A 55,684-nucleotide genomic window follows, 5' to 3' on the forward strand; every position below is an offset into this window, starting at 1 on the left:
CGGGACGACAGCGCCAGTGACCGGGTGGTGGTGTCGTGGGAGTCGATGCTGCCCAGCAGCCAGCCGCCACCGTGGTAGTAGAGGGTCAGCGGGAGATCGCCGGACTCGACGGGCAGGTACACCCGACCGCGGATCTTGTCGCCGTCGCGGGTGGGGATCAGCACGTCGACGGCGCGCGCGACGTCGGGCTTGGCCAGGGCTCCGAATGTCGCCTCGAAGTTGGCGCGGGCGGTCTCGACCGGCAGCAGGTGGGCGTTGGGCCGGCCCGAGGCGCGGGCGTCGTCGAGCATTTTCTGGGCTGTCGGATCGATGGGCATCGAATCTCCTTCTGTCGGGCCGCAGTACGGTCAGGTGGTGGCGAAGCCGCCGTCGACGCGCAGGTCGGAGCCGGTGACGAAGCTCGCCTGGTCGCTGAGCAGGAACGCGACGGCCTCGGCGATCTCGGCCGGGTGCGCCCACCGGTTCACGACGGTGCGGGCCGCCAGTTGCGGCGGCAGGGTGGTGGTGTCGCCGTGCTCGGCGGCCATGGGTGTCGCGACGAAACCGGGGGCGATGCTGTTGACCCGGATGTTCTCGCCCAGGGCTCTGGCGGCGGTTTTCGTCAGCATCGCCAGCGCGGCTTTGGAGGCGGCGTACTGCGGGTTCGGGTCGGGGTTGGTCAGCGCGATCACCCGGGTGGCCTCCATCGAGGTGATGTTCACGATCGCGGCGGGAGCGGCCAGCAGGTCGGCGCAGCTGTCGATCACGGTGTAGGCGCCGATCAGGTTGACGTCGAGGACCCTGTGCCAGTTCCCCGCGCCGACACCCCGGAACCCGGTGTGCGCGGGCACCCCGGCGCAGTTCACCACATAGTTCAGGTTGCCCTCCGGAAACACCTGGTGCAGTGCGCTTTTCAGTGCAGCGGCGTCGCGGACATCGACGGCGCGGCCGACCAGCAGATCGTCTGCGCGGCGGTGATGCGGCGCGGTGAGGTCCAGTGCCAGCGTGCGGATACCGGCGTCGGCGAGCAGGGTCGCGGTGGCCGCGCCGATGCCGGACGCCGCGCCTGTGACCACCGCGGAGGTACCGGCGAACGTCAGCGCGTGTGTTCTCATGACGGCCCGTAGGTGGCCGTGTGGGTGTCGAGGGCGGCCTCGAAGCATTCGCGGGGGGCCCGGATGATCCCGGCGCCGATCTGGCCGCCGTCGCGCCCGGCCAGGCCCACGTCCATCACCGGTGAGATGCCGGTGGCCAGCACCTTGCGGGCGTCGATGCCGGTGGGGGTGCCTTCGAAGGCGAACAGTGGAATGCGGTAGGAAGTGTTGGTGCCGTGGGTGATCCGGTACATCTCGCGGTTGCGTTCGATCATCACCTCGGGTGAGCCACCCTGGTAGTCCTGCAGGGACAGCGCGCAGGCCTGCGCGAAACCGCCCAGTCCGACGGTTTCGGTGATCGGCGATTCGCCGCCCATCCAGGTGATCTCGTCTTCGGTGTGCCCGTCGAAGAGCTTGCCCTCGTGCACCGGCGGGGGTCCCTCGAACCAGGTGTCGCCGAGGCCTGCGAGCTTGATGGCGAAGCCCCGGCAGCTGAAGGCCATGGCGGAGACCAGCGTGGAACCCGGGACAGCCATGGCGTCGGCCGAGGCCTTTGCGGCGGCCATCGACAGCCGCAGGAAGAAGTAGTCGTTCTCGGCCAGGTGCAGCATGGTCTCGCGCACGCCGGGAATGCCGTCGGTCACCATGTCGAGGATGGCGGGCAGGATCTCCCGGTTGAACAGCACCGAGGCGGCGGCGTTGCGGCTGTGCACCTCGTCGCCCATGCGCAGGGCGCGCGCGATCAGCGGTTTGAGTGCAATTCCGCCGCGGCGGCGGATGGCCTCGCCCACCACCGGCGCCAGCACCGTGTTGACGTACAGGAGCCGCTCGTGCACCCCGGCGTCGTAGCAGCCGTAGTTGAGGCGGCGCGGTTCTTTGCCCTCGTAGAAGTTGCAGAACCCGACGTTGCCGTGGGTCCGGTTCTCCACCACGAAGACCGGCATCGAGGCGGTGTAGATGCCGGCCAGCGAACCGACCGCGGCGTAGTCGTGACAGCTGCCGATCTCGATGCTGCCGTCGGCGAACCCGGCGATGGCCTCCTGGCGGGTCGAGGCCAGGCCCTCGAACAGGGCCCCGCCGATCAGCGCTTCGCGTTGGCCTCCGGTGTAGTTCTGCCACGGCATCGGCGCACCGGAGGTCAACACCAGGTTGGGCCGGTACCCGGGCAGCACATCGCCGGCGGTGGCGACGTCCACCACCCAGGGGTCGGCGGCGTCGAGACGCCGGAAGGCTTCGTCATTGGCCTGCTCGACGCTCATCTGACCGGCGGCCGGCTGTGTTGCGGTCACCATGCGACGGTCCCCCCGTCCACCAGCAGGGTCTGCGCGGTGATGTACGACGCGCGCGGCGACAGCAGGAATTCCACCGCGTCGGCGACCTCTTCGGGTTCGCCGATGCGCTTGAGCATGGCGTGTGCCGCGCTGGCTTCCTCGCCGCCGGAGACCCGGGCCATCGAGGCACTCATGGGCGCGCGGATGACTCCGGGTGCGACGTTGTTGACACGAATACCGCGGGGGGCCAGCTCTTCGGCGAGATAGCGAGTGTAGGCGGCGATCCCGGCTTTGGTGGCGCCGTAGACGGACGCGCCCCGGAACCGGCCGAAGTGACCGGTGAGTGAGCCGACGTTGACGATCGCGCTGCCCTCGCCCAGCAGCGGGGCAACGGCGTTGGTGACGCGCGCCGTGCCCGCGATGTTGACCTGGAACATGAGTTCGAGCTTGGACTCGTCCAGTTCACCGAGGAAGGAATCGCGCAGTACACCAGCACAATTGACGAGACCGGACACCGTCTCGCCTTCGGCGACGACTTCGCTGACTGCGCGCTGCACGCTGCCGGGGTCGGTGATGTCCATCGCCACTTCGGGGATGTCGGCGCGTTCGGAGTCGCCGCTGCGCAGGGCTGCGGGCAGGTCGGCGGCCACCGGGCGGTACCCGCTGCGAGCCAGCCGCCGGCATATTGCCCGCCCGATGACACCGGCTCCGCCGGTGACGATGACCAAGGTGTTCAACCTCTTCATCCCTTCTGGAGATGTCGATCGCTTGTCGGTCCAGCATGCGACTTAAACACTTAAAGGTCAAGTCTTTAGTTCTTTAAAATGTAAGCGGGGGTTCAGAGATGCAGTGGACTATTGACTGGTTCAAATGCACTTAGAAGCTGCTTGATCGGCTAATCTGAGACCACACCGAAAGGAAGTCGGCCGATGACACTGGAGCAGCTCGAGCTCAGCCGGGTACGGCAGATCCCTGCACATGAGCTGGTGGTCGATCAGATCCGGCGCGCCCTCGAGTTGGGCAGATTCAAGCCCGGTGACAAGCTGCCCACCGAACGCGACCTCTCGGAGATGCTGGACGTCTCGCGCACCGTGGTCCGTGCCGCCATGACCATCCTCGACCGTGAAGGCCTGGTGTCGGTGAAGCGCGGCCGCAACGGCGGGGTCACCGTGCTGGCCCCCCCGCACGACGAGGCCGCGGCGCGGCGGGCGATGCGCGACAACCGGGTGACCCTTCGCAACGCCTTCGACTACCGGGTGATCGTGGAGTCGGGTGCGGCCCGGCTGGCGGCCGAGCGCCGACGCGCCACCGATGTCACCCAGCTACGCAAACTGTTGGCCGCCATGGACGCTCACATCGCCCGGGCACTGTCCGACACCAACACCCCCCACCTCATCACCGAGTGGCAGTCGCTGGATTCAGCGTTCCACCTCAAGATCGCAGAATCCTGCCGCAACGAGTACCTGTTCGATGCCGTGGCCAACGCCCGCCGCGCCATGTGGCTGCCCGTCGGGGCGATCTTCCACCACGTCGAGCCCAACGCCAACGACTTCCACGACGCCATCGTCGACGCGATCGAGGCCAAGGACCCGGAACTGGCGTCGTCGAAGATGACCGAACACATCAACACCACCCGCCAGACGGTGGAGTCCTGGCTGCGCCAGCGCTGACGGTGGGAGGTGGCGGTACCGCCGCCACCTCCCACCGCCCTCACTCCCGGATCAGATCGCCGTCGGCAGCCGAGGCGCTCTCCACGGGAAGCTCCGCGTCGTCGAAGACGGTGCGGCCGATCCGGCTGTAGAGGTCGGGCCGCACCCGCCGCAGGTAGGTCGCCGTCGCCAGTGAGCCGACGAGAAGGCCGATGACGATCCACGGAATGGACTTGAAGAACAGCGATCCCGAAGCAGCACCAGCCGCCACGGCCATGTTCGACGCCATCAGATAGATCACGAACCCCATCCCCACACCGCCGATGAGGGGACACACCAGGGTGCGCCACACGCCGGCCGTCTCGGGGTGCTGTTTCTGGACGTGGAAGTAGGTGATCACCGAGATCGAGCACATCACCTGCACGACGAGTAGGCACAGGGTGGCCAGAATGGCCACCAGGGTGAACAGGATGAGATAGGGATCCGACTTCGTGAGCACCGCGACCAGGATGAGCAGCACGGTGAACAGCGACTGTGTCCACGACGCGATCCACGGGGAGCCGTGCCGCGGATGGGCCTGACCGAGACGATTCCACAGCAGACCATCCCGGCCGAAGGCGAACAGGTACCGGGCGGCAGAGTTGTGGATCGCCAGCGCGCACGCGAACGTGCCCGCCAGTACCAGCAGCTCGAACGCGGTCACCGCCCACGGCCCCGCGTACTCACGAGCCGGGGTGTAGAGCAACTCGAACGGACTGGCGCTCGAAGCCAGCGTCACGGCTTGCTGTGGACCGTTGGCGCTGATCACCGCCCACGCGACAAAGGTGTAGAAGACCCCGATCCCGATGACCGCGATCATCGTGGCGCGCGGAACAATCCGTTTCGGATCCCTGGATTCCTCGCCGTAGATCGCGGTGGCCTCGAACCCGACCCAGCACCAGAACGCCATCAGCAGGCCGAGGCCGACCGCCCCGCCGGCCACGCCGTTGGTGTGCACCGCGGCCACCGGGTTCAGCGAACTCCAGGCGATGCCCGGTCCCTGGATCAGGCCGGCGACCGAGGTGAGGGTGAGGATCCCGATCTCGGCGACCAGCGCGACGCCCAGCACCTTCGCCGCCACCGAGATGTCGCGGTGTGACAGGGCGCCGATGGCTGCCACCGCCACCAGGGCATACACCCACCAGGGCGCGTCCACCGCGAGGTAGGTCGACGCGGCCTGCTGGGCGAAGGTGGCGAAGAGCCCGATCACGCCGGCTTCCATGATCATGTAGACGAACATCGACATCACCCCCGCCGCCAGGCCCGGCGTCCTGGACCAGCCCCGCGCGACGAAGGTGTAGAACGCACCGGCAGCGGTGATGTGCCGGGCCAGTGCCACGAACCCGACGCTGAAGATGGTCAGCACCACGGTGGCGATGATGAAGCCGGCCGGGGCTCCGGCACCGTTGCCGAATCCGACCGCGACGGGCAGGTTGGCGGTCATCGCCGAGATGGGCGCCGAGAAGGCGACCACCATGAACACGACGCCGGCGAGACCGACGGCGCCTCGTTTGAGATGTGCGGGGCTTTCGGCCGCCTGGGGCACCAGCCCGCTCGGCCCTGTCTGGTCAGCGTTCACGTCGAATCCCTTCCTGCTGTTTGATGTTCGAGACAATGCCCAAATGGACTAAAGAAGTAATTAGTAGACCATAAATGTGACCTGGCGCATACCGTGTCGGCAAAAGAGCCATTGACTAGACCTTAAAGCGGTGGATATGCTCGCTGGGCCCGCGGTACAGCGCGGGTCCACCTTTCGAAGAAGGGGTGTCATGACCCAACCGCGACAGCCCGTAGTGGCCGTCACCATGGATTTCGACGTGTTGCGCCGTTACCACCACTGGCGGGCGATGCTGGCGGGTATCGTCGCCGCCGGAGCAGCCCCGCTGACCATCGACTGCCGTTACCCGCGAACAGATCTCGACCAACTGATCGGCATGGCCGACGGACTCGTCCTGCTCGGCGGATCCGACGTCAACCCCGAGTTGTACGGCGGCGACAGCGCCGACCCACTCATCGAGGCCGGCCCCCGCGCCCTGGACGACAACGAGATCACCGCACTGAACATCGCGCTCCAGGCCGGCACCCCGGTCCTGGCGATCTGCCGCGGGGCACAACTGACCAATGTGGCACTCGGCGGAACACTGATCGCCGACTTGGCCCGCGACTGCCGGACGACGCTGGCCCACCGGGTCTCCGAGGAGGCACTCGACCTGCCCGCCCATTCGGTTCACGTCGAACCGGGCACCCGGCTGGCAGAGTGGTTGGGTGCAGACGGGCGCGTCGAGGTCAACAGCCAACATCATCAGGGGTTCCTGACGTTGGCACCCGATGCACGTGCCACCGCGACCGCCGACGACGGACTGGTGGAGGCGTTCGAGATCGCCTCCGCCAACCTGGTGGCGGTCCAATGGCACCCGGAGATCCTGTGGCTCAACGACTCTCGATCCGAAAACCTGCTGCGAAACTTCGTCAACTGCTGCGCCGAGCGCTCCTCGGCCGTCAGCGCGTGCTGCTAACCAGGAGGACAACCCATGACCGGCCTCGACGTCGCACTGAGCCCGCTGAGATTTCTCGACCGATCGGCATCGGTGTTCCCCGACAAGATCGCCGTCATCGACGGCGACCGCCGCCTCACCTACGCACAGCTGGCGGCGCACGTCACCCGGCTGGCCCACGCCATCCGGGCCTCGGGGGTGGCGCCCGGCGGACGCGTGGCGTATCTGGCCTCCAACACCGCGGAGATGTTGGCAGCCCATTTTGCGGTCCCGCTGGCCGGCACCGTGCTGGTGGCCATCAACACCCGTCTCGCGGCGCCGGAAGTCCAGTACATCTGCGACCACTCCGGAGCCGAGCTGCTGTTCGCCGACGGGGCCCACCTGCAGCGCACCGGACTGCATGAGACCGACCTGGCCACGGTGCGGGAGATCGTCGAACTCCCCGACGAGCACGGCGACGATGCCGGCCTGTGGCCGGCCACCACCTACGCCGACCTGCTGAACCGCGGTGCCGACGATCCCCTGCGGTGGGAGGTCGACGACGAAGACAGCACCATCTCGATCAACTACACCTCGGGCACCACCGGCCGACCCAAAGGTGTGATGTACACCCACCGCGGCGCCTACCTCAACGCGCTCAACCAAGTGGTGCACAACGGTTTCACCGCCGAGTCGCGCTACATGTGGACGCTGCCGATGTTCCACTGCAACGGGTGGTGTCATCCCTGGGCAGTCACCGCGGTAGCCGCCACCCATGTGTGCCTGCGCGCGGTGCGCGGTGACGCGATGTGGCGCTTGATCGACGAACTGGCGGTGACCCACTTCAGCGGAGCCCCCACCGTGCTGACCACGCTCACCAATGCGCCCGAAGCGCACGAGCTGGCCCACCCCGTCACCATCACCACCGCGGGTGCCCCACCGAGCCCGGCCACCATCGGGGCCGTCCGCGGGCTGGGCGCCACGGTGACACACGTCTACGGCCTCACCGAAACCTATGGACCGTACGCGATCTGCGAGGTGCAGCCCGGCTGGGAGCAACTGCCCCGCGACGAGTTCGCAACACGACTGGCCCGCCAGGGCGTCGGCATGCTCTGCTCCGACGACATGCGCGTCGTCCGGCCGGCGGCCGAAAACGGCACCGGGCCGCTTGTCGACGTGCGCGCGGACGGATCCGAGATGGGTGAGATCGTCATGCGCGGCAACATCGTGATGAAGGGCTACTACCTGGAGCCGGAGCAGACCCGGAAGGCGTTTGCCGGCGGCTGGTTTCACTCCGGCGACCTCGGCGTGCGGCATGCCGACGGCTACGTCCAGCTGTTCGACCGGGCCAAGGACGTCATCATCTCCGGTGGTGAGAACATCTCCTCCGTCGAAGTGGAACAGGCGGTGATGTCCCATGCCGCGGTGGTCGAGGTCGCCGTCGTCGGGGTTCCCGACGACACATGGGGTGAGCGCCCGAAGGCCTTCGTCGTGACCGCCCCACAGGCCCAGGTCAGCGCCGAGGACATCGTCGCGCACGTGAAAACACGACTGGCGGCGTACAAAGCCCCGCGGGACATCGCATTCGTGGCCGAACTCCCGAAGACGTCCACCGGCAAGACTCTCAAGACCGAACTGCGCGCTGCCGAATGGGCGCAGACCTCCAGTCTGATCCGCGGCTGAGCCCCGCCCCTTCCGTAATTCCCCGAGCAAAGGAAATCTCCATGGCCGAGTACACCAACCGCCGGATGCTGCTGACCCAGCGTCCCGTGTGGACCCTCAGCAAATCCGATTTCACCGTCGACGAACAGCGCACTCCCGCACCGACTTCCGGGCAAGTGCTGGTCAAGGTCCTCTGGCTGGCGTTCGACCCGGCGATGCGGGGCTGGATGAACGACGGCCCCTCCTATGCCCCACCGGTCCGGCTGGGGGCTGTCATGCGCGGCCACGCCATCGGGGAGGTGGTCGCCAGCGCCCATCCCGGTGTACCGGAGGGCACGCTGGTGCACGGCAACTTCGGCTGGCAGGAATACGCGCTGTGCCACGTCGCCGAGGGCACCGTCGGTGAGCTCGAACACATCCGAGGCGACGCGGGAGACCTGCCGGCGGCCCGCCGGATTCCCGACGGCCTGGCCCCCACCGCGGTCCTCGGCGTGCTGGGCACCACCGGGCTGACCGCATACTTCGGCATGCTGGAGCTGGGCCGGCCCAAACCCGGTGACGTGGTGCTCATCTCGGGCGCCGCCGGGGCGACGGGTTCGGTGGCCGGGCAGCTCGCCAAGCTTGCCGGTGCCACCACCATCGGCATCGCCGGAGGCCCCGAGAAGACCCGGTGGCTCACCGAGGTCGCCGGCTTCGACGCGACCATCGACTACAAGTCCCAAGACATCAAGCAGAGTATCGCCGAGCTGGCCCCGAACGGGGTGAACCTGTTCTACGACAACGTCGCCGGGCAGGTCCTCGAGGCCGGCATCAGCAACATCGCCCAGCGCGGCACCGTCGTCCTGTGCGGAGGGATCTCCAGCGGATACTCCGACGAAGCCACCGCCTACGGGCCGACCAACCTGTCGACCATCACCGTGCGCAGCGCCAAGATGCTCGGCTTCATCGTCACCGATTTCCTGGACCAGTTCGACGACGCGGCCGCCCGCCTCGCCACGTGGATCCGCGACGGCGCCCTGGTGTGGGCCGACGACGTCCAGAAGGGCGATCTCGAAGATACCGTGGACGTCCTGAACCGGCTGTTCGACGGCAAGAACTTCGGCAAGCAGCTGCTGCAGATCGCCGAGCCGTCGCACTGCACTGCATAGACCTCACCGGTCGACGGGCCGTGCTCGGCGGGTGATCACGCTGTGCTACCGGCCTCCTCCCGGGGGCACTCGGACTACTACCCACGGTCCTCGAAGAGATCTACTTCAGGCGAGGTGTTCTCCACCGGGACCAAGGCGTGGACCGGCTCGCTGCTGCGCCCGGCAGCCATGCTGTCGGCGCCGACACTCGAACGGCCCCAGTCACCTGTTATTTGAAATAGGTTCCCGGACAAGCTGTCTGACGGCCCGACCTCCTGCGCTACCGACTCAGGGCCAGTGCGACGAACCGCTCCGCGATGAGCCGGTGGGTGGCGGCATCGGGATGCAGGTTGTCGGGCAGCGGATGCGTCGCTGCGTCACCGGGTCCGTAGAGATCGAGACCGTCGACGTAGGACAGGTGTGGATCCTCGGCCCGACGCCGTGTCACGATCTGGGTGAGCTGTTCGCGGATGCTGCGCAGCGTGAGGCGACGGAGTCCCGGGTTCGGTACCACGGCGTCGGCGGGGTCGCCCAGCGCGACGAAGCGCACCACGCCCGCCGCCAGTGCCTCGACGTCGAAACTGCCCGGCCCCGGAGTGGATTCGTGGATCGGGCAGTGCAGTGGCCCGATGACGACCAGCGGTGTGGTCGGGTGCCCGTCGCGGATGCTGTCGAGGAACCCGTGCACGGCGGGGCCGAACGCCCGCTGGCGCATCAGGTCCGAGTTCACCAGGTTGATGCCGATCTTCACGCTGATCAGGTCGGCAGGGTGATCGCGAATCGCCCTGGCCACAAATGGGTCCAGCATGGAACTGCCCGAGAAACCGAGGTTCACCAGGTCAAGGCCGGCCCCGGCGGCCGACAATGCGGGCCAGGTGGTACTGGGGGTTTCCGCGTTGGAGCCTTGGCTGATCGAACTGCCGTGGTGGACCCAGACGGGCCGGGCCGCCGGAGCGGGCGTGATCGGTGCGTCGGTGCGCAACGCCACCAGTTCCGTTCGTTCGTAATGCGGCAGCCAGATCTCGACTGTCTTGTCCCCCGGCGCCAGCCCGTCGAAGCGCAGGGTCGCCACCTCGCCCGGCTCCACCTCGGTCGCGCCCGTCGACGGGTCGATACGCACCAGGTCGCCGCCGAACACCGTCGCGTGCTGAACCTGTTGACCGTCGATCAGCAGATCCACGGCGCCGTCGGCACGCGGCGGTACGCCCACCAGCACCACGCGTGTCCGCAATATGTCGAGTTCGATCACGGTCGCGGCGGTGCGCATCACCAGGCGTACACCAGAGGGCTGCGTTTCGGCACTCAACAGTTGTGGGTCGTCGCATCGCGCCCGAGCGGCACGCGGCAGGCGGTGCGGAAGCAGGCCACGGCCGGTGTCCTCGAGGTCCGCGAGTCCGCGGAGCAGCTCGATGGTGATGGAATGCGAAATCATGCCGAGACTCCTCGAGGTCGTAGTGACACGCTACGGGTCCCCCGACGCGGGCTAAACAGGGTCCCTGAGCTGCCCTTATCGTGGGATTCGCACTTGACACCCACTGACATTTCCTCACCGTCGTGTCCGAGTTCGGAGCGCTCGGCCGCGCCCTTCAAGGGCTTGTCACGAACGAGCCAGCCACCGCCTTGCCGCTGAGTCGAGACTGCGTAGGCGGTTTCGTCACGTGACTGAGGCCCACCCCCGCGCTACTCCAAGATACGTGCCGGCTACGAACCGCTGTGACGGCCCTGCGGCCGCCGCTGCCTGTGCCGTCGACCGAAAACAACTCTGCCACAGGGGAACTGATACTTTCTGACCGGTCGCTCCTACCAAAAACGGTCATCGTCATGCACCGCACGGTAACGCCGGTTCGGCGGATTTGTCGGTGCTCGCACCACTGTAGAGGAAGGTGAAGCAGGGGGAATGCGCCGAGACAGCGTTGCGTTACACCCCGTGATCTCGATCCTGATCTTAGGATAGGTCTGTCCACGGGGTTTGCGGGCCATCGCAGTGACCGGAGATACCACGTAGCAACGAGTAGAGGACTGAACATGGCATTGAATCGTCTGGGTCGTCGCATTGCGGCAGCGGCGGGCGGTGTCGCCGTCATAACAATGATCGGCCTGACCGCGTCGTGCAGCAGCGAGAGCGACGCCCCCGAAGAGTCGACCACCACGACCACCACCACAACCACGACGACCACGGAGGCACCGCTGAGCCCCACCGAGAAGGCGCCCAACCCCAACGCCCCCAATGACCCCTTCACTCCCCCGGTGGTGGCGCCTCAGCCGACGTTGGACACCGGCCGCGACGATTACGGCAGCTAGGCGTCACTGTCGATGAACGGGGCGGGTCCGAACACCATGCGGACCCGCCCTCAGTTCTTACCGGGACCATGAGAAGAACAGCGACCGTTCGCTCACTGACTGCCTTCCTTCTTGTCGGCGCGGTGCTGGTCGGCCTCGGCCTCTCCGTCACCGAGCCCCCCGCCGATGACAAGCTCATCGAAGGCCCTTACGCATCGCTGTTGGGTGCGTCGACTGATCTCGGGCCGGCGCGTGAGCAGAGCATCGAGTTCACCGCAAGCCTCACCGACCGGTCGCGCCCCACGGCGTTGATCGACTGGGCCCGGGACCAGTCGCTGTCGGTCGAGTGGCGACCCGGCGACGACTGGGTGGTCGTCGAAGGATCACCCGATTCCGTCGAGCGGGCATTCGACGTCTCCGTGCGTGACTACCGGGGAAGGATGGGCCAACTCTTCTACGCCTCACCGCACCAGCCTGCGGTGCCCGAGCACCTGCGCGCCGAAGTTTCTGAAATGGGTCGGATCCTCAGTTACACGCCCCATCACATGTCGCTACCCGACCACCTCCCGCTCAATATCCCCGACCGGGGCCTCACCCCCGACGCGCTGCTGACCACCTACAACGCCGACGATCTGGCCAGGGCCGGCTTCACTGGCAAGGGAATCACCATCGTGATCTTCGCCTTCGACGGTTTCAGGCAATCCGATCTGGACACCTTCACCACCACGTTCGACCTACCGCAGTTCACCCCGGAGGTCGTCGGCGGATCGCCCGGTGAACCGCGCGGCGAGCTGTCGATGGACCTTCAAGTGGCACACGCCATTGCACCCGATGCCCGCAAAGTCGTGGTCAATGCCCGCCCGACCGTCGAAGGTGGCGGCGGCTATCGCAAGATCGGCCAGATGCTCGAGGACACCGACCGCCAGTTCCCCGGCGCGGTGTGGAGTTTCTCGATCGGCTGGGGCTGCGACAAACTCATCACCGCCGCCGACCTGGCCCCGGTCAGGTCGGCGCTGCGCACCGCCCAGTCACACGGCACCACCGCCTACAACGCCAGTGGTGACCTCGCCGGCATGGAATGCCGTGGCGGACAGGACTGGTCGTCACCGCCCAGCGAACAGGACGTCGGCCTCGACTCGATCGCGTCGTTGCCCGAGATGACCAGCGTGGGAGGCACCACCTTGTCCACCGACGCGGACGGAAACTGGGTGTCTGAACAGACCTGGTTCGACGTCCCGCTGTCCCAGGGCACCGGTGGCGGTGTTTCGACGCTCTTCGAACTACCGCCTTGGCAACGCACCGCCGCAGGCGCGGTACCACCCGAGCGCAACACCGGTAAGCGCATGACACCGGACGTCGCCGCGGTGGCCGACCCGTTCACCGGCGTGAAGTTCGTGCTCGACGGGCGGGTTGTCATCGGCGGCGGTACCTCACAGTCGGCGCCCATCTGGGCGGGTCTGACCGCGCTGATGAACCAGTATCTGCTGGAGAACAACGGAACCCTGATCGGCGATATCAATCCGCTGCTGTATCGCATCGCCGAGGGAGCGCCACGACCCGCCTACCGCGATGTGACGTTGGGAGGCAACGCCGTCGACAATGCCGGCCCGGGTTATGACCTGGTCACCGGGCTCGGTACCCCGGATGTCGACAATCTCGTTCGCAACCTGCAGGTCGCCCAGAAAGTGCAGGCCTGATGAGCGCCCCCGGCATGGTGGAATGCCCGGTGTGCGAGGTCGACGTTCCCGCAGGCCAATACTGCGGGCTCTGCGGAATGCCGCTGGCTGAACACCGCAGCGGCGACGGCCCACACTGGCTGCGGGCGCGTGCCTTCAGTGCCGCACCCGGACAGCGACTGCTTGCGCCCGCACTGACCAGTTCGCTCTTCCCGCACCTGACGCCGCGCTCACGGACGGTGTTCCTGATGGGCATCGGACTGCTCGCGGCCGCCTTGGCCGTCGCCACGTTCCTGCGGATGCCCGCCGCACTGATCGCGGTCGCCTCACTCGGCCTGCCCTTGCTGTTCGGCTTGTACTTGCGCGAATCCGGTGTCTCTCACGATATCCCCCGCCGCACGCTGCCGTTGACGGCGGCGCTGGGAGTCATCTTGGGCGTCGGGTGGGCGCTACTGACCGGGGCCGCCATGGCCCGCGCCTATGGCGTCCCGCTGGGCGCAGGTATCGCCGGAGCACGGATCCTACGGGACGGGATCGGGGTGCCGTTGGGGAGCATGCTGCTCATGCTGGTTCCGGCTGTGGTAACCCGCTTGTCGTGGCAAGGCAAGCGGGAAGCGTTGGACGGCTACGCAATTGGTGCACTGGGCGCCGTGACGTTCACCGCGGCGGCCACCCTGACTCGGCTGGCACCCCAGTTCACCACCGGGATGATCAACCGGGCCCGTCCGCTGGACGGGCTGCTCGTCGAAGCCGGCGTCCGTGGAATCGCCATGCCACTGACCGCCGCGGCCGTCGGTGGTCTGATCGGCACGGCGTTGTGGTTCACCCGACCGCCGGCCAAGGCCAACCAGCACCGCAGCTTCGTCCGGGCCACCCTCGTCCTGATCGCGGTCGTGGTGACCGCCATCTACGCCGCGCTGGGCATGGTCGACGTCGTCCGGCTTCCCCAGTCGTTGCAGTTGGTACTGCATCTGACGTTGACCGGGATTGCGTTGTTCGCGCTCCGGGTCGGCCTGCACCTGGCACTGCTGCACGAGGCGAAGGACGACGTCCACACCGACGAGCCCATCCTGTGCATCGAGTGCAATCACGTTGTACCCGATGCACCGTTCTGCGCCAGGTGCGGCGCCGCCATGCGCGCGTGCTCACGGCAGTCCCGCCGGACCCGGCGCGATGATCGCCCAACCCGGCTCACCGAGGAACCGGCGAGCGGGGGGCTCGCCGGAGAGATCACCGTCGGGTTGCTGCCCGGCTACTCGACACAGTCCGGAACGTTCGAGGGAACCAAGCCGCCGACGACGTCGTTTCGCACGGTGGCGCTCGCGCTCGGGATCACCATCGTCGTGCTGGCCGGCGGGCTGGTCGGCCTGTCCGGACTGATCTCGCGTCCCGCGGCCAGATACATCTGTCCGCCAGATTGCGGAAGCCCGCCGATGAACCGTGCAGTGGAGATAAACCCTCGGTTCACCTCGGCCGACGGGGCGTTCTCGGTGTCCTACCCGGTCCAGGGGTCGGCCTACGAGGTCTCCCAACACGCCGACGGGGTCACTGCAGTGCTGCAAGCCGGTGACGGCGGCACCATGCAGTTGTTCAGCCGCCCCGCGGGCGGGCGCAGCGCGAAGGACATTGCCTTCGACCTGCTGAACGAAACCTACCCCGACACCAAGACCGCGTACGAGATCCCGAACACCATGGTCGGCTACCAGCACGGATACGGGTTGGCTGCCGATCTCTGGCCGCAGGGCGCCATGAGCAGTTCCACCCGGATGCGCATCATCGTGATGGTCGCCGTCAAGAACGACCTGGCCCTGATTGCGGGTGCGGTGGGTCCGTACCGCGCCTTCGGACCGGACTTCGGTTCCGGCAAGCCGTCAGCTGCCAACCTTCAGCTCGCACTGGATATGGGTAAGTACGTCAACAGCTTCAACTGGCGCGGCGACCCGCCCCGCTGAGCGGTACCGCGCGTTCCCGGCGGCGCGCAAAGTGCCCGTGCACCGCCCTGATCTGCGACAACATGTCAGCCGCCGGATTTCAGCCGGGTGGCAAGTCGGCCGTCATGTCGTCGTACAGCAGTGCCATCCGGTCGATGAACCACACTTTGCCCGCCATCTGGACCGCCACACCGAACGCGGTCAGCCACGGGTCGAAGACGACCAGCCCCCACACGATGAACGGCACGCCGACCACGCTGAGCCCACTCAGAACCAGCGGCGCCACCCGATGACGGACCGGGATTGGCATCGCGCCTCGGGCCGACCAGTACGTCTCGCCGAGCACCCCCCGTGATGCCCAGTGATTCAGCGACTTCGGCGGCGGGAAGGCCAGCGGATTCAGGAACGTCCAGAGCAGCACGGTGCCCACCGGGACCAAGCACCACCACCCGAGCCACTGCCGCGACCAGATCGCCGTGACCAGCACGATCGGGATCGGGATACGCGTGTACACGCTCCAGGGATTGGCGTGCCGCTGCCACGCGTTGCGTTGCAGGCGGAATACTCGCGCCAGCCTGGACTCGATGGTCACGACCATCTGTCTACTCCTCCCCGGGTCGGCTCTTGCGGCTAACCGGCCACCCTTTCTGATCTTCCGTTGCATTTGTGGCGTCTCAACGACTTCTGGGGTCCTGGCACAGTTTTTGACACAGCCCGAAGGCGAAAGTCCGGCGTTGCGCGGCAGGGTTCATGCTGATCTCGAAGCACCTGCCGGCCGGACGGTGTTGTGGCTCAGACCGACTCGGATTCACCAGTCCCTGCCAGCGCTGGTCGCCAGAGTTGCGAACAGCAGCTGCTGACAAGTCGACGATGTTCTTCGACTGTCCTGCAACACCATTCAGCAGATCGGAGCCTGCCGATGCTCGAGTGCAATTTGATCCATACTGCCGGCCGAGCCAGCCACGGTGGTCTGGACGCTCTGTCGCTTCTCGAACCCCGCGACGCCTGATACTCGTCCTGGTCCGGAATCAAAGTCGACGGTCGGTCCGACAACTGCGCCGCCGACCAAGTAGGTCAGCCCTCCCCCGTCAGCGACCACCGTTTCGACGCCGCGGACCTGCACCAGGCCCGCGTCAGGATTCCCTGATGCTTTTGACTTTTCATCGGGGCAGTTCGATCTCTGATGGGATTCGCCGCGTTGGACCCATCTGCAGGCAGCGCCGCCCACCGCTCCTGGTTGGTGCAGGCCACGACCGGATAAGGGAACGGGCGAATGTTATGTGGACTCCGACATGAGCCGCATCTGATTTGCCGCTCGCGGTTGCGGGGACTGCCATCCAACGACGAGGACGCCCATGCTGCCCAGTGTCAGTATGGACGTGCTCACCTTGGTGATCGGCGACTGCATCGCCCTCGAGCACTTCCCTTGGCGGCATGCTTGCCGCCCACACTTGTTGCAGGCCATGGCTTCTGCTCAGAGCCGACACAGCATGGCGGGCGAAGGGGCGCACCGGAACGAGGTTGGCGGCCAGGACAGTGCTTTCCATGAGCGCGAAACCTCCGTCAACCGACCCAAATTGGTCAGAACCACCAACAGGTGGCGCAAGGAAGCGACAGGTGAAGACGACGTTCGCTGCGCCGCCGTGGTGGCAGAAGTGCCAGCAAAAATTAACGGCGGGAATCGATTTCCCGCGCCCGCATTCTCCGCTGACACGCCGGATTGAGAATTCATTGAGGTTTTGCTGTGCGGTTTGAACCTCACATCACCGCGTGCTTAGCTCTGACTTTGACGCAACACAAAAAGGCAGGGACCAGCGGTCCTCGAGGGGTTTGGCGATGCGCAAGCTACTAGGTCTGTCGCTGACAGCGAACACGGTGGTGTGGACCCTTGTCGACCTCGTGGACGGCACAATCGCCGCCGATGACATCGTCGAGGTCGATTCGTCCGAGGACCTGGCGAACGCAGCAGCCACCAGTGTCGAGGCACTCGCTTCCCGAACGGAACAGGACATTCACGCTATTCGAATAGCGTGGAGCAAGGGCACGGCCGGGTCAGCCGTGAAATTGACGTCGGAGCTACGGTCGCTGGGTTTCAGCGATATCGATCTGGTCTCCGCCGATGAGGCGCGGTACAGCCGGAACCGGACGGCCCGCTACATCGATCCTGCTCTGGAACTCGCGTACGGTGCTGCGCGGACCGTTACCGCCGAGGACCACAACAGGCCGTTGCGCCGGATCGCTTCGCGGCTGCCTGCCCGCCGGGTCTCCTTGGCTGTGGCGTTGAGCGTCGTGGCCATGGCCGTGGGTACAGCGGCTGCGGGGCACTTGCTGGTGGACACGGCACCGCCCCAGGCAGCCGACCACGCCGCCACGCCGGTGGCATCAGCTCCACCGCCGGACGATGCCCCGGTCATTGCCGCGCCCACTGCGGCACTGCCGCCGCCTCCCGCTCCGGAGGTCGCCGCGGCCCCGCCCATTGTCCTCGCACTCCCCCCGGTCGTGGCGGCGCCACCGACAGTTGCTGCCGAACCGAGTGTCGCGACGGCGGCACCGATAGTTGTTGAGGAACCCGAAGTCGTGGCGGCGGCCCCGACAGTCACTGACCAACCAGAGGTCGCGACAACGCCAGACACCACCGCGCTGACCGACCCCGCGCCTGCGTCGGTGGAAGCCGCCCCGGTAGCCCGCCAACCCCACCTCACCCATGAGGCGCCGTCGGCCGGGCCCACGACGGTACCCGTAACGGCCCCTTTGCCCGCCACCGCTTTGACGCCCGGTCCTGCCCCGGCCACCACGATGGCCGGCCAACCCCACCTCACCCCGGAGGCGCTGTCGGCCCGACTGCTCCCTGGTCCGGTGCCGCCCGTCTCCGTCATGGGTGTGCCCGCACCGCCACCGCCACCGCCTCCACCGAATCCGTTCAACATTCTCGCTGCGCTGCCCTGAGCGCCGCAGTCACAGCGAGCTGTTCCGGTGGCGGCTGTCGGCCAGTGTCGAACGACTGCAATCGTGCTGCGGCACCGGTTTTGGATGGATCAGTTCCGGCGCCCATTGTCGCCTGACGTCCAGTGAGGTGATCGATCAACCCAGCGGCTCGAACCCCTCGCGGTACAGCCTGAGGAAATTGCCGCCCATCACGGCGGCTGTTTCCTGCTCGGTGAGCCGGCCGGTACTGATGAGCACATGCGCGACTTCGTTGATCTTGGCGAAGTCGTCCATCCACTCTTCGGGCGGGGGTGGCGCGTCGGGCAACGATGCCCCCTGCTGTTCGCTGCGGGTCCAGCGACCTTTTCGCATCCATTCGACATCGTCGGCAGGTGAGCCTGGGGCCATATCCGATCCGAAGCCCACATGGTCTATTCCCAGGCGATCGACGTGTCGGGCGATCAGATCTGCGGCGCCTTGCGCACTGCCGGCGAACTCGCCGGCGATGTTGTTGTACGTGCACACGCCGAGTACACCGCCGTGCGCGACCAGAGCGTCGAGCACCCGGTCGCCCTTGTTGCGCGGATGATCATAGAGCGCACGGTGATTCGCGTGGTTGATCAGTACCGGACGCTGGGAATGTTCGATCGCATCTTCAGAGGTTTTGTCGCCGACATGCGACAGGTCGACCATCATGCCGACCCGGTTCATCTCGGTGACGATCTCTCGCCCAAACCGGGACAGACCGGAATCGACCGGTTCATAACAGGATCCACCGATCGCGTTTTGGTTGTTGTAGGTGAGCTGGACGATCCGCACACCCATGTGCCAGAAGTGCTCGACGAATCCGAGACGGTCATTGAACAACGACGAGTTCTGCGTTCCCAGCACGATGCCGACGCGGCCAGAGGCTGCGGCCCCTTCCAGATCGGCTGCAGTGCGCACCAAGAGCGCCACCTCGTTGTTGTCGCGAATGAGGTCGTTCCACGTCGCGATGACGTCCATGGTTTCCAGGGCGTCTTCCCAGAACGACGCGGTGATGGTCACACCTGTGACGCCCTTGGCCTGGAGATCCCGCAGGACTTTCTCGTCGTAACGGCCGCACTGCAACCCATCGATGATCATCCCCATCAGCCGGCCACCTCGTCTACGTAGGAACGGATATACCCGTAGTCCTCCTCATCGAATTCGCCGATGACATTGCCGTGCTCGTCATAGATCTGCGAGCCGGCGTGGTTTCGGGACACCTCCGAGTCCGGTGTCAGGGCTTGATCTGATGCGTAGAACATTCGCCAGAACTGGTCGGTGTCGGCATCGAAGCCACTTCGCAGCGCATCTCGTATCGCAGGTCCCTCGGCGTCGAGCGGTGTTTCGGTCGCGACCCACGCCCGCGGCCGATAAGCCAGCGTGACCGAGTGGTCTTCGACGTCGACCACGCTGATCCCCAACCCCCGGACGTGGGCGTACTCACGGAGAGCGTGAAAGATGTTTCCGCCGTTGACATCCTCGATCCGCTGTGTGGCACCGTTGACGTCCGCCTGCAGGATGAGCAGGTCCACGATCGTCGGGGCGACATAGTAGGCGGCCTGACCGCCGGCTGACCACGTCTGCGCGCGCTGCACCCGGCCGTCGAAACGGGCGATCTCATCCTTGGTGCGCTCGAGCTCGGTCAGCGTGTCGAAACCCTGCGCCTGAGCGAAGGTCAAGACATCGCGCACCGGGTTCACCATGTGCCGCTGAGCTCCTCGCGCGTGGAGGAACCGGTTGGCAATGTGCCGGAACTCGCGCACCGAGTAGTTCATTCGCTCTGACATCACTTGCCCTTTCCGCGCGAAACGACCGGAATTGCCGGATAGGCGTCCAAGGTGGCTTCCCCGGCCGAGATCTCTTCGGCAGTGGGGGCTCCGATGAAGATCAGCCCCAAAACATTTCGTTGATCTTCGCTGTCCACAGTGCGATGCAGGCCGTGGATGGCGGCGTTGACGAAACGCACGATGGACACCGGTACGAAGCTGCGGTCCAGCATGTTCATATGCGGTGAGTGAAACAGCTGTCCCGCCAGCGACTGGATCCGTTCGATGACGGCACGCAGGTCAGGTCGCTCCGCGAGAACCTCACCCACCGGCTGATCGGCCGGCCGACCGGCCAACTCCGCCGCCAGCGTCTGCGTGTCCCCCGGCAGGTCCAGTGCCCAGTTACGTCCGCCGGACACTTCATGAGCCGGTCCGCGCCGTGGCTCCTCCGCATCCGCCGACTTGTACCAGACGAAATCGCGGGCCCCGTCGGCGTCCATGTCCATCTCGAGTGCCCACTGATACTCCGAGTTCAGCAGATCGGTCAACTGCCCCACCGTCATCCGTGGATCGGAGTGGGTGAGCTCTGAGCGGATACCGTTGGCGAGCGCCTCTTCGATCGCTTCGGCGGGCAGCAGCTCCAACAGGTTGGCGGCAATCACCTCCCACGCCTCGGCTCCGATCACGGTCTTGAGCACGTCCAAGAGCCGCGCACCGGTGGCGGGTCCGCCGTCGAGCAGTCCGCGTAGCACTCCGGCCGCGCGCCGCAGATCCACGCCCACATCGTGGGGATCCTCGAACACCCGATATACATAGGGATCCGCCGCGTAGTAGTCCGCGGAGTGCTCGATCAACGCCACCATGCGCTCAGCTTCTTCGGATCCCGGCTGCAGCTCGATGGCCGCCGCCTCGGAGATGAGCCGCTGACGCTCGCCGAGCCACGCACCGATGAGATGGGGATGGGTGTTGACGAAAAACAGCAGCCCCAACGCCGATCCGTTGCCGATCCCGACCATGCGGCGCAATTCGGGTGCCAATGCCACTGCATCCGGACTACGGTGCGCTGCCAACGCGTTCACCAGATCAGCCGCATACTCACGCATCAGGTATGCCGAGAACAGCTGCGCGTGAAGCGGATCACGCAACGGATGATCCTGTCCCAGCGCCAGGAACGAGCGGGTGTTGAAGGTGCCGTTGCCGTCCAGCCCGGTATTCCTCATCAGATATCCGATCTCCCAGAGGAACCGGGTATCGGGCTGACGGCCGTCGGCGAGCGCGTCGACCACGTGGTCGAAGGCGCGGAAACTGCGGTTGGATCGCGCCCAGGTGAGCGTGCCCGGAATCGCCCGACCCACGTAGAGCTTCGGTAACTCCTCCCGGGTTCGGGCGCGGTCCTCGGCAGTGGTCTCACCGTCGACCAATGCGGCCATCATGTCCCAGTTCTTCTGGGTGATCCGGCCGGTTCGGCCTTCCCGATCGGGTTCGAACCCGAAGACCACAAAGTCGAAGACGTGGGCACCGGCGCGGACGCGGTAGAGCGCCTCACCTTGTGACTTGTCGTCGATGTCGAAGTACACCCGCTCGAAGCTCCACTGCTCGCGCACCATCCGCTCGAGTACAGCTCGCGCGACGGACATGCGACTCGGCGCCATTGCCTGAAGCCGCTGCGGTCGCATCACCCGATTCGGGTCGAGCAGTTCTTCGCTGGCAGAGCGATCCTCCGGTGGGCGACCGGACAAGACCGTTGTCATCGCTTGAGCTCCTTCTGGTTCATGCTGACGTGAATCCTGTTGTTGTGGAGATGATTTCCTCGATGTCCCGGGCCGCGGGCTCGAGTACCGCCAACGCCGCACGGGTTCGCGTGCGCGCCTGCGGCCAATGAGCGCACAGCGAGTAGCGCACGGCCCCGGCGACTCGTCCGATCGGTACGGCGACCACCTCGATGGGGTCGTACTCGGCGTCGACGACGGTGGCGTAGCCGTCAGCACGGACCTGGGCCAACTGCTCCGGGTCTGCGAGTTCAACGCCGGCCTCCACCAGGTGCTGGTACTGCCGGGGCGCCGCGTATGCGGTCAGGACCAGGCCCAGCGCGCTGTCCATGATCGGGAACCGGTGTCCGTGCGCCACGCTCACCCGCACACCGCGCGAAGGCAGCCCACGCTCGATCACCGTGACGGCATCGTTGTCGATGGCCCCGAGCGAGATCACTTCCCCGAGCTCCTCGGCTGCTGCCGAAATACGTTCGGCGATACGGGCATTGAGGCCGGAATGCCGCAGCGCAGCCTGTCCCAGACGAACCGGCCGAAGCGAGAGCCGGTAGGTGCCGTTGGCCAGATTCTCCAACCAGCCGGCCTCCACCAGGGTGACCAACTGCCGGTGCACGATAGATCGCGACGCCCCGAGTTTGCGGGCGAGTTGCGACACCCCGACCGGGCCGTCGGTGTCAGCCATCTCATCGAGTAACTGCAGCATTTTCAGGTTCGACGACAGAGGTGCGGTACGCCCCTCGGCTTGTTCCACTGATGCCATTGTTTTCTCGTCACCTATTAGAGGACACTGTTCCCCTGCTGGGGACAGCTGGACAGTAACGCGCAGTGTCAAACTATGTCAATGACCAACTAACACGCCGTTTAACTGGACTTTTGAGAATTCTTGCCCACTCTTCCATTACGGGGGCTTGTGTGTAAGATCACTAGCACCGTAAGTGAATTTAGTGGCAGTTGTCACCTATGCGGCGACAGACAGGCAATTGAACGCCTTCCGCGCAGCTGTGTACAACGACGGCAACCGCATCGCGAAGGGAAACGATGAAAACCATCCGTTGGAGGCATGCGAGCGCCGCGGGCGCCATCCTCCTAACCGGCACGCTCGTCCTCACCTCTTGTTCTGGGTCGCAGAACGGGGGCGGTTCGGGCTCCGGGGGCGCTGTCCTGGTGATCGACCACTCGTTCACCGCTCAGTCGATCGACCCCGCGACCATTTTCCAGGTGACGGATGCCATGGTTGCGACCGGCATCTATCAGACCCTGGTGAGTTACGAAGGCAGCAACACCGAACCGTCACCGGAGCTGGCGAAGTCCTGGACCGTCAGTCCTGACGGCCGTGCCACCACATTCATCCTCGACGAACGGGCCAAGTTCGCCGATGGCGATTCCGTGACCGCCGAGGACGTCGTGTTCTCGTTGGAGCGGTTGCGAAACCTCAAGGCCAGTCCCTCTTATCTGATGGACGGCCTCACCGTCGCTGCGCCGGACGAGAAGACGGTGGTGATCAGCTCGGAGAACCCGGCGCCGTACATCCCCAGCCTGGTGAGCTCGACGGCGGCTGCCATCGTCGACGCCGACAAGGTGCGCGCCGCAGGCGGCAGTGACGCGGCTGACGCCTCCACCGCCGACAAGGCCGGCCAGCTGTTCACCTCGGCACAGAACGGTATCGGCAGCGGGCCCTATCAACTCCAGCAGTACGACACCAACTCGCAGATCACACTGGTCAAGAACGAGAACTGGTGGCTCGGCGATGCACCGTTCGAGCGGATCGTCATCCGCAACGTCAAGAGTGCACAACAACAGAAGTCCAGCATCGAATCCGGTGAAAGCCGGATCGCCATGGACATTCCGGGCCGGATCGCCGAAGACATCGACGAGTCCAGACTGACCGTCACCCCGTCGGCGTCACCAGAGGTCCTGTATCTGGCGATGTCCATGGATCCGGCGTCGCCGACATCCAAACCTGCTGTGCGTGAGGCGATCCAGCGTGGTTTGGATTATCAGGCACTGATGGGTCTGGCCGGTCCCGGAGCCAAACGCGCGGCAGGCATCGTGCCCGGACACCTGACCGGGGCCATCCCGGCCGACCAGGCCATCAGCACCGACGTCGCGGCAGCCAAGGCGTTGATCGAACAGGCCGGTGCCTCGGGTGCCACCATCACCTTCGACTACGCCAACGACTACACCCGGCTCGCAGGGGTCGACTACAACGTGATCGCCCAGGCCATCCAGGCTCAACTCAAGGCCATCGGACTGAATGTCGAGCTCAATCCGACTCCCACGTCCACGTCCCTGCAGCGCTACAGCGACGGCCAGACCCAACTCGCGCTCTGGTCCTGGCCGCCGGACTACCCGGACCCGGACAACCTGTTGGTGTTCTCCCCGGGTGCGCTGATCGGCGAGCGGGTGCACTGGGCGCCGGCGGCGGCGCCGGATGTGGTGGCGCTCAACGACGCCGCGCGCGCTGCCGTCGGCGATCAGCGCGAGTCGGCGTATCTGGCCTGGAACAAGGCGGTCGCCGCGCAGGCACCGTACGCGTACCTGTTCGAGCCGGCGTTCACGTTGGTCACCGCCAAGAGCGTCACCGCAGAACGGGACATCATGGCAGGCTTGAACCTCGCCGACATCACCACCAGCACAGAGACCGCGCAATGACCACCACCTCGGTGGAGTCTCTCGAAGCGTCGGTGGACGGCGCCGGCAACGGATCACCCGCCGGCGGCGGTTCCGGACTGACCCGGTTCGTGCTTCGCCGCGTGGCCACATCACTGGTTACTCTGCTCGGAATCACGGTGGTGTCCTTCGGGATCAGTGTGATGGTCCCGGTACGCGCCGAGACCATCAACCTCAGCCAGCAGGCGCAGGCCAATCCCGAAGTGGTCGAGGCCTTCCGGGAGAAGTTCGGCTTGCAGCTACCCATCTGGGAGCAGTACCTGCGCTATCTCGGCGGACTGCTGCGCGGGGATCTGGGAATCTCGCAGCAGACCGGGAATCCGGTGGGCCGCGATCTCGCCAGCTATGCACCGGCCACATTGGAACTCGTCATCACCGCCACGGCCATGTCGTTGATCGCCGGTGTGGTCTTCGGTGTCATCGCGGCGGCCTGCCGCAACCGTTGGCCCGATCACGTGGCCCGGATCGTCTCGCTGATCGGTGTCAGTCTGCCGACCTATTGGCTGGCGCTGGTCGGCTCAACGGTATTGTTCCGTCAACTCGGCTGGTTGCCCGGCAGCGGACGGCTGGACGCGATCATGTTGCCGCCACCGGAGGTGACCGGTTTCTACACGGTCGACTCGCTGCTGGCCGGTGACTGGCCTGCGTTCAGCTCGGCCGTCAGCCACCTGATTCTGCCCGCGTCGGTTCTTGCGGTGTCGACGCTGGGGATGATCCTCCGCTTCACCCGCAGTTCGGTCATCGACGGGCTCAACACCGACGCGGTCAAAGCTGCGCGCGCCAAGGGCTTACCCGCACACCGGGTGCTCATCCGCTACGCGGTACGAATGGCCTCGAGCCCCATCATCACAGTGACAGCCCTGTCGTTCGGGTTCCTGCTGGCCGCCACGGTCTACGTCGAGCAGATCTTCTCGTGGGGCGGGATGGGCCAGTACGCCTACCGGGCCTCCACGAATCTCGATCTCAGCGCCATCACCGGCATCGCCGTCGTCGTCGCCGTGATCTTCCTGGTGGTCAACTTCACCGCCGATATGCTCGCTGCCGTTTTCGATCCGAGGATCCGCCTCCAGTGACCACCACCGAATCCCTCGACGCCCGGCCAACGGTCCCGCGCAACACAGGAACACGGCGCGGCCGCACCCGGGCCCGCCGCGTTCCGCCGTGGCTGCGCAGACCCAGCGTCGTCTTCGCCATGATCGTCCTGCTGGCCTGGCTGGCAATCATGGTCATTCCGGCTCTGCGACCGTACGACCCCACCACCGCCGTCGGCCCGGCGCTGTCACCGCCAACATCGCAGTTCTTGCTCGGCACCGACGCACTGGGACGCGATACCTTGAGCCGCACCCTGGCCGGCGCCTCGGTCTCGGTGCTCAACGGAGTGATGATCGTCGTGGCCGCCGCGTTGATCGGCACGATCATCGGCCTCATCGCCGGCTTCTTCGGCGGCTGGGTTGACGAGATCCTGATGCGCATAGCGGATCTGGTGTTCGCCTTCCCCGGCATCATCTTGGCCATGGCGATCGCCGCCGCGCTGGGACCCAGTGTGCAGAACGCCGTGATCGCCGCAGCGATCAGCTGGTGGCCGGCTTACGCCCGCGCGGTCCGGTCCATCGTTCTGTCCCTGCGCGAATCGGAGTTCGTGCTGTCCAATCGGCTGGCCGGTGTCGGCACCATCCGCTCCATCGTGACCGATCTGCTGCCCGCCGTCGCGGGATCGGTTCTGGTGCTGGGGATGCTCGATATCGGTGGCGCGATCCTGTTCCTGGCCGGCCTTTCCTTCCTCGGGCTCGGTGCGGTACCGCCGACCCCCGAGTGGGGCGCGATGATCTCCGGCGCCGTGCAGTATTTCGATCAATGGTGGCTGGCGGTTGCGCCAGGCGCGGCGATCATCTCGGTGGTCCTGGCGTTCAATCTGATCGGTGACGCGCTGCGGGACCAGCTCGAGCCTCGGCTGCAGGAGATCTCAGGAGACAACTCATGACACTGCTCGAGGTTCAGGAGCTGACAATCGCGCGCCCCGACGGAGTCCCCGTCGTCAGTGACGTCTCGTTCACCGTGGACTCTCGCGAGGTCGTCGGCGTGGTCGGCGAATCCGGCTCAGGAAAGACGATGACCGGGATGAGCCTGATCGGGCTGGTCCCCCATCCGCTGCGAGTCACCGGTTCGGCGCGGCTGAACGGACGCGAGCTGCTGGCTCAGACACCTCGCCAGTGGCAGCGCACCCGCGGCCGCGAGGTGGCGATGGTGCTGCAGGACCCATCATCGAGTCTGCATCCGATGCTCAAGATCGGCGAACAGCTCACCGATCATCTGCGGGTACATCTCGGGCTGCGCCGCTCGGCAGCGCGGACCAAAGCGATCGACCTCCTGCAACAGGTGCATCTGCCAGAACCCGAGGGGCTGCTGAAGCGCTACCCGCACCAGCTCTCCGGCGGTATGAAGCAGCGCGTTTCGATCGCCATGGCGCTGGCGTGCGACCCGGCGCTGCTCATCGCCGACGAGGTGACCACCGCGCTGGACGCCAACATCCGGATCGAGATCCTGCGCCTGCTCGACGAGCTGCGCGAAGCCACCGGTATGGGCATCGTGTTCATCACCCACGACCTGGCCATGTTGTCGTCATTCGCCAACCGGGTCAACGTATTCCGCACCGGTCGAATTGTCGAAGCTGCCGAGGCGACCACGATCTTCCATCATCCAGAACACCCCTACACACGTGAACTGCTCGACGCCGTGCCGCGCATCCCGTGGAAGATGGGGTCGGCAGCGGAGGCCAACCGATGACAGCGTCCACTCCCCTGCTGACCGTTCGCGACGCGGTCGTGAAATACAAAGCGCGAGGACAAGCGCCCAAAGTCGCCGTGCGCGGTGTCAGCATCGACATCAACCCAGGACAGATTGTCGGCATCGTCGGCGAAAGTGGCTGTGGTAAATCATCTCTCGCGCGTGCCATGGTCGGCCTGCAGCCGACGGCTTCCGGCAGAATCGAATTCTGTGGCAGCGCGGTCGCGCCGCTGCCCATCCGTCGACGTGCCGCCGCGATGATTCCGCTGCAGATGGTCTTCCAGGACCCGTACGCGTCACTCAACCCTCGCCGCCGCATCGAAGACCAGTTGATCGAGGTGATTCGCGGAAGTCGACGGGCCATGGGGAAGCCCGCACCCAGCGCCGCTGAGGTCGCACAGATCGTCACCTCCGCCCTCGACAGGGTGGGTCTCGATGCCGGCTTGCGCAACCGCTACCCGCACGCGCTCTCCGGCGGACAGCGCCAACGGGTGGCGATCGCCAAAGTGCTCGCCGTGGAAACCAGAGTCATTGTCGCCGATGAGCCCATCGCCTCCCTGGACGCCTCATCACAGAAACGCATCGCGGCACTGTTACGCGAGTTGGTGGACACACTGCAGATCGGCATGGCGATCATCTCCCACGACCTGGCCGTCATCGCCTCCGTAGCCGATGTCACGGCGGTGATGCGCCAGGGTGAATTCGTCGAAGTGGGTCCTACTGAACAAGTTTGGACGGCACCGCAGCATGCTTACACCCGCGAACTGCTGGGCGCCGTCCCCGACCTGGTCGGCCGCTCGGCGTGACCCATCACCAGGAGACCATGTGACCGAAACGAAGAACGCTCTGCAGCACGTCCTCAGCGAGGGCGACGACGGCACCGACCTGTCCTCCGAACTGACCGTTTTCCCCACCGGTTTGGTGACCACGACACAGATTCCAAGCGGCCCGGACGGCTCCATCGACGGCGGCGACATCACCTCCCAGTCACGTCAGACACTGAGGAACCTCGAGGTGGCGCTGGCATCGGTCGGGGCGACGCTGGCCGATGTGGCACACCTGACGATCTATCTGACGGATATCGCCGAGCGCACCGAATTCAACCAGGTCTACCGCGAGATGTTCACACACCCCTACCCGGTGCGGTGCGCGGTGGGAGTGGCCGCGTTGGCCCGACCCGAGATGAAGGTCGAAGTCACCGCGCTGGCTTTCACGGGGTCCTTGGAGTCGCGCTCAGTCACCTCAATCGAGGGTGCAGAGGCACCACCCCGCCGCTAGCCTTTGCCGGGCGTCAACCGCTGCGCCGTCCGCCGATCAACCCCTGATCCGACAGTGGCACCGGTACCTGCCGCAACCGCTGCAACGATCCTTGAAACAATCGGACCCATGGCCGACGCTCCCGACCTTCCGCTGCCCGCACTGGGACAGACCCCCCACCGGGTCATGACCATCGCCGGCTCCGATTCCGGCGGCAGCGCCGGCCTGCAGGCCGACATGCGCGCATTTGCCATGCTGGGTGTGCATGGATGCGCCGCATTGACAGCCGTCACGGTCCAGAACACATTGGGCGTCAGAGCATTTCACCAAGTTCCGGTTGACGTGGTAGCCGGGCAGATCAGCGCCGTGGTGTCAGACATCGGCATCGAGGCTGCCAAGACCGGCATGCTCGCCTCCAGCGAGATCATCAGGACCGTCGTGGCTACCTGGAGGTCCGAAGGGCTCGACGGCGTTGTTCCGCTGGTGGTCGATCCGGTATGCGCCTCCAATGTCGGCGAACCCCTTCTCCACGCCAGTGCACTCGATGACATGCGCCATGAATTGATTCCGCTGGCCACGCTGGTCACGCCGAACCTCGACGAGGTACGACTGCTCGTCGGCATCGATGTCGTCGACGACGAGAGCCAACGCGATGCGGCCCGGGCTCTGCACGCGCTGGGACCGCGCTGGGCGCTCGTGAAGGGCGGTCACCTGCGCACCTCACAGACCAGCGCCGACCTCCTCTTCGACGGCGCGGAGTTCCATCAATTCACCGCGGCGCGAGTGGACACCCGCCACGACCACGGCGCCGGCGACACTCTTGCCGCGGCGATCACCGCCGCGCTGGCGCACGGTTACGCGGTTCCCGAGGCAGTGGGTTTTGCCAAGCTCTGGGTCACCGAGTGCATCCGCGCGGCATATCCGCTGGGGCGAGGCTACGGCCCGGTCAACGGCATGGCCAGATTGTCGCGCTGAGCGCAGCGTTCTTCGCCGTGCCCGCGAACTGCAGTATCTGCCCATCCGCAAGTGCGTGTCACCGTGGCCTCAAAGGCTGCAAACCTACAACTATGCGCAAGGCGCCATCAAGAGATCCACGGGACCGATCCCGCGATCGTTGAGCCCGCACCCCACACGCATGCAGCATCGACTCTCGCTACCTGGCGTACCGCCAGGATCCGGGCGGACTGGTCAAGAGGTTGACGTGAACCGTACCGAAGTCATTGATGTCCATGACGCGCTTGATGATCCCCTGCTGGTGCTCACATCGGGCAGCGTGGATGAGCGAGGCGACTGGCGACTGCATTGCCCTCGAAGACTGCCCCTGATGCGTGCGATCACCGCCCAACAATCTCTACACCCGGTCCTACCCCGGCCACCACGATGGCCGGCCACCCCAACTCACTCCGGAGGCGCTGTTTGCCCGACTCCTCCCCGGTCCGGTGCCGCCGATGCCCGTCGTGGATATGCCCGCACCGCCAGCGACGCCATCGCCTCCACCGAATCCGTTCAACATTCTCGCCGCACTGCCATGACGACCGCGGCTGCAGCGAACTGTTCCGGCGCTGCCGCCTTGCATCAGGCCGGCTTCAACATTCCATCGAAGTTGCAGCCAAAGATCGCGCGGCCACCGCTCACGCAGGGGCCAAACTGGCCAAACTGGATACGAGTGAGCGGCCCCTGAAGGAGCAGTATCCCGTTGTAACGCAGGATATTTGCGCCCGGGTGTCCAAGGTCAACCTCGACGGGCGACAATCACCGGCACCCTTGCTGCCTGTGCGACCGACGTGCTCACCGATCCGAGCAGCATGCCGGCGAAACCGCCGCGGCCGTGGCTGCCTACCACAACCAGTTGCGCGGTTTCTGCGGCCGCGAGCAGTAACGCTGTCGGCGGACCCCAGTCGAGTTGTCGGTGGACATCGACGTCGGGGTAGCGCTCCTGCCAGCCTGCGAGACATTCAGCCAGATCGATATTCCCCCGTTCCAGACGGCGTTTCCAGTTCTCCGTCTCCGCGAGCGAGTGGTCGTAGTCAACCCAGGAGTGCACCGCGGTCAACCCGACCCTGCGGCGGGACGCCTCGTCGAACGCAATGGCGATTGCCCGTTCGGAAGCCGGTGAGCCGTCAACTCCAACCACCACGGGATCGTGTGAGTCGCTCTGCGCAACAGGGGAATCCGTGTGAACCACCGCGACCGGGCAGTGCGCATGGTGAAGAACACCCCGACTGACCGAGCCCAGAAGGACACGATCGTAGACACTGGTTCCGCGGCAGCCGACCACCAGCATGCAAGCGCGCCGGGATACTTCGCTCAATGTCCGCACTGGGTGGCCTTCCCACACTGCGGTCTCGATCGCCGGGGGTCGCCGATCGCCCGGCACGGATTCAGCCGCGGCCACTGCCGCATACAGAACAGCGGTACGCTGCTGCTCTTCAGCGAGCCAGAAATCAGCCGGCACTTCCGACCAGAGCGGGCCGTGCGCTGGTTCACGGACGTGGAAGACCGTCAGCGTCGCCTGCCGGAGCGCCGCATCACGGGCAGCCCACCGCACAGCCTGCAACGCCGAGGCGGACCCGTCAACCCCGACGACTACCCCATTGGGGGGAACACTGTTCATGAACAGCCGTCGGCGCGAGCGCCGTAGAGCATCACCGGGCACTTCAGCATGGCCAGCGCAGTAACGGCGGTGGGATGAAGAACCGTACCGACTTCGTGGATTTGCCTTGGAGGCGCGATGAACAACGCTATGTTGTGCGCGTAACGATCCAGGAACTGGCGTACGTCCCACAATTCGCTCACCAGGGCGCCGTCCAGCTCAGGACAGCGGCGCCGCCATCGGTCAAGGCTGTGCTCGATCCGCCCGTGCAGTTCTGTCCGGCCAATTCCCGTGTTGCGGCCGCAGCCCGCGGAGCCGGCTACCAGTCGTACGGGTAGCCCTCTCAGCAGCGACTCCTCCACCGCTATCCGCAAGATGTCGTCGGAGTAGGGCTCAGCGCTGATCTCGGCGACCACCCAGCCACGGCTCGGCGCTTGCTCGCGGAACAGCGTCACCGGGCAGTCGGCGGAGACCAGGAGTTCAGTGACGGTACTGACGTGATGACCGGGATGCGGTGTTGCCCGTGCGGATGCGCCCACACAGATCATCTCCGGGTGTCCGCACTGCACCAACGCTTGCGCGGGCGGGCCGTCGACCACAGCACCATCGACAGCCAACCCGGGCCGAACGAGCTTCGCCTGCGCCGTTGCCTCGGCAAGGGCTGCATCTGCCGAACGGTGCGCCGGAGACGAGGGCGGCAACGCACTGGCGGTATCGGTTGCACAGACGATCCGCAGCGGAAGGTGCCGACCAGCAGCTTCGACGGCCGCCCACCTGACAGCTGCAAGCGACTTGGCAGAGCCGTCCACTCCGACCACGACTGCTGCTTCAGTCCGCTCAGGATGGCCGGCACTCACCTGCGCCGGAGTCTCGCGCTGTATGGTCATCGCCCGCGCCGATTGCCGGCCAGTGTTAACTGCAGCCGAGCGATCCGTCGTGAGGATCGCTCCAGATCGGCCGCGTGCTCTTCGGCGCTGACGATCACGGCATCAGGCCCGGGGAACACGAGCGTTTCATGATCGTTGCGCAACCAGCGGACAACGTACGGTGGGCCGCCATCGTCGGATTTCACCTCGACAACCTCTCCGCGCTCGTCACCGAGCCCGTTGGTTCGGCCTTTGATCACCAGCCAATCTCCGACTCGTGCACGCATCACAACCCCTCGAATAATCTCACTTGCAACAATTCTCGGGTTACTGCCACGGCCAGGACAGAGACAGACGGCCTCGCGTCTGCGAGTAAAAGGTCCCTGACAACGGCAATCAATGCGATGGGCCTGACCCATGGGCGTGTTCGTAAGCAGCTACGGCTGTCGGCAGCGTCATGAACAGTCGATCCTCACCTATCGCCTCGATCATGCCGGCGGCTCTCAACGCGTCACGCAGATCCTGCTTTACCCTCGCCAGCGCGAAAACCACGCCCCGCCGCTCGCATTCGGCCCGCAGTCGCTCCAAGGCGTCGAGCGCAGTCAGATCCACCTCCACATTGGCTTCGACATTGAGCACAAACCACCGCACCGAAGAGGGCGACCTGTCGATCGCGGCGAGGGCACGTCGGCGGAAGTTCTCCGCATTGGCGAAGCACAGTGGAGCGTCGTACCTATACACCACCAGACCGGGTATCTGGGTCGCCTCCGGATAGTCGTCGACATCGTGCATCCCCGCCAGCCCTGGTACGAATCCTTGAACGCTATCGTGCGCACGTGCAACGCGGCGCAACAGATCGAGGATCGTCAAGCCCACCGCAACAAGCACGCCTTGCAGCACCCCGAACGTCGCAACTGCGACGGCGGTCACCACCGCGAGCACGAACTCGCTTCGGCGGAACCGTGCCAGCCTTCGAAACTGATGGATGTCAATCAGTTTGAGTGCAGCATAGACGACGATAGCGCCGAGCGCGGCCGATGGGATCAGGGCGATGGCCTCGTCCCCGATCGTCAGGGCGACGAGCGTGAACGCAAACGTCACGAGCGAATACACCTGGGTCTTGGAGCCCGCCGCCGCCGCGAGAGCAGTCCGGCTACCGCTGGAGCTCACTGGAAAACCCTGAGCCAGACCGGCTACCAGATTGCAGGAACCCAAAGCTCGAAGCTCGGCATTGGCATCGATCTCGTGGTCACCGGCACGCGTAGCAAATGCGCGCGCGGTCAACATGTTATCCGAGAACGCGACCACTGCGATTCCCGCTGCAGGCAAGGCGAGCGCTGTCAGATCCTCACCCGACAGCCCCGGCAGAGCAAACGCGGGCCACCCCGACGGGATCGTCCCGACGACGTCGATTCCGTGACGGGTCAAGGCGAGTGTGGCGACCAGCGAGGTCCCGACCACGATACCCGCCAGCGGCCCCGGGACATGCGGCATCCAGCGCTCGAGAGCCAGAACGCCCACAATGAGGACCGCACTCAGCACCGTTGTGGGCCAGTGCAGGTCGGTAACGTTCTTGGCGAAGTTCCACACCTGGGCCGTCAAGGTGTCACCGGCCGGCGAAGCGGTGCCGGTGATCCGACCGAGTTGACTCGTCACCATCGTTGCGGCGATACCCGCCAGATAGCCCACCAGAACGGGTTCGGACAGCAAGCTCGCGAGGAAACCCAGCCTGAGTAGGCCCGCGCCGAAACACAGCAGCCCCACCAGGATCGCCAGTGCCGCCGCGAGGCTCGCATACCGGGTCCCATTGCCCGACGCCATCGGCGCTAAGACGGCGGCCGTCATCAACGCCGTCGTCGACTCCGGGCCCACCGACAGCTGCCAGGAGGAGCCCAAGAAGGCGTAGATGATCAGCGGTGGCAACGCGGCCCACAGTCCGGCAATGGGACTCAGCCCGGCGAGCGCCGCATACGCGAGCGCCTGTGGAATGAGATAGGCGGCGACGCTCGCTCCTGCAAGGAGGTCACCACGGAACCAGCTACGTTGATAACCGATGAAGGCCGTCGAGCCGGGAGCAACTGCCGTGATCCAGCCGGACCGTCCCGGGTTGCCGCCAGTCCCATTGCGCATTGTTCAAATTCCCGCCACAGCGCCGTCGCGGGTCGATGTTTGGGCTTGCCGCAACAAACGCACACTACGGTTGAGCGTCAGAGGGATCAAATGTGTTGTCAGCGCGGCTCGCTCGGACAGATGCCGATACGCGTCGGCAACCACGGATGAAACCTCGGTGGGCGAGATCTCCGGGAACTTGGTGCAGAGCGCCGTGACAATGGTCTCCAACTCGTCATCCACCATCGTGGGGAACGAGCCGGCGATCTGCCCGGCAACGTGCTCGGTCAACACTGTCGGGTGACGATCACTGGTACTCGGGCGGCTTGCACGACGGCGTTGCTCACCGAGCCCAGCAGCATCCCGGCGAACCCTCCGCGGCCGTGGCTCCCCACCACCACCAGCTGCGCCGCATCGGCTTGTTCGACAATCCATCTAGCCGGACTGGTGCGCGCAACGATCGGGCGCACATGTACTTCGGGGTAGCGGTCCCGCCAGCCGGCCAGCTGCTCGGAGAGGATCTCGGCGCCCAACGTCTCCAGGTCGGCCCAGCCGACGTCGGGGATCTCGGTGTTGTCGTCACTACAGGCATGCAAAGCAACAAGATCCACACCGCGCCAGGATGCCTCCTCGAAGGCGAGGGCGGTGGCGGCCTCCGATGCCGGGGAGCCGTCGACACCCACTACCACGGGGGCGTCCTTGGGCGCCTGATGCTCGTCGTGCACCACCACGACCGGGCACTGGGCGTGATGAAGCAGGCCTCGGCTGACCGAGCCGAGGACCATGCCCGCAAGCGCGTTGAGGCCGCGGCAACCGACCACCACCAGCTCGGCGTCTTTCGACAGATGCACCAAGGCGGGCACGACGGCATCGGTGATGACGCGAGTGTCCACGGATACGGCGGCGCCCGCCGTGGTGGCGATCAATGCGGATGCATCCTCGAGCAATTCGCGTCCGCGTTCCTGTCGTGCCGAGGTGTATCTCTCAGATAGCGGCACGTCCACCCACTCCCCCATTTCAGGTGTCAGGACCACATGGGCCAGTGTGATGTTGCGATGACGCAGGCCGGCGTCCCGTGCGGCCCATTCGACGGCTGCCCGGGACGCCGGCGTGCCGTCGACTCCGACAACAATGCGCCGGTCGTGCGTAGATCCAGACATGGGGTCTTCCCTTCTCTCAATCCGGTGTTGTCAAACCGGTTCAAGGCCATGGCGTTCGTCGTCTGCGCATCGCCGCCACGGCAGGTCACCAGTGGTGTGGCCTCTTGCCGTCGCCGTCGGCGAGCTCATCGAGTTCCTGTTCCCACGCTGCATACCGTCTCCGGTTGAGAACAATCCGCAGAAGCGTAAGCAAACCCACGGTGGCCGCTGCCGCGCCGAGCCAGACCGATATCGCCGCCACCACCGCCGCGAGAGCGGCATCTGAGGAGTCCGGCGGCTCGGGAACCCGCTCACCACGGTCGTCCACCCAGATGGTCATCGTGTCGCCACGCAAGCGCGAGTCTTCGGAACGCACCACCGTCTCGTGCACCTCATTGCCAACCGTCCACCGCAGCGGCGTCAGGTTTCCCATTTCACGCGGGTCGGCAGAACCGGTGCTTTTTCCGACGACTTCGGCTGTGACTTGATGCCGGGTCGCCAAAGCTTGAGTGAGGTAGCTCATCTGAGTTGCGTGAACGGAAGTACCGACGGCGCCGGCGATCGGTATGAACAGGATGAGCACAATCGCCAGGAGCGCCGTGATGACCGCTTCTGTGCGATCACTGCCGCGCACCAGAGGATTACGACCCAGTACGCGCACCAGCCACGTGCTGATGACGGTGAAGTGTACGGTCTCCATGACAGCCCCTCCACGCAGCGGAGTTGACTTTTGTCTGCGCATACTGATCATTGCGACTGCGGATCCTTCGACTGCAGAGGCGAAAGTCACCGCTAATGAGAGGAATTGGCAAACAATGAGCGGTCTCGACACCACTCGATGACGTTGGTCATCGAGCTCGACGACTGAGGTAACTTGCCCACCGGAGTTCCGGCGTTCTACCGTCAGCTTCCGTGGGTCAGTCCGAAATCGAGGTGCCCAGCAGCGTGACACTGCTCGATGGCGCGCCCGTCGACGTACGCCGTTTGGAGCCTGTGGACCGGCCGGCGGCGTTGTCACTGGCTACTGGACTCGATGAGCACGAACGCTACTTGCGATTCTTCACCGCACATCCGGCTCAGCTCGACAAGTGGGCGGCTGGCGTGACGTCATGCCGTTTCGGCAACGTGTCGGTGGGAGCTTTCGGATCCGGGAAATTGTTGGGTCTGGCGAATTATGTTCGCGGCTCACGCACCGACACCGCTGAACTTGCCATTGTGGTGGCTCACGGTCAGCACTTGCGTGGCATAGGTACGGCGTTGCTCCGGGCACTGAGCGGGTTGGCGCGCGCTGAGGGCGTACACCGGTTTGTTGCCGACGTGCTGAACGAAAACCACGAAATGCACCGGGTTCTGATCGACGCCGGCTGGCCCCTCACGCGGCATCGGGACGGGGAGGTCACACGCATCGACATCGACCTGGGCAGCGGTCACTGAAACTTTCCCAGAGACGCGCCGTCGAGCCGTGTCGCGGTTTCGGCCAACGGGCGCCGGGGCGTCGGCGGCAGCTCGCCGGAACCCGCCGGCAGCCAACCGGCACGTATGAGCATCTGAGGGCACTCACGGTCATCGAAGGCCCATTCGCGCAGTCTTTCTCGTGTTTCGGGAACCTCGAGCGGCTCTGAGACGAGACAACTCGCCATACCCTGCGCCGTGGCGGTGAGCAGGACGGCGCTGGTCGCCTCACCCGCGCGCAGACGAGCCACGGCGTCATCGGTGGCGGTGCCGAGCGCCATGAGGACGCCACTGTCCTCATGGGGTGCCGATCGATAGGGAGTGGCCAATCGGGGTTCGGCGAACCGCCGCCCGGGAATCACCGCATTGCGGTCCGGCGCCGGGACGTTGCGAGCCGGCACACCGTCGTCGGACGCATGACGTCCTGTCCACGAGGACAATTCACTCACATACTCGGGGTCAGCGGCATGCGCGGACGCTGCCTGCGCAAGCAACCCCCGAAACTCGGTTGTGGGTTCGACTCGCCTCAAGGTCACCCCAAGGCGCGCGGCGCGGGCTCCCATCAGCGCGATGTCGCTGAGTCGCACTTCGGTGGCGCCGTATGAGCGCCGATCGGTGCGACGCCGTTGAATGGCAGCCGCCATGGCGATCTCGGCATCGGAAGGCGAGGACCGATGCAGCTCAACCGACGCCAGGTGGTCAGGTTGCGCGGGGTTCGGGAACCGATGGACAACCGCGCGCCAGCCCAGGGCTGCAAAGGCGATCGCGCAGTGGTGAAGAGCCGCGCCACAACTGATCAGCAGCTCACGACCATCAGGATCGGCGTGCGGCAGCTGCAACGCGGGCTGCGAGTACAGGTGCACACTGTGCGTGCCGACCCGCCACTGCCAGGGCTGCGAGTTGTGCAACGAGGGCGCGCGGTTGGCCATTTCCAATGCTGTCGCAACAGTGTCGTTGCTTGGATGGTATCCGCTCATGACCGGGAACCTGATCTGCCGAGTCACTCGCGGGTGACCGCCGTCTCGAATTCACAGAATGCGTCAAAAGCACGTGCTCCGTAGACCGTTGCCGGCCCGCCCTGCATCATGACCGCGACACCGATCGCTTCGGCCGCCTCTTCGCGAGTGGCACCCGCGTGTACAGCGCCCTTGGCATTGGCGGCCAGGCAACCATCACACCCCTGCACCACGCCGATCGCCAGCGCGATCAGTTCCTTGTGCTTAACCGACAGCGCACCGTCTGCCATGACAGTAGTGCTCAACTGGTCGAAGGCACGGTAAACCCCTGGAATCGACTGCCGTAACTCACGATGTTCGGGCCACAGATCATCGAGGATGCGATGAGACGGTAGTTCGCTGCTCATGCAATCATGTTGTCGCCGTCCTCGCCGAACCCGAAAGAGCCGAAAGTCACGACCTCTACGGACGTCTCACCCCGCAGAAGACCCTGCACGCGGTGACGTCGGACTCTTCACCGCTGGCGCTTCGTCCCGCAGGATCGGGCTGTGATGAACGTCGAATGCCGTTGACGGAACTGCACGACTGGCATGGGGCACCAGCAGATGACGAAACGAATCACGGTCGGTGTGGACGGGTCACCCGCGGCGCGGGTTGCGGTGGATTGGGCTGCGCGCGAGGCGCTTCTGCGCGGTGCCCACTTGCGCCTGGTGCACGTGCGACCGGTCGTGCACTGGGGGGCGGGGCCAAGCACGTCCCAGATTCTGTCCGACGCGCAGCGCGTTGTTGCCGAGGCCTCGGAGGGGCACTCACTGGTTGTGACTCAGGAATCGATTGAAGGCGACATCGTCGACACACTGCTCGACATCAGCCGGGAGTCCGGCTTGGTGGTCACCGGAAGCCGCGGCCTGGGCAGGGCGGCGCGCGCGGTGCTGGGCTCGGTCAGCTCGGCGCTGGTAAACCATGCGCACTGCCCGGTGGCGGTCATTCACGACGAGGATCCGCTGATGCCTCGCCCAGGCCGGGCACCGGTGGTCGTCGGCGTCGACGGCTCGCCGGCCTCTGACTCAGCTGTCGAAATTGCGTTCGCCGAGGCGGCCCTGCGTGAGGTGCCCCTCGTGGCGGTACATGCATGGCATCCCATGGCCGGGGCTTTTCACAACGACGCGGCGAGCGACGGGCACCAGCAGGCTGAGCAATTGCTCGCCGACCAGCTCGCTGCTTGGCAGGTGCACTACCCAGGTCTCGATGTAAGGCGTGTGGTGGCCAATGACGCGCCGGCACACCAGTTGCTCCTGCATTCGGAGGCCGCCCAGCTACTGGTGGTCGGTAGTCACGGCCGCGGGGGCTTCGCCGGAATGACGCTCGGTTCGGTGAGCGGGGCGGTTGCCCAATCTGCTCGGATGCCCGTCATCGTCGCCCGGCACTGACCGCCCGATCACAACGGCGCCGACCAGCGCAGTACCGTTCCACCGCCCTTGGCGGGCGCAATCGAGAAAGTTCCACCCACCTCGGCAGCGCGCCGACGCAGATTGCCAAGGCCGCTCTCGGTCAGCGTTGCAGCGTCGGGAATGCCGACGCCGTTGTCGGTGACCTCGATCAGGAGATCATCCTCTGCGGCGACCAGCACGGACAACTCCGTGGCGCGCGAGTGTCGCACCGCGTTACTCACCGCCTCACGCAACACGGCTTCGGCGTGCTCAGCCAGTTCAGCGTCCACCACCGACAACGGCCCGGTGTACTGCACCGTAGTCCGCAAGTTCGCGGTGGCGAATTGCCCAACTGCCTCGTCGAGGCGCTGCCGGAGCCGGGTGACGTCGGCTGACCCGCCGTGCAGATCGAAGATGGTGGTGCGGATCTCCTGGATGACGCTCTGCAAGTCGTCGATGCAATCAGCCAGCCGCCGTTGCGCCTCAGGCGAACGCGTTCGCGGGATTGTTCCCTGAAGCGCAAGGCCCACCGCGAACAGTCGCTGAATGACGTGATCGTGCAGATCGCGGGCGATCCGGTCACGGTCGGCCACCACGTCCAGTTCGCGGATCCGGCGCTGGGAATCAGCCAGCTGCCATGCCAATGCAGCTTGATCGACGAAGGCCGCCATCATCGCGAGTTGCTCAGGACTGAACGCGGGGGTATCGGGACCACGCATGATGACGGCCACGCCGGCCACCGTGTCGGTGGTCCGCATCGGCAGCAACAAGACTGGTCCTGCCGCCTCGAAGATGTCGGTACGTACATCATCGGCTCTGACCAGGCGCGGTTCACGGTCAGCAAAGACCCCGCCGATGGCGCTACCCACCACGGGAATGAGCGGCTCGTCGGTGACGTCGCGGCGGATGCTGCCCGCGGCTTCGATCACCATGAGCTCTTTGACATCGCTGGTCGGAACTTCGGGATCGGCGGGCACCGCCACCAACACCACGTCGGCGTTGGTCAGTTTCAGCGCCTCTTCGGCCACTAGACGGAACACCCCGGCCGGGTCAGCGCCGGCGAGCAACTGTGTACCGATATCGCGAGTCGCTTCGATCCAGGCCTGGCGGATCCGGGATTGCTCGAACAAGCGCGCATTGTCTATCGCGATACCCGCCGCAGCGGCGAGGGCCTGTGTCAGCACTTCATCGTCTTCGCTGAACGGCTGACCAGACGCCTTTTCGGTCAGGTACAGGTTGCCGAACACCTCGTCGCGGATCCGGATCGGCACCCCGAGGAATGTCCGCATCGGCGGGTGGTTGGCGGGAAACCCGACGGACGCGGGATGGTCGCCGATGTTGGTCAGCCGAATCGGTTGTGGATCATCGATGAGGGCGCCGAGCACACCGCGGCCCTGCGGTAGGGGCCCTATTTTTTCCCGAGTGTGTTCGTCGATCCCTTCGTAGATGAACTCCACGAGTTCGTGTTCGTGGCCCCGAACCCCCAATGCGCCATAGCGAGCATCGATCAACTCGATAGCGGTGTGCACAATGGTGCGCAGCGTTGAATCCAAGTTGAGGCCCGACGTCACGGTGAGCATGGCGTCGACCAAGCCGTCCAGACGATCCCGGCTCTCGACGATCTCATCGATTCGGTCGCGGACTTCACCCAACAGTTCACGCAGGCGCAGCTGCGACAGCGTCACCGCCATAGGGCGGAGTTGTTCTCCACTACCGGTCCCCGTACCGGTCACTCCGCCAGTCTGTACCTATTGTCCGATTTACGAAAGACGTTGTAATGGATTCTCAGCTGTAGTCAGGTCTGTCCTGCTGGTGCAGTTTGGAGGCGAATACGGCAGCTTGCGTGCGCCGCTGCATTCCGAGTTTCGTGAGCAGCCGAGAAACGTAATTCTTGACGGTCTTCTCGGCGAGGAACATCCGGTCGGCGATCTGTTTGTTGGTCAGGCCTTCGCCCAGTAGGTCCAGCAGAACCCGTTCCTGGTCGCTCAGTGTCGACAGCGGATCGGAGTGTTCTGCCGCATTGCGCAGCTTCGCCATCAGGGCAGCCGCGGCGCGCGTGTCCAGCAGGGAGCGTCCGGCGCCTACTTCTTTCACAGCGTGGGCCAGTTCCATTCCCTTGATGTCTTTGACGACATAGCCGCTGGCGCCGGCGAGGATCGCGTCGAGCATCGCCTCGTCGGAGGTGAACGAGGTGAGCATCAGGCACCGCAGATCAGGCATCCTCGAGAGGAGATCTCGGCAGAGTTCGATTCCGTTCCCGTCCGGCAGACGCACGTCCAGGACGGCGACGTCAGGCCGCAGCGCGGGAATGCGCCCCATTGCTTCGGAGACTGAACCGGCCTCGCCCACCACATCGAGCTCGGGGTCGGCGCTGAGAAGATCCATCAGTCCTCGCCGCACCACTTCATGATCATCGACCAGAAAAACTCTCACCATGGTCCGGCCTCTCGTGCGTGGCGACGCGCCGTCCAGGGCGCGAAACCTTGCGTCAGTATCGCTTACAGCGCGCTGTGATGGCCACAGATGAGCACCGAACAGTTGGTGTCCCGCACAGCATGGTGGGCTTGCCCGTGGACGCTGCTCGAATCGTTGTACGCCTGGCGGTGACCGACGACCAAGAGATTGATCGAATCAGCGTGCTGCGCCAGATAGTTGAGTGAACTCCCGCCGGCCGCGACGGCGACGATGTCCAGATCGGGATAGTGCCGTCGCCACCAGGCGAGTTGCTTGTCGAGTTGTGCGCGGGTCAATCGATTCTTCGCCGCGACATTCGGCGCGTCGACCACGTCGGTGAACCGGGGACGCCACGTTGCCAGAACGCGCAGTGGACACCGCCGCAATCTGGCCTCAGTCACCGCCACCTCCAGAATCTGGGAACGGTCGGCAGAGTCATCCACCTCGGCGATCACACATCCTTGCCCTTTCGCCAACGCATGCCGCCGGATGATGGCGACAGGACAACCGGAATCACGTGACACCGCTGCCGCCACCGAGCCGAAATGGCGACCCGTGGACCGTCCGATGCCCAGCCCTCCCAAGCACAGCAGAGTCGCGGAGTGTGAAACATTGATCAGCGCATGTTTCGCGTTGTCCTGGACGATCTCGACCTCGATCTTCAAGGCCTGATCCAGAGATTCGATGGCCATGAAGGCTTCGCGAATCGCGATCTCGGCGGCGGCGAGGTCACGTGCCGCCTGGTCGGCGCTTACGGGCGCGTCGCGAGGCTCGATCGCGTAGAGCAGCCGCAGTGGCAGATCGCGGTCCAGCGCCTCGTCAACCGCCCACAGTGCGGCTGTCAATGCCGAGCGCGATCCGTCGATGCCGACGACAACGGCCGGCGAGGGTAGTGACCGGTCCCTCATGGTGATCTCCTCTTCGCCTTCTCTTCTGGACGCTAGGCCCTCGTACACATGAGGTGTAGAGGCGAAAGTCCCTCCCTCTCGATCAGGTGGCCCAGGCGTCACTGCAGGCGAATCTGCAACACGTCGTCGATCGGTCGCCGAGGTGTGGCTGCGGGCAGGTCGTCCTGCGGCGGTACCGCTCCGACACGGACCAGCACTTGCGGGAAGTCCCGGTGCACAAGTGACCTGACGATCCCACGACTGACGTCCACTTCGATCAGATGCGTCAACGTACACGTCGCCAGCCCGTTCATCTCGGCCTCCAACAAGAGTTGCGAAAGTGCCTCACCGCAGCACACCATGTCTCGGCGAGACTCCCCGTAAGTGGAAAGCACAATGATCTCCGAGCAGTCCTCTGGCACGCCCAGTCGGCGTTCTGCGCGGTGACTGGTGATCGGAAACAGACGTCCGATGTCTACCCGGTCACTCTCGGCAGCAGAAACCAGCGAACTGTGCGGGATTCCATCGGAGTCTCCGAACGGTCCTGTCCACCAGTCCAGTTCGGCGTGGTAATCAGAATCGTATTGACGCAACGATTCGGTCAGAGCGGAGGCTTCGGCCAGTAGATTCCGATCGTCGTGCTTCACCACGTCAAGCATCACGACGCCGGCGTCGACGGCGTTGCGCAGCAGGGTCTCGACAACGGGCCAGTTTGGCGGCGGCCGGAACGGCAGTCTGTCGCTGCGCCGACACAAGATGGCCTTCGCTCGACGCCGGTGAGCGTTCGTGACGTAGGGCATCGGTTCGAAGTCGATGGACGCCAGATGTTCGGGATCGTTGGGATTCGGAAAATACTCGACACAGGCCGCCCAGCCCGCGGCGGCCATCGCCGCCCTGAGATGGTCCAGCACGGCCCCGCAGCTGAGCAGCGCCTGCCGACCAGAACCGTCGGTGGCCACCAGCCGATCGGGGTCCAGGTGCAGTTGCAGTCCGCGGCGCAGCGCGATCCACCGCCAGGGCTGGCTGTTGTGAATCGACGGGGCATGGCATGCCAATTCAACGGCTTGTTCGAGAATGGCAACGGTCGGCTGTTTGCCCGCCATGGTCGGCCTTCCTACGCACCTACCAGATAGGTTGTGCTCGCCGCCACCGGCTGGGAAGAGTCTTTGGTCATTACCCGGTCGCCGAGGACTTTTGACCCACTTCAGGTGGGGACCTTTGAGCGAGACCGTGGGACACCCGGCCGCAGCGCCCGGCACGCCACCGCGCCAGGATCTTGTCATGGCCAGGCCATCAACATTAGCTGCAGGCGATGACATCTGGTTTCAGACCGCCGACGGCGCCGTTGAGATCCACGAAACGCACACGGGTTTGGTCATTCTCGCGGGCGACCGTGCCTACAAGACCAAAAAGAGCATCGCCACCGACTTCCTCGACTTTCGTACCGTCGAAGCGCGGGAAAAGGTGTGCGCTCATGAGGTGACGCTCAACCGCCGGCTGGCACCGGACAGCTACTTGGGTGTCGGCCACTTTCACTCCCCCGACGACCTGCCCCCGGAACCGGTGATCGTGATGCGTCGGTACCCGGACCGGGTTCGGCTTCGTTCGATGGTGGAACGAGGCGAGCCCACCGAAGGCCATCTCGCCGCTCTCGCCGAGCTTCTCGCTCGATTTCACGCCGAGGCGGACTGCTCGACAGCGATCAACGCTGGCGGATCTGTCACGACGATCGCCGAGCGCTGGCAGGGAAACCTATCCGAACTGGATCGGTATGCCGGCGAGCTGGTGGCCGCCGACGCGGTGTGCGAAGCGCGCCGCCTGGCGATGCGCTATGTGGCAGGCCGCAACCCGCTGTTCAGCGCTCGGATTCTCGAGCACCGGGTGGTTGACGGACACGGTGATCTGATGGCCGACGATATCTTCTGCACAGCTGATGGTCCGATACCGATGGATTGCCTCGAGTTCGATGACCAGCTGCGCTATGTCGACAGCATCGATGACGCGGCGTTTCTCTCGATGGATCTGGAGTTTCTCGGTCGGCCCGATCTTGCCGCACATTTCCTGGCGCACTATCGAGCAGCCAGCGGCGACCAGGCTCCTGAGTCGCTGGTTCACTTCTACATCGCGTATCGCGCAGTGGTGCGCGCGAAGGTGGACTGCATCAAGTTCACTCAAGGACACCACGAGGCACGCGCCGATGCCCGTCGCCATCTCGATATTGCGCTGGATCACCTGCAGGCTGCCACCGCTCGGCTCATCCTGATCGGTGGTGGCCCGGGAACCGGAAAGACGACATTGGCCAATGCGCTGACCGAAACGCTTGACGCACAGGTCATCTCCACCGACGTTGTGCGTCGGGAGCTGCAGCAATCCGGGGAATTGGTTGGTGAAGCAGGCCAATTGGACAGTGGCCTGTACGCTCCCGGCAACGTCTCCAAGGTGTATGCCGTTGTTCTGGAGCGCGCCAGCCGCCTTCTGGGTCAGGGACGGTCGGTGATTCTGGACGGCACCTGGCGGGACGCGCGCCAGCGGCGCAGGGCCCTCGAGGTCGCCCAGCGTGGATCCGCCGCGGTGGTCGAGATCGCTTGTGAAAGTCAACTTTCCGAAGCTCAAGATCGAATAGAGAGTCGCAGGTCTGCGACCTCCGACGCGACTGCGCCGATCGCAGAGTCGATAACCACCGGCGCTTGGTCTGGCGCACACACCCTCGACACCAGCCGGCCACTTGCCGAATCGGTTGCCGAAGCCCAACGAATCTGTTGTCTGGCCTTCTGAGGGCTACTACTGGAAAGGAAATGTCTGATGCACGCACTGGTCTATCATGGCCCTGGGCGACGAACCTGGGAGCAGGTACCTGACCCCGTGATCCAGCGGGCAACCGACGCTCTTGTGCGAGTGGATGCGGTGACCATCTGCGGTACGGATCTGCACATCTTGAAAGGTGATGTCCCCGAGGTCCAAGCGGGCCGCATTCTCGGCCATGAGGCAGTGGGAACCGTCACTGAGATCGGGCCGGCAGTGGAGAGGCTCTCCGTCGGTGACCGCGTTCTGGTGTCGTGCATCAGCGCGTGCGGTAGTTGCCGGTACTGCCGCGACGGCCAGTACGGTCAATGCCTCGGCGGCGGAGGGTGGGTTCTTGGTCACCTGATAGACGGAACTCAAGCCGAGTACGTGCGGGTTCCGTTCGCCGACAACAGCACCCACAAGATCCCCCCGGGGGTGAGTGATGAGCAGATGGTCATGCTCGCCGACATCTTGCCCACCTCCTACGAAGTGGGTGTGCTCAATGGTGCGGTGCGCCCCGGCGACGTGGTGGCCATCGTCGGTGCGGGCCCGATCGGACTCGCCGCGGTCCTGACCACCCGCTTGTACAGCCCGGCACACGTCGTGGTGATCGATATCGCAACCTCGCGACTGGAAGCGGCCCGCAAGTTCGGCGCCGACATCGTGGTCGATTCGTCGTCGCAGGACGCCCGGTCCATCATCGACGACCTCACCGGCGGCCTCGGCGCCGATGTCGCGATGGAGGCAGTCGGGCTCCCAGAAACATTCGAGGAGGCCGTCCGGCTTGTTCGGCCCGGCGGCCACGTCGCCAATATCGGGGTTCACGGCGCGCCCGCCACCTTGCACCTCGAGAACATCTGGATCAAGAACCTGACGATCACCACCGGCCTGGTGGACACCCACTCCACGCCCACTTTGATCGGGTTGGTGGCCGGCCACCAGCTCGACACCTCGCCGATGATCACCCACCGGTTCGGATTCGACGAATTCGACCTGGCCTACGACGTTTTCAGTCAGCCCGGCGACACCGGCGCGCTGAAGGTCTTGCTCACCGCCACCCATCATTCAGACAGCGAGCCCCAGGAAAAGTCATGAGCGAGCCGACAGGCGACAACGCTGCTAAATCGCCGCTACCGGTGGTGGTGGGAATCGACGGATCTGAGAGCAGCCTCAACGCCGGACGGTGGGCGGCCTGCTTGGCACACGCGCTTCAGACCTCTCTGCACCTCGTCCACTCCGAAGCCACAGCAGGTTCATTCCTGTCCGACGCTGCGGTGGTGGCGATCAAGGCGGCAGCCACCGCCGACCAGTACGGAGCAGCAGAGAAGATACTGAAGATGGCCGAAGAGACCATGCATCAGAAGCTTCCGGCTCTGCCGATCACGACGGAGATTGTTTCCGAACCCGCGGATGTCGCACTGATCCGGCGCAGTCGTCGAGCACAGTTCGTCGTGGTGGGAAGCGAGGACATCAGTCGCGCCGCAGCTCTACTCCTCGGTTCAACGACGTTGACCGTTGCAACTCGAGCGGAGTGCCCTGTCGTGGCGCGTGACGTGGCGACACCCAGCAACGCGAACGTGCTTGTGGGTGTGGGCTTAAACGCCTCCGACTCTGCGGCATTGTCGTCGGCGTTCAACTACGCGAAGATTTTCGGCGCGTCGGTGATCGCAGTCCACGCCTGGACCACCAACATGCCCGCTGATCACGCCGCGCTCCCCTATCTGATCGATTGGGACCAGGTGGAACGCAGTGAGACGAAAGCGCTTGCCGCTGCGGTCCAACCGTGGGCCGCCCGCTTTCCCGACGTAGACGTCCAGTGTCTCGTGGACCTCGCCAAACCGAGCCGTGCATTGCTGGATCGCGTGGCCAACGCACAGCTGGTCGTCGTGGCCACACGACGCAGCAACGCCTTGTCGGCCGCGCTCCTCGGGTCGACCACGCTGAACCTGCTGCATCACAGCCCGGTGCCGGTGATGGTATGCCGGTGATCAGGGCGTCGGTCTCCGGTGACGAGTGCCCTGATGACCATCGATGACAGTCCTGGTGAGGCGGCAGCACCCGATCTGCGAACCGTGTGTGCGCGTATGCGGTTGAGCACTTCGGCAAGCATGGGTTCGATCGGTCGATACTCGATGTGTCGCTGGCCACCGGTGTGAGTGAATCGAAGTTGGTGACGATGTTCGGCTCGGTCGCGGGACTACGCCGCGCCTGCGACGAGTACGTCCAGCAGACGGTCCGGGCCGCAAAAACCGAGGCGCTGACCTCGCCGGACCCGAAAGAATGGCTGAGACAGGTGGCGTCCATCGAGACTTTCGCCCCGACGATGGAGTACCAGGTGCAGACATTGCGGACGCGTGACGATGCAGGCCGTGTGCTGATGCAGAAGATGACCGACAATGTCGAGCGCTACCTCGATGATGCAGTGCGAGCGGGAACGGTGCGGCCCAGTCGCGATCCGAAAGTGCGGGCTCGGTTCCTCGCGACGTGCAACGGCGGAGGGTTCCTGTTGTACCTAAACCAGCACGATGACCCGAGCGACATGAACTCAGTACTGCGCGACTACGCACGCGATATGATCGCCCCAGCTCTGGAGGTGTTCACCTACGGGTTGCTCGTCGACGACTCGATCTACCGGGGTTACGCGGCCGGCATCGAAATGGCCTGATTGCGTGGATTTCCCGCAACCAGGCCAGTTCCTGGCATGGACTTACGCTGCCCGCGGCGAGTCCGGCGCCTGCGCCCTGTCTTCCGGTGCCCGGACACCCGCCGGAACCCAACCGACATAGGTCAGGTACAGCCCGATCAGCGTCATGAGCACCATCAGTGCTTGCCACCAGCCGTCACGGCTCAGCAGGAATTCGGCGGTGGACACCGATACCTGAGGCAGCGCAAGCAGGAGAACTGCTTTCGCGGTGATGGCCCAGCCGAGTATGGACACGATCATGGCCGGGGCGCCCCGCCAGCGGGTGTGTGACGCGATGACAGTCAACCCGATCAGCAGTACAAAGGCGCCGGTGACCCAGAACCACGCCGTGCTCGCCGTGAAGTCGGACATGAGCGTCGGCATCTGCGAGCCTCGCGCCACCGCGGCGATCGTCATCACCACCAAGTACGGCCCCAGCACCCGAGCAAAGGCTCGTGTGCTGCTCGCGTCTGGCTCTGAATTTTCCATCATCTTTACCTCCCCGTCGAACGTGGGTTGCCGGTGACGGCCGATTGTCGCCACCCAGCGTCATGACACCAGCAGCGACGGCAGTGGCAGCAGAGGAAGAGGTTTCGATTTCGCGGTGCCCTTGGTCATCGAGCACCCGCGAGCCCGATTGCGCCTGTGAGGGTTGCTGCCCGAGGAGGTGAGTGACCGCCCCACATGTCAGCCGTAGTGCCCACGAACTGAGGACCTACGACTCCAGTACACAGCTCACCGCGCGGCATACCGTCTTCTGAGATTCTTTGGGAGGAACGGAAATGTCAGCCTTTTCGCCAGTTTTGGGTGTGGTGGTGGGCGTCGATGGGTCGCCGTCGTCGACGGCCGCGGTGCGGTGGGCGGCGTGCGACGCGCAGCTGCGCGATGTCTCGCTGACCATCATCTGCGTCACCGCACCTCTGATCACCGGCGCCGGCGACGGTTACGACGCTGCTGCCGCTGCCGAGTTCGCCCGGTGGCAGGCTGAGCAAGCCCGCGGAATAGTCGACCGCGCAATGGAAACCGCCGCGCAAGCGAGTTCGCCGGGCCGCGCTGAGCAGATCACCACTCGAGTCATCGATGGCGCCGTGGTTCCCACCCTGGTCGAGCTGACCGCCGACGCAACTCTGGTGGTGGTGGGGTGCCGCGGCACCGGCGTGGTCACACGAGCGTTGCTGGGCTCGGTCAGCTCAGGGTTGGTACACCACTCTCGATGCCCGGTTGCCGTCATCCACAGCGAAACTGCGGAAAGACCGTCCGCCAATGGGCCCGTGGTTCTCGGCGTCGATGGCTCGCCGGCATCGGAGCTGGCCACAGAGGTTGCCTTCGGGGAGGCCGCCAGGCGGCACACCGATCTGCTGGCCCTGCACGCGTGGAGCGACCTGGGCCCACTCGGGTTGCCGTCCACGAACTGGTGTCCAATCGAATGGCGCAATATCAAAGAGCGCGAGGAGAAGGTTCTCGCCGACTGGTTGAGCCCGTGGCAGCAGCGTTACCCCGAAGTATCGCTGCGGCAGGAAGTGGTCTGCGATCAGCCCGCGCCGAGGCTCCTCGAAGCCGCCCGCGACGCTCAGCTGCTGGTGGTCGGCAGCCACGGCCGCGGGGGTTTTGCCGGCATGCTGATCGGCTCGGTCAGCTCAGCGGTGGTCAACTCCGCCGCAGTCCCGGTGATCGTCGCCCGCCCGCGAGAATGAAGAAGGAAGATCGCTGTGAACACCTCACCTCAGTCAGATCCCGAACGCCCGCACGTGTTCGTCCACCATCGACATTCGCCGTATGGCACTCCGCCGGCGGGGTACGGTCAGCAGGTTGACCACCACAAGCACCCACGCCAGCACGACGAAGTAGAAAGACTGGCCGATCACCTCAGTGCGCTCGAATCCGAACTGTCCCGCGTCCGTCGCAGGATCGACGACCTCCTCGGCGCCGACGATTAGGGCAGACCTCCACCTGTAAGCCGGTCCGCGTCAGCGAACCCGTCAGCGCTTCTTCTCCGAAGTCGAAAAGGACCGGCCGGGACGCGCATTCCGGTCGAGCACCGGCAACCCGCGGGCGGACAGCACCTCGGCCGCTCCAGTCGCTTCGCTACGATTCAGCCGCTATGGCGCACAATCGGCGTTCGTCTGGGCGCTGCACAGATCGAATAGTCCCTCGACCGGACCTCTGACCACCCACTCGTTGTTTCGGCTGCGGTCCGGCGTGGGCGGGAACTGCCGCTCAAAAACTGGATGGATTTGTAGCCGGTGGCGCATGTTCGCGCATAGGCACAATCGGCCGCAGACTGTCTCCCGTGCGGGTTCCGCGAGAGGAGCGTGAAGGAACCCGACAGTGCGGCAGAAAATCCGGGGAGACTCTTGCGAATCTCGTTGAAGCGCAATTCAACCTACCCGTCACAGCGACGGCAGACGGTGAGACCGCATGCGGTGCCTTCATGAACCTTGAGTGTCCTGGGGGTCGTGATCAGTGCCTCTGGCCTGTCGCGGAGGCTCGACATGGTTCTCGGCTTTCTCTTCGCGACGACGCATGTACGCATCGGCGGAAACCAGGCGTTTGATTGCATCGAGCACTCTGATGTTGACCATGGTCATGACTTCTCGTTCGGATTCGGAGGCAATGATGGGGCGGTCAAACGCAATTCGACGAGCACTCTCGCCGCCTTGAGATGCATCGCAGCTTGCTCGGTGGCAGCGGTGAATTCGCCGTCATAGTCGTTGTGGGTCTGCGCGATCGCCGCCAAGCACATGTGCGACGCAGAGTGGGCATCGTCGGCGGCGGCGGACAGCTCAGCGCTGATCTGCGGATCGGGAGCCGGTAGGTGTGCCGGCACGCCAACCGCCGCGGCGTCGTGAATGCGCTGGCAGGCGTCGTTGAAAGCGATTGAATCCCAGCGCCGTATCGCTCGTTCGGACTCGTCGAGCGAGTCGTCGAGTTCGTCGACATCCAACTGAGCCGACGACCACCAATGTTGGACGGCAACTTGTTTCGCTTCTACGCCGGTGGCCGGATCGTCCGACCGCGGCATCGTGGTGATCACCAGGGCCAGGCCCGCGACAAGCGCCGCGGCAGCGGCGATGATCGCGGTTGAATGCCCTGGGCGACCCAGCCACTCGAGGAGCCCCTCGGTCTCCCCGAGGGGCGCACCGCACTCACCGCAGGTGTCCCACTCCCTTGGATTGTCGTGACCATTTGCGCATGTCACCATGCCTCGGTCGGTGTCGGCGCTGATGTCCAGCGGAATGTCTGTGAGGTCGCGAGTCATCGGGGCCGCACCACGATCACGGGCACGTGCGCCGAGTGCGCGACGGCGGAACTGACCGAGCCGAGTAGCATCCCGGAGAAGCCGCCCCGTCCGTGGCTTCCGACGACCACCAACTGGGCGTTCTCTGCTTCCTCGAGCAGCCACTGTGCCGGCTTGTCGCAGACGACACGGCGTCGCACCGTCACGTCGGGGTACTGTTCCTGCCAACCAGCCAGGCGCTCTCCCAGCACCTCTTCCCCGCGTTGCTCGAATTCATGCCAGTCCAAGCCAATTACCGGCAGCACTCCGAGATCGCTCCAGGCGTGCAGGGCGATCAGATCGACCTTGCGCCTGTCCGCTTCGGCAAACGCCAGCTCGGTGGCTGCTTCGGAGGCGGGAGACCCGTCGATACCGAGAACTACCGGAGCTGACGGATCCGGCAACCGGCCGTCTCTTGTGTGGATCACGGCAACGGGTCCATACGCGTAGTGCACCAGCCCACTGCTGACCGATCCCAACACCATGCGCCCGACCGCACCCATTCCGCGGCTGCCGACGACGACCATCAGCGCGTCTTTGGAGGCATCGGCCAACACGGGAATGGCCCCGGAGTACCGCACTTCCGTGTGCACTTCGAGGTGGTCATCGGTAGCTGCCAAGACCTCGCGAGCCCGGTCGATGACGTTGGCGGCGGCCTCGCGTTCTGCTTCGGCGATGGTGGTGGGCAGCGGAGCGACGGGCCAGCTCATCACAATGGGCTCCACCGCGTGCATCAGGGTGATCGGTGCTTTCAGCCTCTTGGCTTCGACGGCGGCCCACCGGACTGCGGCGTCGGATTCTTGTGATCCGTCCACGCCGACCAGAATGCCGTGGCGGGTCTCGTTGTTGGTCATCTCTGCTGCCTCCGCTCACTTCGGGTTTCGAGATGAGAAGTACGTTGTCGAAATGACCATCACTGCAAACACAATGGCAATGATCACCGCTGCTGTGGGCCAGTCCATGACAGCTCTCCCATCTCGCTTGGGCACCGTTCTCTGATGCTCAAAACGCTATTGGCCCGGGCCGCGTGAAGGCAGGGTCGTTGGTCCCGTTCCGCGGGTGTCGGTAGTCACCGCCTTCCACCTCTGGCTCTTCACGATTGCGGCGCCGGCCGGTGCATGAGATACGCCACCACGTCACGCAGAGTGCGAAGGCACCGGTAGTCCGATTCGGGAATGTCGACGCCGTACCTGCGATGGAGCCTGCGTAGGAAATTCAGCCAGTCCATCGAATCCAGATCGACTTGCTCCCGCAAGAGTCGATCGTCGTCGATGGCCGCGACGTCGACCTCGGGAGCGATGGCAGTCAGTTCGGACAGCACACCGTCTCGAACAACCTCGGCGGATTGCATGGCTACCGTCATTTCTCCAGAAGGTCTGGTTGTTGAAGGAACCCACCGACAGCACCAAGGAACAACCCGCCGCGATGGCCATCACTCCCGTCACCCATCCGGGATCTGCTGTGCACCAATAGATGTCGTCGTTATGAAAATCCAGGGCGTACAGACCGGTGAGATAGTGCATGGCCACCGCACCGTGGACATGCAACGCTCCCTTGGGCATGCCGGTAGTGCCGCTGGTGAAGTGCAGCAGCGCCGGATCCGCCGCGGTTGTCGGCTCGATCGGTGCGCGCTCATCGGCTGCCCTCATCCAACGCCAGAAGTCTATCGAGTCGCGGATCTCCCCGCCGTCACCGACGTCGTCTACGACAACACAGAGACGCACCGTGGTGAGCTGTGCCCGAATATTCGCGATCTTGCGCCGGTACAACGTCGCGGTGGTGATCAGAACGTCAGCTTGACCGAGCGTCAACCGGGTTTCGATCGGCTCTGGTCCAAAAGCCGAGTACAGCGGCGACACAACACAACCGGTGCGCAAGGCACCCAGAATGCTGATGTACAGCTCCGGGCAGGCCCCAGCAGCGTGAACACCCGACGCCCCTTGGTGCCCCGAGGGCACGCAGCACATTGGTGAACTTCCGGGTGTGTCGTCCCAGTTCCGCGTATGTCATCGTCCTCGTCGGTATCGCGCCGTCCCCCGACCTCGCCGCCAGGAACCGCAGTGCGACACGCGCCGCCAGCGGTCCCTCGGCATGCCGATCCACGGCGGCATGAGCGATGTTGCAGCACCCCGACCCCATGTTCGCGCAGAGGTTCGGTAGTGTCGCCCAGTCGAAATCGGTCCGTGCTGACTCGTAGTCCAGCAGGTTCGGGGTCAGCTTCCAGTCAGCAGAGGACTTGGCGATGACAGTCATATGGTGACCTCGCCCGTGGGCGACGGCAGAGTGCCGCAGCGTCGCGCCCTTCCCATGTTGGCCATGACCCGTTCCAGGAGTGCCTCGTAGGCTGTCCCATCGTCGAGCACCTCGCGGAACCCGTATCGCTTCAGGAAGACGTCGATGCGTCGGTCGATGGGCCAATCTGCGTAGGTGGCGCCGGTGAGCTCAGAGTTCAAAAACTTCCATGCGACCGAATCCAGCTGGTCAGGCGGGAAGTCAGTGTTGGCACTCGGAGTCATAGCGGTCCTTCTCGAGAAACTGACGTCCATTTTTTGGCCTGCACGCCGTCTGCAATAGAGACAAAAGTCACTACGTTGCGCGGTGATTCTCGGGAAGGCCGAAAAGTGCCCTAATTCCCTATCGTCGGGGTCGTCTCGGCCCTGTCCGACCCAGACATCACACCCGAGAATGTTCAGATGGCCAACAATCCCACCAAGCCGGCGCTCGACAGGGTTCGCACCTTCAACAAGTACGTGCTCAATCCGGTGATGCTGCGGCTGGCCGGCCGCGCACATTGGTATGCCGCCGTCATCCATCACACTGGGCGAAACTCCGGGAGAAGTTACCGCACACCGGTTGTCGCGGACCGCATAGATGGATTCATCGTTCCGCTTCCGTACGGCACCCACGTCGACTGGCTGCTCAACACGATTGCCGGGAACTCGGCCACCATCACTGCGCATGGGCAGACCAGCGCAGTAACCGACCCGCAGATCATCGACTGGACCGCCGCGCTGCCGTTGCTGAAGCAGCCGCACAGGCGTGTGTTCAACCGCTTCGGTGTCAAGAACTAGGTCAGATTCAAGGAGATTTCGTGACGTTCTGTCACTGCCGTCCGGTGAACACGACGTGAACTCGCAGACGCTTCAGGCCCATTCCTGTTGCTCTTTCTCGACGACTGTTCGCTGAGGAAGCCCACTCCGTGTCCGAGCTGGGTGAAACCCGAAGCCTCGCCGGGTTGACCGCCCGTCAATTCCCTGGCCGGAGCCGCTCTGCCGAGCTGAACCGCGCCGCGCGCCGATGAATGCCGTGGGCATGTCCACGGGTGCGGCGGCGTGGATGGGCGCTCAGTAGAAGCTCCGCGTAGAAGACCTTCTTCGTGAATTCGACCAGCACCAGGTAGGCCGCAGCCAGACCCACCAGGGCGGCGAAGAACTGCCACGGCAACGCGGCGAAGCCCAAATGGCCGGCGACCGGAGACACCGTGAGCGTCACGCCGGCGGCGATCACCGTCGCAGTCGCCGCGACCAGCGCCGCACTCGGTCTGCTTCGCAGGAACGGAACTCGCTTCGTGCGTACCGCGAAGATGATCAAGGTCTGGGTAGCCAACGACTCCACAAACCACCCAGTGCGAAACTCCGGCGAGCACCTCCGGGATCGAAGCGGTGCAGACGTCGTGTCGACTAAGAGTGCCTCGGTGCAGAACCTGCGTCATCGCGTCAGCGTCACCGCGCCGCGTCCAGCAGCACGCGTCGTTCGGCAGCGGCGATCGCGCGGCGGGCTGAATTCAGTGCGTCGGGATTGACCGACACCGAGGTGATGCCCATCCGTACGAGGTGTTCCGCGAACGTCAGGTTCGTCGAGGGTGCTTGACCACACAATGACGAGGTGATCCCGAACTTGCGGGCGGTTTGGATGATTCGTCGGATCGCGTGGAGCACCGCCGGGTCGGACTCGTCGAACAGCTCCGCACACACCTCGGAGTCCCGGTCGACGCCGAGCACGAGCTGGGTCAGATCATTGCTGCCGATGGACACTCCGTCGATGCCGAGGCCGATGTACTCCGGCAACCAATGCACCACCGAGGGTACTTCGGCCATCACCCAACGATGCATGCCGCGTTGACGGCTCAGCGGGCTGGCATCAACGAGGTCCAGACACCTCTCCAGTTCCCACTTGGTCCGTACGAACGGGATCATGAGATGGAGATTGGGTGAGCTCTCCCGCACGCGCGCCAGTGCCTGCAGCTCCAGGTCGAACAGGCTGGGATCACTCACATAGCGGTAGCAACCGCGATACCCGATCATCGGGTTGTGCTCCATCGGCTCGTAGGCGTCGCCGCCGCGCAGACTGCGAAACTCATTGCTGCGGAAGTCAGTTGCCCGATAGATCACCGGTCGGGGTGCGAACGCAGCGGCGATCCGGCCCAGCGGCTCGGCCATCGCATCGACCAGGGCCGACTGTTCTCCATGCGCGATCAAGTCACGTGGATGCCTGCCCCCGACCGCCTGGGTCAGCATGAATTCCGCGCGCAGCAATCCCACACCGTCGCAGTCCGTGGCTGCGACCGCTTCGGCGTTGTCAGCCATTGCCAGATTGACGTACACCTTGGTCGCCGTCACTTCGGCCGCAGGACCCACCGGTGGCTGCCCGACCGTTGCCTGGGCGCGAGAGGAA

The 55,684-nt window shown here is 65.0% G+C and carries 56 protein-coding genes and 2 pseudogenes (2 of these 58 only partly in view); 25 read left to right on the forward strand and 33 right to left on the reverse strand.

Going from position 1 to position 55,684, the window contains the following annotated elements; all coding sequences use genetic code 11:
• The 4 genes in view from AC3A6P_RS27275 to AC3A6P_RS27290 are tightly spaced (at most 30 nt apart) and all read right to left on the reverse strand, a layout consistent with a single transcriptional unit that may run on beyond the window.
• Positions 1 to 317: the beginning of an alpha/beta hydrolase gene (locus AC3A6P_RS27275; RefSeq protein ID WP_487695268.1), read on the reverse strand. It extends 625 nt beyond the left edge of the window; only the first 317 of its 942 coding nucleotides appear in the window; the start codon lies at positions 315 to 317; the stop codon falls past the left edge of the window.
• A gap of 30 nt (positions 318 to 347) precedes the next feature.
• Positions 348 to 1,094 (reverse strand): SDR family NAD(P)-dependent oxidoreductase, encoded by a 747-nt coding sequence (locus tag AC3A6P_RS27280; RefSeq protein WP_487695269.1) that lies wholly within the window; start codon positions 1,092 to 1,094, stop codon positions 348 to 350.
• The gene (locus AC3A6P_RS27285) at positions 1,091 to 2,362 is read right to left on the reverse strand and encodes a YlbE family protein (protein WP_487695271.1); all 1,272 of its coding nucleotides are present in this window, start codon (positions 2,360 to 2,362) and stop codon (positions 1,091 to 1,093) included. The genes AC3A6P_RS27280 and AC3A6P_RS27285 overlap by 4 nt, the downstream gene beginning before the upstream one ends.
• Complete coding sequence (locus AC3A6P_RS27290; protein WP_487695273.1) at positions 2,359 to 3,081, reverse strand: SDR family NAD(P)-dependent oxidoreductase; 723 nt, start codon at positions 3,079 to 3,081, stop codon at positions 2,359 to 2,361. The genes AC3A6P_RS27285 and AC3A6P_RS27290 overlap by 4 nt, the downstream gene beginning before the upstream one ends.
• 192 nt (positions 3,082 to 3,273) lie before the next feature.
• On the opposite strand from AC3A6P_RS27290, the gene AC3A6P_RS27295 reads away from it, so the two are divergent.
• Positions 3,274 to 4,014: a FadR/GntR family transcriptional regulator gene (locus tag AC3A6P_RS27295; RefSeq protein ID WP_487695275.1), complete on the forward strand. Its 741-nt coding sequence runs from the start codon at positions 3,274 to 3,276 to the stop codon at positions 4,012 to 4,014.
• 40 nt (positions 4,015 to 4,054) lie between these two features.
• Here AC3A6P_RS27295 and AC3A6P_RS27300 read toward each other — a convergent pair whose 3' ends face one another.
• Positions 4,055 to 5,611, reverse strand: a complete 1,557-nt coding sequence (locus AC3A6P_RS27300) for an APC family permease (RefSeq protein ID WP_487695277.1) — start codon at positions 5,609 to 5,611, stop codon at positions 4,055 to 4,057.
• A 190-nt stretch (positions 5,612 to 5,801) separates the two neighbouring features.
• Between AC3A6P_RS27300 and AC3A6P_RS27305 the strand changes: the two genes are divergently transcribed.
• The 3 genes from AC3A6P_RS27305 to AC3A6P_RS27315 are packed head-to-tail and all read left to right on the forward strand — an operon-like array spanning position 5,802 to position 9,316.
• Positions 5,802 to 6,548: a gamma-glutamyl-gamma-aminobutyrate hydrolase family protein gene (locus AC3A6P_RS27305; protein ID WP_487695278.1), complete on the forward strand. Its 747-nt coding sequence runs from the start codon at positions 5,802 to 5,804 to the stop codon at positions 6,546 to 6,548.
• A 15-nt stretch (positions 6,549 to 6,563) separates the two neighbouring features.
• Positions 6,564 to 8,189: an AMP-binding protein gene (locus AC3A6P_RS27310; RefSeq protein WP_487695280.1), complete on the forward strand. Its 1,626-nt coding sequence runs from the start codon at positions 6,564 to 6,566 to the stop codon at positions 8,187 to 8,189.
• A gap of 41 nt (positions 8,190 to 8,230) precedes the next feature.
• Entirely contained in the window at positions 8,231 to 9,316 is a 1,086-nt protein-coding gene (locus AC3A6P_RS27315; RefSeq protein WP_487695281.1) for an NADP-dependent oxidoreductase, read from the forward strand.
• Between the two features lie 259 nt (positions 9,317 to 9,575).
• Here AC3A6P_RS27315 and AC3A6P_RS27320 read toward each other — a convergent pair whose 3' ends face one another.
• The gene (locus tag AC3A6P_RS27320) at positions 9,576 to 10,727 is read right to left on the reverse strand and encodes a GDSL-type esterase/lipase family protein (protein WP_487695282.1); all 1,152 of its coding nucleotides are present in this window, start codon (positions 10,725 to 10,727) and stop codon (positions 9,576 to 9,578) included.
• A gap of 593 nt (positions 10,728 to 11,320) precedes the next feature.
• Between AC3A6P_RS27320 and AC3A6P_RS27325 the strand changes: the two genes are divergently transcribed.
• From AC3A6P_RS27325 to AC3A6P_RS27335, 3 genes are all read left to right on the forward strand, one after another.
• A complete protein-coding gene (locus AC3A6P_RS27325) occupies positions 11,321 to 11,596 on the forward strand; it encodes a hypothetical protein (protein WP_487695283.1) in 276 nt (91 codons plus the stop codon).
• A 68-nt stretch (positions 11,597 to 11,664) separates the two neighbouring features.
• Entirely contained in the window at positions 11,665 to 13,272 is a 1,608-nt protein-coding gene (locus tag AC3A6P_RS27330) for a S53 family peptidase (protein WP_487695284.1), read from the forward strand.
• Positions 13,272 to 15,203, forward strand: coding sequence for a zinc ribbon domain-containing protein (locus tag AC3A6P_RS27335; RefSeq protein ID WP_487695285.1), 1,932 nt, complete (start codon positions 13,272 to 13,274; stop codon positions 15,201 to 15,203). Before AC3A6P_RS27330 ends, AC3A6P_RS27335 begins: the two co-directional genes overlap by 1 nt.
• A gap of 79 nt (positions 15,204 to 15,282) precedes the next feature.
• Here AC3A6P_RS27335 and AC3A6P_RS27340 read toward each other — a convergent pair whose 3' ends face one another.
• Positions 15,283 to 15,780: a DUF6653 family protein gene (locus tag AC3A6P_RS27340; protein WP_487695286.1), complete on the reverse strand. Its 498-nt coding sequence runs from the start codon at positions 15,778 to 15,780 to the stop codon at positions 15,283 to 15,285.
• Between the two features lie 775 nt (positions 15,781 to 16,555).
• Here AC3A6P_RS27340 and AC3A6P_RS27345 point away from each other — a divergent pair.
• Together AC3A6P_RS27345 and AC3A6P_RS27350 are read left to right on the forward strand one after the other, a co-directional pair.
• Positions 16,556 to 16,906 (forward strand): hypothetical protein, encoded by a 351-nt coding sequence (locus AC3A6P_RS27345; protein WP_487695288.1) that lies wholly within the window; start codon positions 16,556 to 16,558, stop codon positions 16,904 to 16,906.
• 112 nt (positions 16,907 to 17,018) lie between these two features.
• Positions 17,019 to 18,128: a DUF7159 family protein gene (locus AC3A6P_RS27350; RefSeq protein WP_487695289.1), complete on the forward strand. Its 1,110-nt coding sequence runs from the start codon at positions 17,019 to 17,021 to the stop codon at positions 18,126 to 18,128.
• Positions 18,129 to 18,263: 135 nt separating this feature from the next.
• On the opposite strand, the gene AC3A6P_RS27355 is transcribed toward AC3A6P_RS27350, so the two are convergent.
• From AC3A6P_RS27355 to AC3A6P_RS27370, 4 genes are all read right to left on the reverse strand, one after another.
• Positions 18,264 to 19,154: a dipeptidase gene (locus AC3A6P_RS27355; protein ID WP_487695290.1), complete on the reverse strand. Its 891-nt coding sequence runs from the start codon at positions 19,152 to 19,154 to the stop codon at positions 18,264 to 18,266.
• Positions 19,155 to 19,237: 83 nt separating this feature from the next.
• Complete coding sequence (locus AC3A6P_RS27360; protein WP_487695292.1) at positions 19,238 to 19,921, reverse strand: hypothetical protein; 684 nt, start codon at positions 19,919 to 19,921, stop codon at positions 19,238 to 19,240.
• Positions 19,921 to 21,651 (reverse strand): hypothetical protein, encoded by a 1,731-nt coding sequence (locus AC3A6P_RS27365; RefSeq protein ID WP_487695293.1) that lies wholly within the window; start codon positions 21,649 to 21,651, stop codon positions 19,921 to 19,923. The genes AC3A6P_RS27360 and AC3A6P_RS27365 overlap by 1 nt, the downstream gene beginning before the upstream one ends.
• Before the next feature lie 19 nt (positions 21,652 to 21,670).
• Complete coding sequence (locus tag AC3A6P_RS27370; protein WP_487695294.1) at positions 21,671 to 22,429, reverse strand: IclR family transcriptional regulator; 759 nt, start codon at positions 22,427 to 22,429, stop codon at positions 21,671 to 21,673.
• Positions 22,430 to 22,833: 404 nt separating this feature from the next.
• Here AC3A6P_RS27370 and AC3A6P_RS27375 point away from each other — a divergent pair, with 404 nt between their 5' ends.
• The 7 genes from AC3A6P_RS27375 to thiD all read left to right on the forward strand — a co-directional run bounded on the left by AC3A6P_RS27375 (position 22,834) and on the right by thiD (position 29,355).
• The gene (locus AC3A6P_RS27375; RefSeq protein ID WP_487695296.1) at positions 22,834 to 24,321 is read left to right on the forward strand and encodes an ABC transporter substrate-binding protein; all 1,488 of its coding nucleotides are present in this window, start codon (positions 22,834 to 22,836) and stop codon (positions 24,319 to 24,321) included.
• Positions 24,318 to 25,412, forward strand: coding sequence for an ABC transporter permease (locus tag AC3A6P_RS27380; protein WP_487695298.1), 1,095 nt, complete (start codon positions 24,318 to 24,320; stop codon positions 25,410 to 25,412). Before AC3A6P_RS27375 ends, AC3A6P_RS27380 begins: the two co-directional genes overlap by 4 nt.
• Positions 25,409 to 26,320, forward strand: a complete 912-nt coding sequence (locus tag AC3A6P_RS27385) for an ABC transporter permease (RefSeq protein WP_487695300.1) — start codon at positions 25,409 to 25,411, stop codon at positions 26,318 to 26,320. Before AC3A6P_RS27380 ends, AC3A6P_RS27385 begins: the two co-directional genes overlap by 4 nt.
• Positions 26,317 to 27,123 carry an ABC transporter ATP-binding protein gene (locus AC3A6P_RS27390; RefSeq protein ID WP_487695301.1) on the forward strand — a complete coding sequence of 269 codons (807 nt, stop codon included), beginning with the start codon at positions 26,317 to 26,319 and terminating at the stop codon, positions 27,121 to 27,123. The genes AC3A6P_RS27385 and AC3A6P_RS27390 overlap by 4 nt, the downstream gene beginning before the upstream one ends.
• Complete coding sequence (locus AC3A6P_RS27395; protein WP_487695302.1) at positions 27,120 to 27,929, forward strand: ABC transporter ATP-binding protein; 810 nt, start codon at positions 27,120 to 27,122, stop codon at positions 27,927 to 27,929. Before AC3A6P_RS27390 ends, AC3A6P_RS27395 begins: the two co-directional genes overlap by 4 nt.
• A 19-nt stretch (positions 27,930 to 27,948) precedes the next feature.
• Positions 27,949 to 28,401 (forward strand): RidA family protein, encoded by a 453-nt coding sequence (locus tag AC3A6P_RS27400; protein ID WP_487695304.1) that lies wholly within the window; start codon positions 27,949 to 27,951, stop codon positions 28,399 to 28,401.
• Between the two features lie 108 nt (positions 28,402 to 28,509).
• Positions 28,510 to 29,355 carry a bifunctional hydroxymethylpyrimidine kinase/phosphomethylpyrimidine kinase gene (gene thiD, locus AC3A6P_RS27405; RefSeq protein WP_487695305.1) on the forward strand — a complete coding sequence of 282 codons (846 nt, stop codon included), beginning with the start codon at positions 28,510 to 28,512 and terminating at the stop codon, positions 29,353 to 29,355.
• Between the two features lie 757 nt (positions 29,356 to 30,112).
• On the opposite strand, the gene AC3A6P_RS27410 is transcribed toward thiD, so the two are convergent.
• The 7 genes from AC3A6P_RS27410 to AC3A6P_RS27440 form a co-directional block, all read right to left on the reverse strand.
• Entirely contained in the window at positions 30,113 to 30,994 is an 882-nt protein-coding gene (locus AC3A6P_RS27410; protein ID WP_487695307.1) for a universal stress protein, read from the reverse strand.
• Complete coding sequence (locus AC3A6P_RS27415; RefSeq protein ID WP_487695308.1) at positions 30,991 to 31,860, reverse strand: universal stress protein; 870 nt, start codon at positions 31,858 to 31,860, stop codon at positions 30,991 to 30,993. Before AC3A6P_RS27415 ends, AC3A6P_RS27410 begins: the two co-directional genes overlap by 4 nt.
• Complete coding sequence (locus AC3A6P_RS27420) at positions 31,857 to 32,126, reverse strand: DUF1918 domain-containing protein (protein ID WP_487695310.1); 270 nt, start codon at positions 32,124 to 32,126, stop codon at positions 31,857 to 31,859. Before AC3A6P_RS27420 ends, AC3A6P_RS27415 begins: the two co-directional genes overlap by 4 nt.
• Before the next feature lie 109 nt (positions 32,127 to 32,235).
• Positions 32,236 to 33,969: a SulP family inorganic anion transporter gene (locus AC3A6P_RS27425; protein ID WP_487695311.1), complete on the reverse strand. Its 1,734-nt coding sequence runs from the start codon at positions 33,967 to 33,969 to the stop codon at positions 32,236 to 32,238.
• Between the two features lie 3 nt (positions 33,970 to 33,972).
• A complete protein-coding gene (locus tag AC3A6P_RS27430; protein WP_487695313.1) occupies positions 33,973 to 34,239 on the reverse strand; it encodes a three-helix bundle dimerization domain-containing protein in 267 nt (88 codons plus the stop codon).
• Positions 34,236 to 35,108: a universal stress protein gene (locus tag AC3A6P_RS27435; protein WP_487695315.1), complete on the reverse strand. Its 873-nt coding sequence runs from the start codon at positions 35,106 to 35,108 to the stop codon at positions 34,236 to 34,238. The genes AC3A6P_RS27430 and AC3A6P_RS27435 overlap by 4 nt, the downstream gene beginning before the upstream one ends.
• An 85-nt stretch (positions 35,109 to 35,193) precedes the next feature.
• A complete protein-coding gene (locus AC3A6P_RS27440) occupies positions 35,194 to 35,787 on the reverse strand; it encodes an Rv1733c family protein (RefSeq protein ID WP_487695316.1) in 594 nt (197 codons plus the stop codon).
• Positions 35,788 to 35,999: 212 nt separating this feature from the next.
• On the opposite strand from AC3A6P_RS27440, the gene AC3A6P_RS27445 reads away from it, so the two are divergent.
• Complete coding sequence (locus AC3A6P_RS27445; RefSeq protein ID WP_487695318.1) at positions 36,000 to 36,521, forward strand: N-acetyltransferase family protein; 522 nt, start codon at positions 36,000 to 36,002, stop codon at positions 36,519 to 36,521.
• Here the strand turns inward: AC3A6P_RS27445 and AC3A6P_RS27450 are convergent.
• Positions 36,515 to 37,516: an Acg family FMN-binding oxidoreductase gene (locus AC3A6P_RS27450; RefSeq protein ID WP_487695320.1), complete on the reverse strand. Its 1,002-nt coding sequence runs from the start codon at positions 37,514 to 37,516 to the stop codon at positions 36,515 to 36,517. The genes AC3A6P_RS27445 and AC3A6P_RS27450 overlap by 7 nt on opposite strands.
• Positions 37,517 to 37,539: 23 nt before the next feature.
• Complete coding sequence (locus AC3A6P_RS27455) at positions 37,540 to 37,902, reverse strand: carboxymuconolactone decarboxylase family protein (RefSeq protein WP_487695321.1); 363 nt, start codon at positions 37,900 to 37,902, stop codon at positions 37,540 to 37,542.
• Positions 37,903 to 38,100: 198 nt separating this feature from the next.
• On the opposite strand from AC3A6P_RS27455, the gene AC3A6P_RS27460 reads away from it, so the two are divergent.
• Positions 38,101 to 38,925, forward strand: coding sequence for a universal stress protein (locus AC3A6P_RS27460; protein WP_487695323.1), 825 nt, complete (start codon positions 38,101 to 38,103; stop codon positions 38,923 to 38,925).
• Positions 38,926 to 38,933: 8 nt separating this feature from the next.
• Here AC3A6P_RS27460 and AC3A6P_RS27465 read toward each other — a convergent pair whose 3' ends face one another.
• The 4 genes from AC3A6P_RS27465 to AC3A6P_RS27480 form a co-directional block, all read right to left on the reverse strand.
• On the reverse strand, positions 38,934 to 40,616 hold the full coding sequence (locus AC3A6P_RS27465) for a sensor histidine kinase (RefSeq protein WP_487695386.1): 1,683 nt from the start codon (positions 40,614 to 40,616) through the stop codon (positions 38,934 to 38,936).
• Positions 40,617 to 40,710: 94 nt separating this feature from the next.
• On the reverse strand, positions 40,711 to 41,361 hold the full coding sequence (gene dosR, locus AC3A6P_RS27470) for a hypoxia response regulator transcription factor DosR/DevR (RefSeq protein WP_487695324.1): 651 nt from the start codon (positions 41,359 to 41,361) through the stop codon (positions 40,711 to 40,713).
• Between the two features lie 62 nt (positions 41,362 to 41,423).
• Positions 41,424 to 42,287 carry a universal stress protein gene (locus AC3A6P_RS27475; RefSeq protein ID WP_487695326.1) on the reverse strand — a complete coding sequence of 288 codons (864 nt, stop codon included), beginning with the start codon at positions 42,285 to 42,287 and terminating at the stop codon, positions 41,424 to 41,426.
• 98 nt (positions 42,288 to 42,385) lie between these two features.
• A complete protein-coding gene (locus AC3A6P_RS27480) occupies positions 42,386 to 43,369 on the reverse strand; it encodes an Acg family FMN-binding oxidoreductase (RefSeq protein WP_487695387.1) in 984 nt (327 codons plus the stop codon).
• A gap of 178 nt (positions 43,370 to 43,547) precedes the next feature.
• Here AC3A6P_RS27480 and AC3A6P_RS27485 point away from each other — a divergent pair, with 178 nt between their 5' ends.
• The 4 genes from AC3A6P_RS27485 (at position 43,548) to AC3A6P_RS27500 (ending at position 47,715) form a co-directional block, all read left to right on the forward strand.
• Positions 43,548 to 45,041, forward strand: a complete 1,494-nt coding sequence (locus AC3A6P_RS27485; RefSeq protein ID WP_487695327.1) for a bifunctional aminoglycoside phosphotransferase/ATP-binding protein — start codon at positions 43,548 to 43,550, stop codon at positions 45,039 to 45,041.
• A gap of 27 nt (positions 45,042 to 45,068) precedes the next feature.
• Positions 45,069 to 46,145 carry a zinc-dependent alcohol dehydrogenase family protein gene (locus AC3A6P_RS27490; protein ID WP_487695329.1) on the forward strand — a complete coding sequence of 359 codons (1,077 nt, stop codon included), beginning with the start codon at positions 45,069 to 45,071 and terminating at the stop codon, positions 46,143 to 46,145.
• Complete coding sequence (locus AC3A6P_RS27495; protein WP_487695330.1) at positions 46,142 to 47,038, forward strand: universal stress protein; 897 nt, start codon at positions 46,142 to 46,144, stop codon at positions 47,036 to 47,038. Before AC3A6P_RS27490 ends, AC3A6P_RS27495 begins: the two co-directional genes overlap by 4 nt.
• A gap of 164 nt (positions 47,039 to 47,202) precedes the next feature.
• On the forward strand, positions 47,203 to 47,715 hold the full coding sequence (locus AC3A6P_RS27500; RefSeq protein ID WP_487695331.1) for a TetR/AcrR family transcriptional regulator: 513 nt from the start codon (positions 47,203 to 47,205) through the stop codon (positions 47,713 to 47,715).
• A gap of 42 nt (positions 47,716 to 47,757) precedes the next feature.
• On the opposite strand, the gene AC3A6P_RS27505 is transcribed toward AC3A6P_RS27500, so the two are convergent.
• Positions 47,758 to 48,174 (reverse strand): hypothetical protein, encoded by a 417-nt coding sequence (locus AC3A6P_RS27505; protein ID WP_487695332.1) that lies wholly within the window; start codon positions 48,172 to 48,174, stop codon positions 47,758 to 47,760.
• Positions 48,175 to 48,515: 341 nt separating this feature from the next.
• Between AC3A6P_RS27505 and AC3A6P_RS27510 the strand changes: the two genes are divergently transcribed.
• Complete coding sequence (locus AC3A6P_RS27510; RefSeq protein WP_487695334.1) at positions 48,516 to 49,427, forward strand: universal stress protein; 912 nt, start codon at positions 48,516 to 48,518, stop codon at positions 49,425 to 49,427.
• A gap of 15 nt (positions 49,428 to 49,442) precedes the next feature.
• Entirely contained in the window at positions 49,443 to 49,670 is a 228-nt protein-coding gene (locus tag AC3A6P_RS27515; protein ID WP_487695336.1) for a hypothetical protein, read from the forward strand.
• 492 nt (positions 49,671 to 50,162) lie between these two features.
• Here the strand turns inward: AC3A6P_RS27515 and AC3A6P_RS27520 are convergent, their stop codons facing one another.
• The 6 genes and pseudogenes from AC3A6P_RS27520 to AC3A6P_RS27545 form a co-directional block, all read right to left on the reverse strand.
• On the reverse strand, positions 50,163 to 50,321 hold the full coding sequence (locus AC3A6P_RS27520) for a hypothetical protein (RefSeq protein ID WP_487695337.1): 159 nt from the start codon (positions 50,319 to 50,321) through the stop codon (positions 50,163 to 50,165).
• Positions 50,318 to 50,767 carry a hypothetical protein gene (locus tag AC3A6P_RS27525; protein WP_487695339.1) on the reverse strand — a complete coding sequence of 150 codons (450 nt, stop codon included), beginning with the start codon at positions 50,765 to 50,767 and terminating at the stop codon, positions 50,318 to 50,320. Before AC3A6P_RS27525 ends, AC3A6P_RS27520 begins: the two co-directional genes overlap by 4 nt.
• A gap of 221 nt (positions 50,768 to 50,988) precedes the next feature.
• Positions 50,989 to 51,864 (reverse strand): universal stress protein, encoded by an 876-nt coding sequence (locus AC3A6P_RS27530; RefSeq protein WP_487695340.1) that lies wholly within the window; start codon positions 51,862 to 51,864, stop codon positions 50,989 to 50,991.
• A 239-nt stretch (positions 51,865 to 52,103) separates the two neighbouring features.
• On the reverse strand, positions 52,104 to 52,373 hold the full coding sequence (locus tag AC3A6P_RS27535; RefSeq protein ID WP_487695341.1) for an acyl carrier protein: 270 nt from the start codon (positions 52,371 to 52,373) through the stop codon (positions 52,104 to 52,106).
• A gap of 97 nt (positions 52,374 to 52,470) precedes the next feature.
• Positions 52,471 to 52,977 (reverse strand): annotated as a pseudogene (locus tag AC3A6P_RS27540) (AMP-binding protein); the annotation flags it as partial.
• A gap of 282 nt (positions 52,978 to 53,259) precedes the next feature.
• The gene (locus AC3A6P_RS27545; RefSeq protein ID WP_487695343.1) at positions 53,260 to 53,463 is read right to left on the reverse strand and encodes a hypothetical protein; all 204 of its coding nucleotides are present in this window, start codon (positions 53,461 to 53,463) and stop codon (positions 53,260 to 53,262) included.
• 240 nt (positions 53,464 to 53,703) lie between these two features.
• Here AC3A6P_RS27545 and AC3A6P_RS27550 point away from each other — a divergent pair, with 240 nt between their 5' ends.
• A complete protein-coding gene (locus tag AC3A6P_RS27550) occupies positions 53,704 to 54,081 on the forward strand; it encodes a PNPOx family protein (protein ID WP_487695345.1) in 378 nt (125 codons plus the stop codon).
• A 175-nt stretch (positions 54,082 to 54,256) separates the two neighbouring features.
• On the opposite strand, the pseudogene AC3A6P_RS27555 reads toward AC3A6P_RS27550, so the two are convergent.
• Both AC3A6P_RS27555 and ppsA read right to left on the reverse strand, forming a co-directional pair.
• Positions 54,257 to 54,646, reverse strand: a pseudogene (locus tag AC3A6P_RS27555) (cation transporting ATPase C-terminal domain-containing protein); the annotation flags it as partial.
• Between the two features lie 86 nt (positions 54,647 to 54,732).
• Positions 54,733 to 55,684, reverse strand: the final stretch of a protein-coding gene (gene ppsA, locus AC3A6P_RS27560; RefSeq protein WP_487695346.1) for a phosphoenolpyruvate synthase. 1,325 nt of this gene lie beyond the right edge of the window; the window shows 952 of its 2,277 coding nt (coding positions 1,326–2,277); its start codon lies beyond the right edge, outside the window — the gene reads right to left on this strand; the stop codon is at positions 54,733 to 54,735.

Source organism: Mycobacterium sp. Soil_C_30 (assembly GCF_057656995.1).

What these genes read in the sequence shown, in the direction of transcription:
- AC3A6P_RS27315 (WP_487695281.1), top strand. Translation starts at nt 8,231, where the DNA reads ATGGCCGAGTACACCAACCGCCGGATGCTGCTGACCCAGCGTCCCGTG.
- AC3A6P_RS27435 (WP_487695315.1), bottom strand. Translation starts at nt 35,108, where the DNA reads ATGTCTGGATCTACGCACGACCGGCGCATTGTTGTCGGAGTCGACGGC.
- thiD (WP_487695305.1), top strand. Translation starts at nt 28,510, where the DNA reads ATGGCCGACGCTCCCGACCTTCCGCTGCCCGCACTGGGACAGACCCCC.
- AC3A6P_RS27425 (WP_487695311.1), bottom strand. Translation starts at nt 33,969, where the DNA reads ATGCGCAATGGGACTGGCGGCAACCCGGGACGGTCCGGCTGGATCACG.
- AC3A6P_RS27365 (WP_487695293.1), bottom strand. Translation starts at nt 21,651, where the DNA reads ATGACAACGGTCTTGTCCGGTCGCCCACCGGAGGATCGCTCTGCCAGC.
- AC3A6P_RS27475 (WP_487695326.1), bottom strand. Translation starts at nt 42,287, where the DNA reads ATGAGGGACCGGTCACTACCCTCGCCGGCCGTTGTCGTCGGCATCGAC.
- AC3A6P_RS27415 (WP_487695308.1), bottom strand. Translation starts at nt 31,860, where the DNA reads ATGACCATACAGCGCGAGACTCCGGCGCAGGTGAGTGCCGGCCATCCT.
- AC3A6P_RS27450 (WP_487695320.1), bottom strand. Translation starts at nt 37,516, where the DNA reads ATGAGCGGATACCATCCAAGCAACGACACTGTTGCGACAGCATTGGAA.
- AC3A6P_RS27380 (WP_487695298.1), top strand. Translation starts at nt 24,318, where the DNA reads ATGACCACCACCTCGGTGGAGTCTCTCGAAGCGTCGGTGGACGGCGCC.
- AC3A6P_RS27460 (WP_487695323.1), top strand. Translation starts at nt 38,101, where the DNA reads ATGACGAAACGAATCACGGTCGGTGTGGACGGGTCACCCGCGGCGCGG.
- AC3A6P_RS27390 (WP_487695301.1), top strand. Translation starts at nt 26,317, where the DNA reads ATGACACTGCTCGAGGTTCAGGAGCTGACAATCGCGCGCCCCGACGGA.
- AC3A6P_RS27325 (WP_487695283.1), top strand. Translation starts at nt 11,321, where the DNA reads ATGGCATTGAATCGTCTGGGTCGTCGCATTGCGGCAGCGGCGGGCGGT.
- AC3A6P_RS27395 (WP_487695302.1), top strand. Translation starts at nt 27,120, where the DNA reads ATGACAGCGTCCACTCCCCTGCTGACCGTTCGCGACGCGGTCGTGAAA.
- AC3A6P_RS27370 (WP_487695294.1), bottom strand. Translation starts at nt 22,429, where the DNA reads ATGGCATCAGTGGAACAAGCCGAGGGGCGTACCGCACCTCTGTCGTCG.
- AC3A6P_RS27420 (WP_487695310.1), bottom strand. Translation starts at nt 32,126, where the DNA reads ATGCGTGCACGAGTCGGAGATTGGCTGGTGATCAAAGGCCGAACCAAC.
- AC3A6P_RS27320 (WP_487695282.1), bottom strand. Translation starts at nt 10,727, where the DNA reads ATGATTTCGCATTCCATCACCATCGAGCTGCTCCGCGGACTCGCGGAC.
- AC3A6P_RS27305 (WP_487695278.1), top strand. Translation starts at nt 5,802, where the DNA reads ATGACCCAACCGCGACAGCCCGTAGTGGCCGTCACCATGGATTTCGAC.
- AC3A6P_RS27345 (WP_487695288.1), top strand. Translation starts at nt 16,556, where the DNA reads ATGGACGTGCTCACCTTGGTGATCGGCGACTGCATCGCCCTCGAGCAC.
- AC3A6P_RS27530 (WP_487695340.1), bottom strand. Translation starts at nt 51,864, where the DNA reads ATGACCAACAACGAGACCCGCCACGGCATTCTGGTCGGCGTGGACGGA.
- AC3A6P_RS27480 (WP_487695387.1), bottom strand. Translation starts at nt 43,369, where the DNA reads ATGGCGGGCAAACAGCCGACCGTTGCCATTCTCGAACAAGCCGTTGAA.
- dosR (WP_487695324.1), bottom strand. Translation starts at nt 41,361, where the DNA reads ATGGTGAGAGTTTTTCTGGTCGATGATCATGAAGTGGTGCGGCGAGGA.
- AC3A6P_RS27535 (WP_487695341.1), bottom strand. Translation starts at nt 52,373, where the DNA reads ATGACGGTAGCCATGCAATCCGCCGAGGTTGTTCGAGACGGTGTGCTG.
- AC3A6P_RS27340 (WP_487695286.1), bottom strand. Translation starts at nt 15,780, where the DNA reads ATGGTCGTGACCATCGAGTCCAGGCTGGCGCGAGTATTCCGCCTGCAA.
- AC3A6P_RS27550 (WP_487695345.1), top strand. Translation starts at nt 53,704, where the DNA reads ATGGCCAACAATCCCACCAAGCCGGCGCTCGACAGGGTTCGCACCTTC.
- AC3A6P_RS27410 (WP_487695307.1), bottom strand. Translation starts at nt 30,994, where the DNA reads ATGAACAGTGTTCCCCCCAATGGGGTAGTCGTCGGGGTTGACGGGTCC.
- AC3A6P_RS27295 (WP_487695275.1), top strand. Translation starts at nt 3,274, where the DNA reads ATGACACTGGAGCAGCTCGAGCTCAGCCGGGTACGGCAGATCCCTGCA.
- AC3A6P_RS27485 (WP_487695327.1), top strand. Translation starts at nt 43,548, where the DNA reads ATGGCCAGGCCATCAACATTAGCTGCAGGCGATGACATCTGGTTTCAG.
- AC3A6P_RS27520 (WP_487695337.1), bottom strand. Translation starts at nt 50,321, where the DNA reads ATGACCATGGTCAACATCAGAGTGCTCGATGCAATCAAACGCCTGGTT.
- AC3A6P_RS27440 (WP_487695316.1), bottom strand. Translation starts at nt 35,787, where the DNA reads ATGGAGACCGTACACTTCACCGTCATCAGCACGTGGCTGGTGCGCGTA.
- AC3A6P_RS27310 (WP_487695280.1), top strand. Translation starts at nt 6,564, where the DNA reads ATGACCGGCCTCGACGTCGCACTGAGCCCGCTGAGATTTCTCGACCGA.
- AC3A6P_RS27495 (WP_487695330.1), top strand. Translation starts at nt 46,142, where the DNA reads ATGAGCGAGCCGACAGGCGACAACGCTGCTAAATCGCCGCTACCGGTG.
- AC3A6P_RS27510 (WP_487695334.1), top strand. Translation starts at nt 48,516, where the DNA reads ATGTCAGCCTTTTCGCCAGTTTTGGGTGTGGTGGTGGGCGTCGATGGG.
- AC3A6P_RS27350 (WP_487695289.1), top strand. Translation starts at nt 17,019, where the DNA reads ATGCGCAAGCTACTAGGTCTGTCGCTGACAGCGAACACGGTGGTGTGG.
- AC3A6P_RS27335 (WP_487695285.1), top strand. Translation starts at nt 13,272, where the DNA reads ATGAGCGCCCCCGGCATGGTGGAATGCCCGGTGTGCGAGGTCGACGTT.
- AC3A6P_RS27455 (WP_487695321.1), bottom strand. Translation starts at nt 37,902, where the DNA reads ATGAGCAGCGAACTACCGTCTCATCGCATCCTCGATGATCTGTGGCCC.
- AC3A6P_RS27280 (WP_487695269.1), bottom strand. Translation starts at nt 1,094, where the DNA reads ATGAGAACACACGCGCTGACGTTCGCCGGTACCTCCGCGGTGGTCACA.
- AC3A6P_RS27490 (WP_487695329.1), top strand. Translation starts at nt 45,069, where the DNA reads ATGCACGCACTGGTCTATCATGGCCCTGGGCGACGAACCTGGGAGCAG.
- AC3A6P_RS27465 (WP_487695386.1), bottom strand. Translation starts at nt 40,616, where the DNA reads ATGGCGGTGACGCTGTCGCAGCTGCGCCTGCGTGAACTGTTGGGTGAA.
- AC3A6P_RS27330 (WP_487695284.1), top strand. Translation starts at nt 11,665, where the DNA reads ATGAGAAGAACAGCGACCGTTCGCTCACTGACTGCCTTCCTTCTTGTC.
- AC3A6P_RS27360 (WP_487695292.1), bottom strand. Translation starts at nt 19,921, where the DNA reads ATGTCAGAGCGAATGAACTACTCGGTGCGCGAGTTCCGGCACATTGCC.